Annotated in this window: 57 protein-coding genes and 1 pseudogene (1 of these 58 running past the window's edge); 39 read left to right on the top strand and 19 right to left on the bottom strand. The window is 67.8% G+C overall.

What is annotated here, in order from left to right; translation table 11 throughout:
- From BN4346_RS13480 to BN4346_RS14400, 4 genes are all read left to right on the top strand, one after another.
- Positions 1-381, top strand: a 381-nt coding sequence (locus BN4346_RS13480) for a response regulator transcription factor (RefSeq protein ID WP_167666188.1), incomplete at its 5' end; no start/stop codon positions are given.
- Between the two features lie 63 nt (positions 382-444).
- Positions 445-717 carry a type II toxin-antitoxin system TacA family antitoxin gene (locus BN4346_RS13845; protein ID WP_067966604.1) on the top strand — a complete coding sequence of 91 codons (273 nt, stop codon included), beginning with the start codon at positions 445-447 and terminating at the stop codon, positions 715-717.
- Positions 718-743: 26 nt separating this feature from the next.
- Positions 744-1,226 carry a GNAT family N-acetyltransferase gene (locus BN4346_RS14050; protein ID WP_167666189.1) on the top strand — a complete coding sequence of 161 codons (483 nt, stop codon included), beginning with the start codon at positions 744-746 and terminating at the stop codon, positions 1,224-1,226.
- Between the two features lie 166 nt (positions 1,227-1,392).
- Entirely contained in the window at positions 1,393-2,409 is a 1,017-nt protein-coding gene (locus BN4346_RS14400) for an aldo/keto reductase family protein (protein ID WP_067966610.1), read from the top strand.
- 4 nt (positions 2,410-2,413) lie between these two features.
- Here BN4346_RS14400 and BN4346_RS14415 read toward each other — a convergent pair whose 3' ends face one another.
- Positions 2,414-3,226: a class I SAM-dependent methyltransferase gene (locus tag BN4346_RS14415; protein ID WP_067966614.1), complete on the bottom strand. Its 813-nt coding sequence runs from the start codon at positions 3,224-3,226 to the stop codon at positions 2,414-2,416.
- A gap of 175 nt (positions 3,227-3,401) precedes the next feature.
- Between BN4346_RS14415 and BN4346_RS14565 the strand changes: the two genes are divergently transcribed.
- Complete coding sequence (locus BN4346_RS14565) at positions 3,402-4,274, top strand: hypothetical protein (RefSeq protein ID WP_067966617.1); 873 nt, start codon at positions 3,402-3,404, stop codon at positions 4,272-4,274.
- A gap of 76 nt (positions 4,275-4,350) precedes the next feature.
- On the opposite strand, the gene BN4346_RS14570 is transcribed toward BN4346_RS14565, so the two are convergent.
- Positions 4,351-6,075 (bottom strand): N-acyl-D-amino-acid deacylase family protein, encoded by a 1,725-nt coding sequence (locus BN4346_RS14570; protein ID WP_067966620.1) that lies wholly within the window; start codon positions 6,073-6,075, stop codon positions 4,351-4,353.
- Positions 6,076-6,121: 46 nt separating this feature from the next.
- Between BN4346_RS14570 and BN4346_RS14575 the strand changes: the two genes are divergently transcribed.
- The 4 genes from BN4346_RS14575 to BN4346_RS15615 all read left to right on the top strand — a co-directional run bounded on the left by BN4346_RS14575 (position 6,122) and on the right by BN4346_RS15615 (position 9,453).
- Positions 6,122-6,499, top strand: a complete 378-nt coding sequence (locus tag BN4346_RS14575) for a VOC family protein (RefSeq protein ID WP_067966744.1) — start codon at positions 6,122-6,124, stop codon at positions 6,497-6,499.
- Between the two features lie 11 nt (positions 6,500-6,510).
- On the top strand, positions 6,511-7,032 hold the full coding sequence (locus BN4346_RS14975) for a mycothiol transferase (RefSeq protein WP_067966625.1): 522 nt from the start codon (positions 6,511-6,513) through the stop codon (positions 7,030-7,032).
- 67 nt (positions 7,033-7,099) lie between these two features.
- On the top strand, positions 7,100-8,620 hold the full coding sequence (locus tag BN4346_RS15410) for an aldehyde dehydrogenase family protein (protein ID WP_067966628.1): 1,521 nt from the start codon (positions 7,100-7,102) through the stop codon (positions 8,618-8,620).
- Positions 8,620-9,453, top strand: coding sequence for a hypothetical protein (locus BN4346_RS15615; protein ID WP_067966631.1), 834 nt, complete (start codon positions 8,620-8,622; stop codon positions 9,451-9,453). Before BN4346_RS15410 ends, BN4346_RS15615 begins: the two co-directional genes overlap by 1 nt.
- An 11-nt stretch (positions 9,454-9,464) precedes the next feature.
- Here the strand turns inward: BN4346_RS15615 and BN4346_RS15620 are convergent, their stop codons facing one another.
- Together BN4346_RS15620 and BN4346_RS15635 are read right to left on the bottom strand one after the other, a co-directional pair.
- On the bottom strand, positions 9,465-9,674 hold the full coding sequence (locus BN4346_RS15620) for a type II toxin-antitoxin system VapC family toxin (RefSeq protein ID WP_067966635.1): 210 nt from the start codon (positions 9,672-9,674) through the stop codon (positions 9,465-9,467).
- A gap of 19 nt (positions 9,675-9,693) precedes the next feature.
- Positions 9,694-11,702, bottom strand: a pseudogene (locus BN4346_RS15635) (prolyl oligopeptidase family serine peptidase).
- 56 nt (positions 11,703-11,758) lie between these two features.
- Here BN4346_RS15635 and adh point away from each other — a divergent pair.
- The 4 genes from adh to BN4346_RS16595 are packed head-to-tail and all read left to right on the top strand — an operon-like array spanning position 11,759 to position 14,531.
- Positions 11,759-13,282, top strand: coding sequence for an aldehyde dehydrogenase (gene adh / locus BN4346_RS16110; RefSeq protein WP_067966638.1), 1,524 nt, complete (start codon positions 11,759-11,761; stop codon positions 13,280-13,282).
- Positions 13,283-13,295: 13 nt separating this feature from the next.
- Complete coding sequence (locus BN4346_RS16430; protein ID WP_067966641.1) at positions 13,296-13,697, top strand: DUF779 domain-containing protein; 402 nt, start codon at positions 13,296-13,298, stop codon at positions 13,695-13,697.
- A 29-nt stretch (positions 13,698-13,726) separates the two neighbouring features.
- A complete protein-coding gene (locus BN4346_RS16535) occupies positions 13,727-14,005 on the top strand; it encodes a putative holin (RefSeq protein ID WP_078058393.1) in 279 nt (92 codons plus the stop codon).
- Positions 13,998-14,531: a hypothetical protein gene (locus tag BN4346_RS16595; protein WP_078058394.1), complete on the top strand. Its 534-nt coding sequence runs from the start codon at positions 13,998-14,000 to the stop codon at positions 14,529-14,531. The genes BN4346_RS16535 and BN4346_RS16595 overlap by 8 nt, the downstream gene beginning before the upstream one ends.
- A gap of 3 nt (positions 14,532-14,534) precedes the next feature.
- Here the strand turns inward: BN4346_RS16595 and BN4346_RS16600 are convergent, their stop codons facing one another.
- The 4 genes from BN4346_RS16600 to BN4346_RS16615 are packed head-to-tail and all read right to left on the bottom strand — an operon-like array spanning position 14,535 to position 15,864.
- A complete protein-coding gene (locus BN4346_RS16600; RefSeq protein WP_067966648.1) occupies positions 14,535-14,939 on the bottom strand; it encodes a type II toxin-antitoxin system VapC family toxin in 405 nt (134 codons plus the stop codon).
- On the bottom strand, positions 14,924-15,169 hold the full coding sequence (locus BN4346_RS16605) for an antitoxin VapB family protein (RefSeq protein WP_067966750.1): 246 nt from the start codon (positions 15,167-15,169) through the stop codon (positions 14,924-14,926). The genes BN4346_RS16600 and BN4346_RS16605 overlap by 16 nt, the downstream gene beginning before the upstream one ends.
- A 36-nt stretch (positions 15,170-15,205) precedes the next feature.
- Positions 15,206-15,622 (bottom strand): PIN domain-containing protein, encoded by a 417-nt coding sequence (locus BN4346_RS16610; protein WP_067966651.1) that lies wholly within the window; start codon positions 15,620-15,622, stop codon positions 15,206-15,208.
- A gap of 2 nt (positions 15,623-15,624) precedes the next feature.
- Entirely contained in the window at positions 15,625-15,864 is a 240-nt protein-coding gene (locus BN4346_RS16615) for a DUF6364 family protein (protein ID WP_067966654.1), read from the bottom strand.
- Positions 15,865-15,965: 101 nt separating this feature from the next.
- Here BN4346_RS16615 and lpdA point away from each other — a divergent pair, with 101 nt between their 5' ends.
- Complete coding sequence (gene lpdA, locus BN4346_RS16645; protein WP_067966657.1) at positions 15,966-17,360, top strand: dihydrolipoyl dehydrogenase; 1,395 nt, start codon at positions 15,966-15,968, stop codon at positions 17,358-17,360.
- A gap of 87 nt (positions 17,361-17,447) precedes the next feature.
- On the opposite strand, the gene BN4346_RS16785 is transcribed toward lpdA, so the two are convergent.
- Positions 17,448-17,702, bottom strand: coding sequence for a hypothetical protein (locus BN4346_RS16785; protein WP_067966661.1), 255 nt, complete (start codon positions 17,700-17,702; stop codon positions 17,448-17,450).
- 233 nt (positions 17,703-17,935) lie between these two features.
- On the opposite strand from BN4346_RS16785, the gene BN4346_RS16875 reads away from it, so the two are divergent.
- Positions 17,936-19,066, top strand: coding sequence for a BTAD domain-containing putative transcriptional regulator (locus tag BN4346_RS16875; protein ID WP_067966664.1), 1,131 nt, complete (start codon positions 17,936-17,938; stop codon positions 19,064-19,066).
- 12 nt (positions 19,067-19,078) lie between these two features.
- On the opposite strand, the gene BN4346_RS17220 is transcribed toward BN4346_RS16875, so the two are convergent.
- Genes BN4346_RS17220 through ramB form a run of 3 tightly spaced genes read right to left on the bottom strand, consistent with a single transcriptional unit; the run spans position 19,079 to position 22,506 of the window.
- On the bottom strand, positions 19,079-20,536 hold the full coding sequence (locus BN4346_RS17220) for a DUF92 domain-containing protein (protein ID WP_235653497.1): 1,458 nt from the start codon (positions 20,534-20,536) through the stop codon (positions 19,079-19,081).
- A 6-nt stretch (positions 20,537-20,542) separates the two neighbouring features.
- Positions 20,543-21,082, bottom strand: a complete 540-nt coding sequence (locus tag BN4346_RS17225; protein WP_067966666.1) for a carboxymuconolactone decarboxylase family protein — start codon at positions 21,080-21,082, stop codon at positions 20,543-20,545.
- A complete protein-coding gene (ramB, locus tag BN4346_RS17240; RefSeq protein WP_024444015.1) occupies positions 21,079-22,506 on the bottom strand; it encodes an acetate metabolism transcriptional regulator RamB in 1,428 nt (475 codons plus the stop codon). Before ramB ends, BN4346_RS17225 begins: the two co-directional genes overlap by 4 nt.
- Positions 22,507-22,591: 85 nt before the next feature.
- Here ramB and BN4346_RS17595 point away from each other — a divergent pair, with 85 nt between their 5' ends.
- From BN4346_RS17595 to BN4346_RS18080, 3 genes are all read left to right on the top strand, one after another.
- Positions 22,592-23,407: an acyl-[acyl-carrier-protein] thioesterase gene (locus BN4346_RS17595; RefSeq protein ID WP_067966669.1), complete on the top strand. Its 816-nt coding sequence runs from the start codon at positions 22,592-22,594 to the stop codon at positions 23,405-23,407.
- Between the two features lie 300 nt (positions 23,408-23,707).
- On the top strand, positions 23,708-24,994 hold the full coding sequence (gene aceA / locus BN4346_RS17605; RefSeq protein WP_067966672.1) for an isocitrate lyase: 1,287 nt from the start codon (positions 23,708-23,710) through the stop codon (positions 24,992-24,994).
- A 199-nt stretch (positions 24,995-25,193) separates the two neighbouring features.
- Positions 25,194-26,051: a 3-hydroxybutyryl-CoA dehydrogenase gene (locus BN4346_RS18080; protein ID WP_067966675.1), complete on the top strand. Its 858-nt coding sequence runs from the start codon at positions 25,194-25,196 to the stop codon at positions 26,049-26,051.
- Here the strand turns inward: BN4346_RS18080 and BN4346_RS18170 are convergent.
- Positions 26,045-26,776 carry a TetR/AcrR family transcriptional regulator gene (locus BN4346_RS18170; RefSeq protein WP_067966678.1) on the bottom strand — a complete coding sequence of 244 codons (732 nt, stop codon included), beginning with the start codon at positions 26,774-26,776 and terminating at the stop codon, positions 26,045-26,047. The genes BN4346_RS18080 and BN4346_RS18170 overlap by 7 nt on opposite strands.
- 146 nt (positions 26,777-26,922) lie before the next feature.
- On the opposite strand from BN4346_RS18170, the gene BN4346_RS18320 reads away from it, so the two are divergent.
- From BN4346_RS18320 to BN4346_RS20140, 8 genes are all read left to right on the top strand, one after another.
- Positions 26,923-28,275, top strand: coding sequence for a DUF445 domain-containing protein (locus BN4346_RS18320; RefSeq protein ID WP_235653498.1), 1,353 nt, complete (start codon positions 26,923-26,925; stop codon positions 28,273-28,275).
- A gap of 87 nt (positions 28,276-28,362) precedes the next feature.
- Positions 28,363-28,755, top strand: a complete 393-nt coding sequence (locus tag BN4346_RS18375) for a helix-turn-helix domain-containing protein (RefSeq protein ID WP_067966680.1) — start codon at positions 28,363-28,365, stop codon at positions 28,753-28,755.
- 61 nt (positions 28,756-28,816) lie between these two features.
- Complete coding sequence (locus BN4346_RS18505) at positions 28,817-29,428, top strand: heparin-binding hemagglutinin (RefSeq protein ID WP_067966684.1); 612 nt, start codon at positions 28,817-28,819, stop codon at positions 29,426-29,428.
- A gap of 43 nt (positions 29,429-29,471) precedes the next feature.
- On the top strand, positions 29,472-29,753 hold the full coding sequence (locus BN4346_RS18630) for a DUF2516 family protein (protein WP_067966687.1): 282 nt from the start codon (positions 29,472-29,474) through the stop codon (positions 29,751-29,753).
- 3 nt (positions 29,754-29,756) lie between these two features.
- Positions 29,757-30,161 (top strand): DUF2599 domain-containing protein, encoded by a 405-nt coding sequence (locus tag BN4346_RS18945; protein WP_067966689.1) that lies wholly within the window; start codon positions 29,757-29,759, stop codon positions 30,159-30,161.
- Complete coding sequence (deoC, locus tag BN4346_RS19335) at positions 30,161-30,862, top strand: deoxyribose-phosphate aldolase (RefSeq protein WP_067966691.1); 702 nt, start codon at positions 30,161-30,163, stop codon at positions 30,860-30,862. Before BN4346_RS18945 ends, deoC begins: the two co-directional genes overlap by 1 nt.
- 51 nt (positions 30,863-30,913) lie before the next feature.
- Positions 30,914-32,074, top strand: a complete 1,161-nt coding sequence (locus BN4346_RS19410; RefSeq protein WP_067966694.1) for a DUF4226 domain-containing protein — start codon at positions 30,914-30,916, stop codon at positions 32,072-32,074.
- The gene (locus tag BN4346_RS20140) at positions 32,071-32,574 is read left to right on the top strand and encodes a hypothetical protein (RefSeq protein WP_067966697.1); all 504 of its coding nucleotides are present in this window, start codon (positions 32,071-32,073) and stop codon (positions 32,572-32,574) included. The genes BN4346_RS19410 and BN4346_RS20140 overlap by 4 nt, the downstream gene beginning before the upstream one ends.
- Positions 32,575-32,578: 4 nt before the next feature.
- Here BN4346_RS20140 and BN4346_RS20145 read toward each other — a convergent pair whose 3' ends face one another.
- From BN4346_RS20145 to BN4346_RS20740, 4 genes are read right to left on the bottom strand one after another with little or no spacing between them, the layout of a single operon-like run.
- A complete protein-coding gene (locus BN4346_RS20145; RefSeq protein WP_078058395.1) occupies positions 32,579-33,346 on the bottom strand; it encodes an LmeA family phospholipid-binding protein in 768 nt (255 codons plus the stop codon).
- 9 nt (positions 33,347-33,355) lie between these two features.
- Entirely contained in the window at positions 33,356-34,210 is an 855-nt protein-coding gene (locus tag BN4346_RS20355; protein ID WP_067966702.1) for an LmeA family phospholipid-binding protein, read from the bottom strand.
- On the bottom strand, positions 34,207-35,025 hold the full coding sequence (locus tag BN4346_RS20610) for a carbon-nitrogen hydrolase family protein (protein ID WP_067966706.1): 819 nt from the start codon (positions 35,023-35,025) through the stop codon (positions 34,207-34,209). The genes BN4346_RS20355 and BN4346_RS20610 overlap by 4 nt, the downstream gene beginning before the upstream one ends.
- 9 nt (positions 35,026-35,034) lie before the next feature.
- Positions 35,035-35,556 carry a DUF2505 domain-containing protein gene (locus BN4346_RS20740; protein ID WP_067966709.1) on the bottom strand — a complete coding sequence of 174 codons (522 nt, stop codon included), beginning with the start codon at positions 35,554-35,556 and terminating at the stop codon, positions 35,035-35,037.
- 26 nt (positions 35,557-35,582) lie between these two features.
- Here BN4346_RS20740 and BN4346_RS21105 point away from each other — a divergent pair, with 26 nt between their 5' ends.
- Positions 35,583-36,641, top strand: coding sequence for a UDP-N-acetylmuramate dehydrogenase (locus BN4346_RS21105; RefSeq protein WP_067966713.1), 1,059 nt, complete (start codon positions 35,583-35,585; stop codon positions 36,639-36,641).
- A 10-nt stretch (positions 36,642-36,651) separates the two neighbouring features.
- The gene (locus BN4346_RS21295) at positions 36,652-38,010 is read left to right on the top strand and encodes a L,D-transpeptidase (RefSeq protein WP_067966759.1); all 1,359 of its coding nucleotides are present in this window, start codon (positions 36,652-36,654) and stop codon (positions 38,008-38,010) included.
- Here the strand turns inward: BN4346_RS21295 and BN4346_RS21300 are convergent.
- Positions 37,988-38,755: an SDR family NAD(P)-dependent oxidoreductase gene (locus BN4346_RS21300; protein WP_067966714.1), complete on the bottom strand. Its 768-nt coding sequence runs from the start codon at positions 38,753-38,755 to the stop codon at positions 37,988-37,990. The two genes, BN4346_RS21295 and BN4346_RS21300, sit on opposite strands and share 23 nt — an antisense overlap.
- A gap of 207 nt (positions 38,756-38,962) precedes the next feature.
- On the opposite strand from BN4346_RS21300, the gene BN4346_RS21595 reads away from it, so the two are divergent.
- From BN4346_RS21595 to BN4346_RS22510, 6 genes are all read left to right on the top strand, one after another.
- Complete coding sequence (locus BN4346_RS21595; RefSeq protein WP_208863201.1) at positions 38,963-40,246, top strand: ROK family protein; 1,284 nt, start codon at positions 38,963-38,965, stop codon at positions 40,244-40,246.
- 22 nt (positions 40,247-40,268) lie between these two features.
- On the top strand, positions 40,269-41,615 hold the full coding sequence (mshA, locus tag BN4346_RS21665) for a D-inositol-3-phosphate glycosyltransferase (protein WP_235653499.1): 1,347 nt from the start codon (positions 40,269-40,271) through the stop codon (positions 41,613-41,615).
- Complete coding sequence (locus tag BN4346_RS21845) at positions 41,612-42,142, top strand: type III secretion system chaperone family protein (protein ID WP_067966718.1); 531 nt, start codon at positions 41,612-41,614, stop codon at positions 42,140-42,142. Before mshA ends, BN4346_RS21845 begins: the two co-directional genes overlap by 4 nt.
- Positions 42,132-42,815: a PhzF family phenazine biosynthesis protein gene (locus BN4346_RS22495; protein ID WP_067966721.1), complete on the top strand. Its 684-nt coding sequence runs from the start codon at positions 42,132-42,134 to the stop codon at positions 42,813-42,815. The genes BN4346_RS21845 and BN4346_RS22495 overlap by 11 nt, the downstream gene beginning before the upstream one ends.
- A 68-nt stretch (positions 42,816-42,883) precedes the next feature.
- Entirely contained in the window at positions 42,884-43,093 is a 210-nt protein-coding gene (locus tag BN4346_RS22505) for an antitoxin MazE-like protein (RefSeq protein ID WP_067966724.1), read from the top strand.
- A gap of 20 nt (positions 43,094-43,113) precedes the next feature.
- Positions 43,114-43,413, top strand: coding sequence for a type II toxin-antitoxin system PemK/MazF family toxin (locus BN4346_RS22510; RefSeq protein WP_327343658.1), 300 nt, complete (start codon positions 43,114-43,116; stop codon positions 43,411-43,413).
- Here the strand turns inward: BN4346_RS22510 and BN4346_RS22605 are convergent.
- Positions 43,385-44,131: a cutinase family protein gene (locus tag BN4346_RS22605; protein ID WP_078058398.1), complete on the bottom strand. Its 747-nt coding sequence runs from the start codon at positions 44,129-44,131 to the stop codon at positions 43,385-43,387. The two genes, BN4346_RS22510 and BN4346_RS22605, sit on opposite strands and share 29 nt — an antisense overlap.
- 130 nt (positions 44,132-44,261) lie before the next feature.
- Between BN4346_RS22605 and BN4346_RS22655 the strand changes: the two genes are divergently transcribed.
- The 5 genes from BN4346_RS22655 to BN4346_RS22860 all read left to right on the top strand — a co-directional run.
- Complete coding sequence (locus BN4346_RS22655) at positions 44,262-45,011, top strand: phosphoglyceromutase (RefSeq protein WP_067966729.1); 750 nt, start codon at positions 44,262-44,264, stop codon at positions 45,009-45,011.
- 130 nt (positions 45,012-45,141) lie between these two features.
- Positions 45,142-46,323, top strand: a complete 1,182-nt coding sequence (locus BN4346_RS22665; RefSeq protein ID WP_067966731.1) for a sensor histidine kinase — start codon at positions 45,142-45,144, stop codon at positions 46,321-46,323.
- A 52-nt stretch (positions 46,324-46,375) separates the two neighbouring features.
- Positions 46,376-47,059: a response regulator transcription factor gene (locus tag BN4346_RS22690; RefSeq protein WP_067966734.1), complete on the top strand. Its 684-nt coding sequence runs from the start codon at positions 46,376-46,378 to the stop codon at positions 47,057-47,059.
- Positions 47,060-47,241: 182 nt separating this feature from the next.
- Positions 47,242-54,393 carry a type I polyketide synthase gene (locus tag BN4346_RS22705; RefSeq protein WP_067966737.1) on the top strand — a complete coding sequence of 2,384 codons (7,152 nt, stop codon included), beginning with the start codon at positions 47,242-47,244 and terminating at the stop codon, positions 54,391-54,393.
- Positions 54,390-56,409, top strand: partial view of a non-ribosomal peptide synthetase gene (locus BN4346_RS22860; protein WP_067966741.1) — the 5' end (the start) only. Its footprint extends 3,347 nt past the window's final position; 2,020 of the gene's 5,367 nt are visible here — the first part of the coding sequence; the start codon lies at positions 54,390-54,392; its stop codon lies beyond the right edge, outside the window. The genes BN4346_RS22705 and BN4346_RS22860 overlap by 4 nt, the downstream gene beginning before the upstream one ends.

Here is a 56,409-nt window from a genome sequence, read left to right on the forward strand (position 1 = left end):
GCGGCGGGCTATCGGCAGGCCGGCCTGCGCGGCAGCGCTTTGTCGGCCGGCGCCCGGGCTGATCAACTCGCCCAGCAATGTGGCGGTGCCACCAGCCCGGCATTGGCTGCGGCCAGGGTGACCCTGCCGCTCACGGAACGGGAGCGCGAGATCGCCCTGTTGGTGGCCCACGGCCTGTCGAACCGCGACATCGCCGAGGCGATGTCGTTGTCGGTGCGCACGGTCGAAGGCCATGTCTACCGGGCGACGGTTAAGGCCGGTGTCGCCACCAGAGCCGAATTGTCCTCGATGGTCCAGCGATTCGATCAAGCTGGGGCCGGCTTGTCTCCTGCGCCGGTGTGGGGACGTGATGCATCACGTCAGGATGCCCGCGAAACGTGATGGACAAGCGGGCTGTCGTGTCCGTACAGTGGTACGGACGTAGGAGGTGGGGTTATGTCCTCAATGGCTTCTGCTCGCCTGGAATTTCGGATCCGCCCGGATCGCAAGTCCGAGATCGAGCGTGCCGCAGCGCTCGTCCACGAACCGGTCAGCGAGTTCGCCCGGACCGCAGCTGAGGAGAAGGCCGAGCGGGTTCTTCGCGAGCACGAGGCGACGACGACCGTACCCCCGGAGTTCTTCGACGAGATGTTCGCCGCGCTTGACGCTCCGCCGTCGCCGAATACCGCCCTTACCCAGGCTGCTCAGCGCGCGCGCGAAGTCGTGATCCGCGACTGACTGGGATGCCCTTCCGCTCCCAACGCTTGGATCCGGACCGGCACTATGTCAGCGGCTTTAGCTGCGGCGAGCCGTCTCTGGACGCCTGGTTGCGCGAGCAGGCCGCCCCGGCGAGCGTTCGGAACACCGCTCGGACCTGGGTTTGGGTGGATCCGCCCGGCACGGTCGTCGGTTACTACGCTCTGGCGGCCCATAAGGTCGCACGCGCGGCCGTCCCCCGCCGAATTGGCCGCGGCGGGCCGGTCGAGATCCCGGCGGTTCTGCTCGCCCGGCTCGCGTTGTCCACGTCCTTGCAAGGGCAAGGGCTGGGCGTGGTCCTGGTCGCCGACGCACTCGCTCGTGTCGTCGAGGCCACCCACACGGTCGCCGCGAGACTCGTTGTGGTGGACGCCCTGCACGAGCGAGTCGCCCGATTTTACGAATCGCTGGGTTTTCGCCGCGTGCCGGACAGCCTCCTACTCGTCCAAAAGATCGCCGACATCGACGCCGCGCTCACACCGCCGACGTGAGATGGCCCGCGCCGCGCCTCGACAGGTTCTCCCTGCTGTGAACGGCGACGGGGCCGGCGTCGCCACCCGAGCCGAATTGTCTTCGATGGTCAGGCAATTCGATCAAGCATCGGCGTCATCGGGCTGATTCAAGACGGCGGGCCGCGATCTCGGCCATGATGGCTCTATGGAATTTCGCTACCTGGGCAACTCCGGCCTGCAGATCTCCGAGATCACCTACGGCAACTGGCTCACCCACGGATCGCAGGTCGAGAACGACGTCGCCACCGCGTGCGTGCACGCCGCGCTCGATGCCGGCATCACCACCTTCGACACCGCCGATGTCTACGCGAACGGGCGCGCCGAGGAGGTACTGGGCGCCGCGCTGAAGGGACGGCGGCGTGAATCGCTGGAGATCTTCACCAAGGTCTACTGGCCGATCGGGCCGGCCCCGTTGGGCCGCAACGACACCGGCTTGTCCCGCAAGCACATGATGGAGGCCATCGACTCCTCGCTGCGCCGGCTGGGCACCGACTACGTCGACCTGTACCAAGCGCACCGCTATGACTCCTTCACCCCGCTGGAGGAGACCATGCAGGCCTTCGCCGACATCGTCCGGGCGGGCAAGGCGCTCTACATCGGTGTCAGCGAGTGGACTGCCGAACAGATCCGCCAAGCCCACGGGATGGCCCGCCAGCTCGGCATATCGCTGATCTCCAGCCAACCGCAGTATTCGATGCTGTGGCGCGTGATCGAGCCCGAGGTAGTCCCGACCTGCCGAGAACTCGGACTCAGTCAGATCGTCTGGTCGCCGATGGCCCAGGGCGTGTTGTCCGGCAAGTACCTGCCGGGTCAGCCGCCGCCGGCCGGCTCGCGTGCCACCGACGAGAAGGGCGGCGCGAACTTCATCAAACGATTCATGACCGACGACGTGCTGACCCGGGTGCAGCAGTTGGCACCGATCGCCGCGGAGCTGGAGCTGACGACGGCACAGCTGGCCATTGCCTGGGTGCTGCAGAACGACAATGTCGCCGCCGCTCTGGTCGGGGCGTCGCGCCCGGAGCAGGTTGCCGAGAACGTCAAGGCCGCCGGCGTGCGGATCCCCGATGAGCTGCTGGCCCGCATCGATGAGGTGCTGGGCGACGCGGTGACCAGCGACGCCGACGTGGTGGCTCGCTCCACCCCGGCCAAACGGTTGATCTAGGCCGTTACACCCGGCACAGGATCTGGCTGTGCGGGATCAGCAACCAGCCGTCGGGATGATCGGCCCAGTCCCGCCAGGCCTGTGAAATCGCTTGCAGCTTGGTCTGATCGGCGGCAGCACTGTCGAGCAGCTGCTGGGCGATGGCCGATTGCAGGATCCGGTCGGCCCACATGCCGCCCCAGTGCTCCCGGTCGGCGGGTGTGCCGTAACACGTCGCGCTCGCCGTCGGGGTGACGTCGGTGAACCCGGCCGCGTGCGCCCAGGCCAGCAGATGCCGGCCCGCGTCGGGCTCACCGCCGTTGGCTCGCGCGGCATCGCGATACAGCCGCAGCCAGTCGTCCAACTCGGCCGATGCCGGATACCAGGTGAACGCCTCGTAGTCGCTGTCTCGCGCGGCCACCACGCCGCCGGGCTTGCACACTCGGCGCATCTCGCTCAACGCGGTCACCGGATCGGCGACGTGTTGCAGCACCTGATGGGCATGTACCACGTCAAAACTGTTGTCGGGGAACTGCAATGCGTGCACATCAGCAACCACAAAGTCGATGTTGTGCTGCCCCCGTTCACGCGCGTAGTCGCGGGCCAGATCCAGTGCCTCGGGGATGGGCTCGATGGCGGTCACCCGGCCCGGTGCGACGAGGGCGGCCAGGTCCGCCGTGATGGTTCCGGGGCCGCAGCCGACGTCCAGCAGCTGCAAACCCGGCCTCAGCGACTCCAACAGATAGGCCGCGGAGTTCTGTGCCGTGCGGGAGCGGTGGGCGCGCAATACCGATTCGTGGTGGCCGTGGGTGTATTTGGGCGCTGGGGACTTCGTCACGTCAACATATTATGAGACAGAATCGCGTTGTCGGATGCGTCGTCGTTCGCCGACCGTGCGGTTTCATACCCAACACGCCGGGGTCGGCGTATGAAACCGCACGTTCGGTGGCGCACTACCGCTCGCTTGTGGATGGCCGTCGGCCGGTGGTCAGAATTCCTGCGAACCTCCGGCCATGCAGACCATTGAGTGGCCGTTTCTGGCAGGCGAGGCACTTGAGTCCGGTGCACTGACGTTCCGTGAACTCCGCCGCTTTCACGCCGCCGTCTACCCGGGCGTGTGGGTGCCGCGGGAAGCCGACCTGTCGCCGCAGCAACGCGCCCGGGCCGCGTGGCTGTGGTCGCGCCGCCGAGGCGTCCTCGCGGGGCTATCTGCTGCGGCGCTCTTGGGAACCAAGTGGATCGAATCTGATTGCCCGGCAGAACTCATCCATACGAATCGGCGGCCGCCGAACCTGATCCGGGTGCACACCGACACGTTGCTAGCGGGTGAGACCGCCGAGATCGACGGTCTGCCGCTGACCACGGCCGCCCGCACCGCCTTTGACATCGGCCGACGGCTTCCGCTCAAGCAAGGCGTGCAGCGCCTCGATGCGTTGATGAATGCCACCGACGTAAAGGTGAGCGATGTGGAGGCGGTCATTGCCCGCCACCCGGGCGCTCGGGAGCTGCGTCAGCTGGCGAAGACGCTCGATCTCGTCGACGCCGGGGCTGAATCACCGTATGAATCGCTGACTCGACTGTTGCTGCTGCAAGCGGGATTCCCCAGGCCACAGACGCAGATCCCGATTTACGACGACTACGGGAACGTATTTGCGCGCATCGACATCGGCTGGCCGGAATTTCTCGTCGGTGTCGACTTCGAGGGTGCCCACCACTGGACCGACCCCAAGCAGCGCGAATGGGACCTCGAAAGGGCTGCGCTGATCGCGGAACGCGGCTGGCTGGACATCCGGTTGGCCAGCCGCACGCTGCACAACCGGCCGCGGGTGTTCCTGGACCGGGTGGGCGCGGCCTTGGTTGATCGCGGTTGCCCGAAGACGTGGTGACTGTGCGGTCCCATCCGGGACGAGCGGCGTGTTGCGTATGAAACCGCACGGCGGGGCAGGGGGAGGGGCAGGAGGCTCAGGACGGCGCGGGCTGACGGCCGCGTACCAGCCTGCCGGGCCGGGCCGCGGTGGGTTTGCCGTTCTCGGTGATGATCTCCCCGGAGACCATGGTCGCGACATAGCCATCGGCGGTCTGATCCAACCGGCGTCCACCGGCCGGCAGGTCATAGGTGACCACCGGCTTGTGCAGCCGCAGGTTCTGGTGGTCGATGACGTTGAGGTCCGCCTTGTAACCGACCGCGATGCGACCCCGGTCCTCGAGTCCGGCGACCCGGGCCGGGGTCGAGGTCAGTTCGCGGACCGCCTCTTCGACGCTGAGGCGCCCCGCTGCTCGGTCACGGGCCCAGTGCGTCAACACATAGGTGGGAAAGCTGGAGTCACAGATCATTCCGTAGTGGGCGCCGCCGTCGCCCAGCCCCAGCACCACGTCGTCGCGGCGCATCAGAGTCCCGACGGTGTCCAGCGAGTTGTTCTCGAAATTCGCCAGCGCGTCGAGCAGGATCGCGTGCCCGTCGTCTTCGAGCAGCCGGTCATATGCTTCTTCGACCGGGGAGACGCCGCGTGCCCGGGCCCGCGCCGCAATGCTCCTCGACGGATCCGGCTCGTAATCGGCGTCATCGCCCAGCGGGTACGTCCAGTCCCAGGACTGGGAGAGGTAGGCGATCGGGTTGGTCGGGACGACGCTGGGCTGATCGGCCAGAATCCGCTGCCGCACTTCGGGTTTGCGCATCTCGGCTACTCGCTGCGCCAGCGGCAAGCGAGCGATCTTCTGGTAGCTCGGGTACAGCACGAACGGGTTGATGCTCAGGTCCAGGCCGACCATGAGCCCGATCGGTCGCGGGAAGATCTGCGCGGTGACCGCGGCACCGGAGCTGTTGGCCTTCTCCACCAAGGCGATTGCGTCCGGCCAGATCGGCTCACCGGCGTTCCCGATCAGCAAGGTGAACGTGACCGGCAGCCCGGCATCGGTGGCCGCGTCGAAAACCTGCTGCAGCACAGGCTGATATGCGCGGTCCGGGAGGTCAGGGACGAACTGGATCAGGCCACCACCACCGTCGGCGATGCCGCGGCCGATCTCGAGGATCTCGGTGTAGGCGGCGTCATAGCTGGGGATCTGGGAGCCGCCCTGGGTGCGGTGGGTGACCAGCCGCGACGACGAGAAGCCTAGCGCCCCAGCCTCTGCCGCCTCTTGGGCCAGCCTGCGCATGTGCGCCAGATCCGCGGGAGTGGCCGGCTCGCGGTCGATGCCGCGCTGTCCCATCACGTAGACGCGCAGCGGCGAATGCGGCAGGAACGCCGCCACGTCGATATCCCGCTGCCGCATGTCGACGGCATCCATGAACTGCGGAAACGTCTCCCAGGTCCAGGGGAGTCCGTCGGTCATCACCACGCCGGGAATGTCCTCGACGCCGGCCATCAGGTCCACCAGCACGTCGTGGTCGGCGATGCGGCACGGCGCGAACCCCACCCCGCAGTTGCCCATCAGCGCGGTCGTCACCCCATGGGCCGATGAGGGATTGAGGCGATCCGACCAGATCGATTGGCCGTCGTAGTGGGTGTGCAGATCGACGAAACCCGGTGTCACCAGCAGGCCGGTCGCATCGATGACGTGCTGCGCGTCGCCGGTCACCCTGCCGACCTCGGCGATGACACCATCGCGGACCCCGACATCACCGACATAGGGTTGGCCACCCAGCCCATCGACGATCGTGCCGTTGCGGACCACGACATCGAGGCTCATCTAGTTAATCTACGACCGTGCGGTGCCGCATGCCAGGATGTATTCCATGATCGACCACCTGGGCATCAACTGCACCGACTTCGCCAGGTCGCAGAAGTTTTACGACGCGGTGCTCGACGTTCTGGGCTACACGCGGCAGTTGGATTTCGGCGAGGCCGTCGGCTACGGACGAGACGGCCACCCCACCTTCTGGATCGCCGACGCGGCCGCGGGTGACGCCTCGGGCCCCAATCGCGAAGTCCACGTCGCGTTCAGCGCCGCCGATCCCGAGCAGGTGCAGGCGTTCTACGACACCGCCCTGCGACTGGGCGCCGAGTCCCTGCACGCGCCGCGGCTGTGGCCCGAATACCACCCTAGCTACTTCGGCGCCTTCGTCCGCGATCCGGACGGCAACAACGTCGAGGCGGTCTGCCACCAGGCGTAGCGTCGGGCGGTATGACGGAGAACGACACAACCGCCGCTTTACGGGCCCTGCTCCGCGACGCATTCACCCGGCTGATCGAGCACTCCGACGAACTCACCGACGGGCTCACCGATGAGGTGGCCGGCTATCGGCCGACGGCGCAGGCCAACAGCATCGCGTGGCTGCTCTGGCACAGCGCCCGGGTCCAGGACATTCAGATCGCCCAGGTCGCCGGCGTCGAGCAGGTGTGGACCCGCGACGGCTGGGTGGACCGGTTCGACCTGGACCTGCCGCGTGATGACAGTGGCTACGGCCACAGCCCCGCCGATGTCGCCAAGGTTCGTGCCCCGGCCCAACTGCTGGCGGGCTACTACCGCGCCGTGCATCAGTTGACCCTGGGCTACCTGGACGGCGTCACCGCCGACGAGCTGGCCCGGGTCGTGGACACCCATTGGGACCCGCCGGTGACGGCGGGGGTCCGGCTGGTCAGCATCATCGATGACTGCGCTCAGCATCTGGGACAGGCCGCGTACCTGCGAGGCTTAAAAGGGTGAGCGCCCCAACTTGACACCTGTCGAGGCCCGGTGCGATCCGGGTCACAGCCCGGACTAGCATGGCGCCATGACCGCCACCAACTCAGTCGCTGCCTTCACCGGCACCGGAACCGTGTTCAGCCCCGCCACCGGGGAGACTGCCGGCGAGGTGCAGTGGACCGACCCTTCTGACGTCGAAAAGATCGCGGCCGGGCTGCGCACCGCCCAGCGGGAGTGGGAGCACCGCGGCGCCAAGGGCCGGGCCAAGGCCCTGGCCCGATTCGCCTTGTGGCTCGGCGACAACCGGGACGAGATCGAGAAGCTGCTGATCGCCGAGACCGGCAAGTCCAGCACCGACGCCGCGCAAGAAGTGCCGCTGCTGATCATGATCCTGTCGTACGTGATCAAGGTGATGGAGAAGGCGGTCGCCCCGGAGACCCGGCCGGCCTCGCTGCCGGTGATGAGCATCAAGAAGATCGCCATCCATTACCGGCCCCGTCCGGTGGTCGGCGTGATCGCGCCGTGGAACTACCCGGTGGCCAACGCGCTGATGGATGCCATCGGCGCGTTGGCGGCCGGCTGCGCGGTGCTGCTCAAGCCGTCCGAGCAGACCCCGCTCACCGCGGAGGTCCTTCGCCAGGGCTGGCTGGCCTCCGGCGCCCCGGACGTGTTCGCGGTGGTGCAGGGCGCGCGCGAGGTCGCCGAAGCGGTGATCGACAACTCCGATTACGTGCAGTTCACCGGCTCCACCGCCACCGGGCGCAAGGTCGCCGAGCGCGCCGCCAGCCGGCTGGTGCCGGTCAGCCTCGAACTCGGCGGCAAAGACCCGATGATCGTGTGCGAGGACGCCGACATCGACCTGGCCGCGCACGCCGCGGTGTGGGGCGCGATGTTCAACGCCGGTCAGACCTGCGTCTCGGTCGAGCGGGTGTACGTGCTCGAACCTGTCTACGACAAGTTCGTCGCCGCGGTCGTCCGCGATGTCGAGGCGTTACAGATGGGCACCGGCGAGGGCAAGCACTTCGGGGCGCTGATCAGCGACCAGCAACTGTCCATCACCGAGCGGCATGTCAAGGACGCACTGGCCGCCGGGGCGCGCGCGCTGACCGGTGGTGAACGCGCAGGCGGTCCGGGCAGCTTCTACCCGCCCACCGTGCTGGTCGACGTCGACCACTCGATGGCCTGCATGACCGAGGAGACCTTCGGCCCGACCCTGCCGATCATGAAGGTCGCCAGCGTCGACGAGGCGATCCGACTCGCCAACGACAGCGCCTACGGGTTGAGCGCCTCGGTGTTCTCCCGTGACGTCGCGCGGGCCAAAGACATTGCACTGCAATTGGACTGCGGAGCGGTGAACGTCAACGACGTGATCTCCAACCTGATGTGCACGACGGCGCCGATGGGTGGCTGGAAGACCTCGGGCATCGGGGCGCGCTTCGGCGGTGAGGACGGCATCCGCAAGTTCTGTCGGCAGGAGACCGTCGTCGCACCGCGCACCAACGTCGGTGCGGGCGGGAACTTCTACCACAATTCGCTCAAGACGCTGGCCCGAAGCAACCGGCTGATCACCAAGCTGGCGCTGGCGCGTCCGCGCCGCACCGCGAAATAGTGCGCGTCTTCACCGCGACGCTGTTCTGGCTGCTGACCACCGCAATCCTTGCGGTGGCGCTGCCGACGGCATGGGCGCAGTACAACCTCATCGACGCCGACGGCTACGCGCGGTTGGCGGAGCGGGCAGCGGCTCAACCGGCCCTGCAGGACGCGGTGGCGGCCGAGCTCAGCGCTCAGACGGTGCAGCTGATCCGGGGGAGTGGCTTCGGCATCGACCCGTCGGAGGTACGACAGGCGGCCCGCCAATACACCGCCGGGCCGTCATTTCCGGCGCAGTTCGTTCGGGTCAACCGGGACGGGCACGCGTGGCTCCTCAACGTCGGCGATCCCGGTCCCTGGGAGATCGACGTGATACCGATGCTGCGCGACGATGCGTTTGCGCAGCTGCTGTCCGACTACCCCATCACGTTGCCGGCCTCGTTGACGGTGCCACTGACGTCGACGTCCACGGAGGTGATGCGTCCCGGTGGGCTGCACCGGCTCGCAGTGTGGGGGCCGTTGCTCACTGTTGTATTGGGCGCAATGGCCGGATTGTGCGCGATTCTGACGCTGATCGCGGCACGGCACCGCGGCAGGGCCTTGGCGAGCCTGGGTGTTTCGGCGTTGTTGGTGGGCGCGGTCGGCTGGTCGGGGGTCGAAGTGGCGCGGCGCCTGCTCAACCAGGTGCTCAGCCAGGCGACCGGCGACATTCGCCGGATCACCGATGCCCTTGCCGATGTGGCCGAAGGGAGCCTGCACCTCTGGCTCAATCTGACCCTGGCGGCCGGTGCGGTGATGGTGCTGGTCGGGGTCGGAATCGCGCTGGCCGGTGGCCTGCGTAAGAAGTCCTGACGGGTCGACCTTCAGAACACCTCCACGAGTGCATGGTGACCACCGGCACGGGCCAGTCTGCGATCGCAGGTCACCAATGGTGCGTCCAATATCTCCGTCAGCGCGATGAACGTGGCGTCGGAGGCCGTCAGGTGGTGACGCAGCTGCCATACCCGATCGGCAAGTGAGCCGAGCGGGTATCGGGTCAACGTGATGTCGGCGATGTCGGCGCGTGCACCCAATTTGGGTGTGAGCGGTGCGTCAGGCCTGCCCCAGCGTCCGCCACAGGAACGAAAAGCTCAGCGCTGACTTGAACGCCGCCTGGGCGTTGTCGGCCGCGCCGCCGTGCCCGCCCTCAATGTTCTCGTAGTACCAGACCCGATGCCCGACGTCCTGCAGTGCCGCCGCCATCTTGCGGGCATGCCCCGGATGCACCCGGTCGTCTCGGGTGGAGGTGGTGATCAGCACCGGCGGGTAGGCGGCATCGGCGGAAATGTTCTGGTACGGCGAGTATTTACTGATGAACTCCCACTCGTCGGGGTCGTCCGGGTCGCCGTACTCGGCCACCCAGGACGCGCCGGCCAGCAGCAGGTGGTAGCGCCGCATGTCCAGCAGCGGCACCTGGCACACCAGCGCGCCGAACAACTGCGGGTAGGCGGTGAGCATGATGCCCATCAGCAGTCCGCCATTGCTGCCGCCGACCGCTCCCAGCTGTGCCACCGTCGTGATGCCGCGGGCCACCAGATCGGTTGCCACCGCGGCGAAATCCTCGGCCACCAGGTGCCGTCCTGCCAGCCCGGCCCGTACTCGCCGCCGCCGCGGATGTTGGCCAGCACGTAGGTGCCCCCGCGTGCCAGCCAAAGCCGGCCCAGCACACCGTCGTAACCCGGGGTGCGCGCCACCTCGAATCCGCCGTAGCCGCCGAGCAGTGTCGCGCCGGTGGCGCCCGGCGGGCGCACCACGAAGTACGGGATCGCGGTGCCGTCTTTCGAGGTGGCGAAGTACTGGCTGACCTGCAGCCCGTCGGCATCGAAAAATGCGGGAGCGGACTTGATCTCGGTCAGCGTCCCGTCCACCGGGCCATGCAACAGCCGCGACGGACGGTCGAATCCGCTTGAGTCCAAGAAGATCTCGTCACCGGTATCGTCGGCGGCCGCGATCACCGTGTTGGTGTTGGCCGGCACCGAGGCGACCGGCCGACGCTGCCAGTCACCTGGCGTGACGATCTCCACCCGGCTCGCCACGTCGTGCAGCGTGACCAGCACCAGCCGGTCGCGGGTCCATGCGTAGTGATGCATCGCGGTGTGGGTGTCCGGTTCGAAGATGACGCTGCACTGCGCTGTGCCGGCGAGAAATTCGTCGTAGTCGGCGGCCAACAGTGAGCCGGCTCGATACGACGCGGTGGCGGTGTCCCAGTCGGTGCGCAGATCGATCAGGATCCACTGCCGGTGCACCGACACCGAGGCGTCGGTAGGCGCGTCGATGCGGATCAGCTCGCCCTCGCGTAATTCGTAGACTTCGTCGTTGAAGAAGTCGATGGCCCGCGACACCATGGTGCGTTCGAATCCGGGGGTGCGGTCTCGGCCCGCGGCCACCACCACATCGGTTGTGGCTCCGACGAATACTGTCTCCGCCTGCGCCAGATCCTGGCCGCGGCGCCATCGTTTCACCATCCGGGGGTAGCCGGACTCGGTCAGCGAGTCGGCGCCGAAATCGGTGCCCACCAGCACCGTGTCGTCGTCCTCCCAGCCGATGCGTGTCTTGGCCTCGGGAAGCTCGAATCCCTGGGCGTCCGCGCCGACGAATTCTCTTGTTGCCATATCGAATTCACGCACCACCACGGCGTCTGATCCGCCGCGGGACAGCGATATCAGGGCCCGGGTGTGGTGGGGCTCGATCACGTTGGCCCCGCCCCAGACCCAGTTTTCGTCGTCGGCGCGGGCGAGCTCATCGAGGTCGATGACCACGTCCCACTCCGGGCTGTCGGTGCGGTAGCTGTCCAAGGTGGTGCGCCGCCACAGCCCGCGCGGGTTGGCGGCATCGCGCCAGAAGTTGTAGAGGTACTCCCCACGACGTCGCACGTAGGGGATGCGGGCGTCGGTGTCGAGCACTTCCAGCGCGGTGGCACGCATCGCTTCGAAGTCGTCGTCGCCGAACTCCTCGACTGTCGGGTCGTTGTGGGCGCGCACCCAGTCCAGGGACTGCTCGCCGGTAACGTCCTCCAGCCACAGGTACGGGTCGTCGATGTCTTCGGCAGGCATGGAAGTCATTGTGACCACGACGGTAATGTGAGTTGGGTAACACCCACGGCTAAGGAGCAGCATCGATGACCGTTTTCGCACGACCGGGTTCCGCAGGCGCGCTCATGAGCTACGAGTCGCGCTACGGGAACTTCATCGGGGGGCAGTGGGTGGCACCGGTCGGCGGTGAGTACTTCGAAAATGCCACCCCGGTCACCGGCCAGGTGTTCTGCGAGATCCCGCGCTCCACGGCGGCCGACATCGACCTGGCGCTGGACGCCGCGCACGCTGCCGCACCGGCCTGGGGCAAGACCTCCCCAGCCGACCGGGCGGCGATCCTGTCCAAGATCGCCGACCGGATCGACCAACACCGCGAGCAGCTGGCGGTCGCCGAGGTGTGGGACAACGGCAAGCCGATCCGGGAGGCGCTGGCCGCCGACATCCCGCTGGCCGCGGATCACTTCCGCTACTTCGCCGCGGCGATCCGCACCCAGGAGGGTGCGCTGAGCCAGATCGACAACGACACCGTCGCCTACCACTTCCACGAGCCGCTGGGCGTGGTCGGTCAGATCATCCCGTGGAACTTCCCGCTGTTGATGGCCGCCTGGAAGCTGGCGCCCGCCCTGGCGGCCGGCAACGCGGTGGTGCTCAAGCCGGCCGAGCAGACCCCCGCCTCGATCCTGTTCCTGATGAGCCTGATCGGTGACCTGCTCCCGCCGGGAGTCGTCAACGTGGTCAACGGATTCGGTGTTGAGGCGGGCAAGCCGCTGGCGACCAGCAACCGGATCGCCAAGATCGGCTTCACCGGCGAGACCACCACCGGGCGGCTGATCATGCAGTACGCCAGCCAGAACATCATCCCGGTGACCCTGGAGCTCGGCGGTAAGAGTCCCAACATCTTCTTCTCCGATGTGTTGGCCGCGGCCGACGACTTCCAGGACAAGGCTCTAGAGGGGTTTGCGGGATTCGCCCTCAATCAGGGCGAGGTGTGCACCTGCCCGTCGCGGTCGCTGATCCAGGCCCCCATCTACGACGAGTTCCTGGAACTGGCGGCGATCCGCACCAAGGCGATCCGCCAAGGCGATCCGCTCGACATCACCACGATGATCGGGGCGCAGGCCTCCAACGACCAGCTGGAGAAGATCTTGTCCTATATCGCGATCGGCAAGGACGAGGGCGCCACCACCGTCACCGGCGGTGAGCGCGCCGAGCTGGGCGGTGAGCTGTCCGGCGGCTACTACGTGCAGCCGACCATCTTCGCCGGCCACAACAAGATGCGGATCTTCCAGGAGGAGATCTTCGGTCCGGTGGTGTCGGTGACGTCGTTCACCGACTATGCCGACGCGATCGAGATCGCCAACGACACCCTCTACGGGCTGGCTGCCGGGGTGTGGAGCCGCGACGGCAACACCGCATACCGGGCCGGGCGCGACATCCAGGCCGGGCGGGTGTGGGTGAACTGCTACCACGCCTATCCCGCGCATGCGGCGTTCGGCGGCTACAAGCAGTCCGGCATCGGCCGGGAGAACCACAAGATGGTCCTCGACCACTACCAGCAGACCAAGAACCTGCTGGTGTCCTACTCCCAGTCGGCACAGGGTCTTTTTTGATGGGCATGTTCTGATGGACGCACCGGACCGGGTGCTGATCACCGACGCGGCCGCCGAACTGGTGGCGCGTCTGGTGGCGCGCCACGGCCCGGTGATGTTCCACCAGTCCGGCGGCTGCTGCGACGGGTCGGCGCCCATGTGCTATCCCGACGGCGACTTCATCATCGGTGACCACGACGTGCTGCTCGGCGTGCTGGAGGTCGGCATCGAAGTGCCGGTCTGGATTTCCGGTCCGCAGTTCGCCGCGTGGAAGCACACCCAGCTGATCATCGACGTGGTGCCCGGCCGCGGAGCCGGGTTCAGCCTGGAGGCACCCGAAGGCATGCGGTTCCTGACGCGCGGCCGGGCCTTCAGCGGCGACGAGAACACGCTGCTGGAAACAGTCCCGGTGATTACCGGGTCGTTACCACGCTGACCGGCGCGAACGCCGTAAAATCTGGTGGTGTGATTCCGCTGCCACGCCCTTGGTTGTTGAGCAGCGCCATGCTGGTCGGGGCTGCGGTCGGCATCTTGGCCGGGATCGGATTGAGCCTGGTCATCGCCGCGCCGCTGCGCCCGGACGTCGCGATCACGCTGGTGCTCGGAGCGCCCAGCATCGCGGGGCTGGTGCTGGTGTTCGTCTCCTCGCGTCGGTGGGTAACCGCACTGGGTGCGTTTCTGCTCGCGATGGCGGTCGGGTGGTTCAGTGCACTGGCCGCGATTCAGGTGGTGGCAGGTGTCTGACAACACCACCGACACCGGGTCACTGCCCATGACCGAGCCGCACATGGCACCGATCTTCGACACCGGGCCGCATCCGATACCGCTGCCCGGGCCGGCGGAGGCACTGGACGAGCCGGTGCTGGAGCCGGAACCGGAAAGCCCTACGTCGGCGTCCGCACCGCCGCCGGGCAAACCGCCCAAACCGGTGGTCCTCACAGGCCAATACCAATTCCTGAAGTGGTGGCAGCTGACCCTGGTGCTGTTGGCGGTATGGATTCCGGCCGCCGGGATCGGTCTGGGGCTGTTCGCCTGGTGGTACAGCCTGGCCGACAAGACACCGGCCGTCTTCGTGGTGCTGGTCTATGCCGCCGTGTGTGTGGTCGCCGGGCTGATCGTGGCGATGGTGGGGGAGAAGCCGCTGGTGTCGGCCGTGGCGATCGCGTTGATGTCGGCGGTGTTCGCCGCCGCGGTCGCCGCTGCGCCGCTGTACGGGCACTACTACTGCCAGCACGTGAGTCGCTGTGTCGCCGGAATTATCCCGTACTGAGGGTCAGCGGTACTGGACGACCCCGAGTCCGCTGATGCGTTGAAAGTGCGCAACATTCGCCGTGACAACCGGGATGCCCAGCGCCAGGCTGGTGCAGCCGATCCAGAGATCATTGGTGCCGATGAGTTCGCCGCGGCGGCGTAGCTCCCGCGACACCCGGGCATAGGTCAACGCGGTTTGCTCGTCGACCGGCGCCAGGGTGTGCCCGGCGCGGACGGCGTTGACGACGGGGTGATCGGGCTGGTCGAAGCCCTCCGCGAATTCGCCCAGCGCAACTGTGGACAGGAACAGTTCGGCTTCGGGTGAGTTTTTCAGCAGCCGGTGCGCCGCACCGTCGTCGTCGCCGGCAGAACGCTCTCGTTGCAGGTCGATCAGGAACGTGGTGTCGAGGCTCAGCCGGAGTGCCATCGGTCCTCGGGGGGGGTGTCGGCCTGCTGCGCCTCATCGAGGCGTGCCAGCACGTCCGCATCAACCGTGGGCGTCTCAGCCAGTGCGTCGAGCAGCGCCGCGGCGGTACGGGTGTCGTCGCGCCAGTGGGCGCGCTTGATGACCCGGGAGAACGACTCGTCAGGCGTGCGTCGAGCACCGCGGAGCCGCTCGTAGGCATCAATGTCGATGGAGATCGTTTTCGTCGCCACTATCCATGTATACATGCATGGATCTGTGTATGCTACTCATCCCGTACTGAACGGATTGGCCAGCCGAACTCCCTCGATCATCTGCCCGTCGCTGAGATCTTCAGTCCACAAGGTGTCGCACCGTAATTCGGCGGCGCTGCGGATGATCATCGCGTCCCAAAACGAAAGTTGATGCCGAGTCGACCACGTCGCCGCGGCGATGACGTCGTCCGGCAGGGGCGAGTGGACCCGCCAGCGTGTCAGGCTCTTCAGCCGGTCAGCCGCGGACTTGGGGTCCACGGGTGTGGCCGCCTTGCATGTCGCGTTGACGTAGAACTCCTGTAGTACCTGGACGCTCAGGGCGCCGCGGCGCTCCCGCCACAGCCGATCAACCAACGCTCGGGCGGACTCATGGCGCTCGCCGGCCGTCGCGTCGTAGGCGTAGAGCAGGATGCTGGTGTCGACGAATTCCATGGTCAGCGCTGGTGAAGGTCGTCCCGGGACCAGGTAATCGGTCCGAGCTGAAGGCCGGCATCCCCGTCCATCATCCGGCGTTCGAGATCGGCCACGTCGTCATAGTCGGCCACCTCGCCGACAACTTGCTCCAGCAATCGTGCGACCAGGCTCGACACCGACATGTCGCGTTGCGCCGCCAACACCTTCGCGCGACGGACCAGCTCCGCAGGCATGGTCAGCGTGATGTTCTTCGAGACCATGTGTTTCAGTGTCGCGCTGAAACACCGCCCCTAATTCAATCGCCGTTGGACGTGCTTACCGCCACTGCCCACAGCCAGCGCGGCCCCGATAGGGTAGGTCTGTGACCCACTATGACGTCGTCGTACTCGGAGCCGGCCCCGGCGGATACGTCGCGGCCATTCGCGCCGCCCAGCTGGGCCTGAACACCGCCATCATCGAGCCGAAGTACTGGGGCGGCGTCTGCCTGAACGTCGGCTGCATCCCGTCGAAAGCGTTGCTGCGCAACGCCGAACTGGCGCACATCTTCAGCCGCGAAGCCGAAATGTTCGGAATCAGCGGGGAGGCCAGCTTCGACTACGGCGCGGCGTTCGATCGCAGCCGCAAGGTCGCCGAGGGCCGGGTCGCCGGGGTGCACTTCTTGATGAAGAAGAACAAGATCACCGAGATCCACGGTTACGGCCGGTTCACCGACGCCAACACGCTGGCCGTCGAGCTCAACGACGGCGGAACCGAGACCGTCACTTTCGACAACGCGATCATCGCCACCGGGTCGAGCACCCGGCTGGTGCCGGGCACGTCACTGTCGGCCAACGTGGTCACCTACGAGCAGCTGATCCTGAGCCGGGAGCTGCCGAGCTCGATCATCATCGCCGGCGCCGGGGCCATCGGCATGGAGTTCTCCTACGTGCTGGCCAACTACGGCGTGGACGTCACCGTGGTGGAGTTCCTGCCGCGCGCGCTGCCCAACGAGGACGCCGACGTGTCCAAGGAGATCGAGAAGCAGTTCAAGAAGCTGGGTGTGAAGATCCGCACCGGAACCAAGGTGGAGTCCATAGTCGATGACGGTTCGACCGTGACCGTCACGGTCAGCAAGGACGGCCAGGCCGAGGAACTCAAGGCCGACAAAGTGTTGCAGGCCATCGGATTCGCCCCCAACGTCGACGGCTACGGTCTGGAGGCGGCGGGCGTCGCGCTGACCGAACGGCGCGCCATCGGCGTCGGGGAGTACCTGCAGACCTCGGCGCCGCACATCTACGCCATCGGGGACGTCACCGGGCTGCTGCAACTGGCGCACGTCGCCGAGGCGCAGGGCGTGGTGGCCGCCGAGACCATCGGCGGGGCCGAAACCATGTCGCTGGGCGACTACCGGATGATGCCGCGGGCCACCTTCTGCCAGCCCCAGGTGGCCAGCTTCGGGCTCACCGAGGAGCAGGCCAAGGCCGAGGGCTACGACGTCAAGGTAGTGAAGTTCCCGTTCACCGCCAACGGCAAGGCGCACGGCGTCGGTGACCCGAGCGGGTTCGTGAAGTTGATCGCCGACGCCCGCTACGGCGAGCTGATCGGCGGGCACCTGGTCGGCCACGATGTGTCTGAGTTGCTGCCGGAGCTCACCCTGGCGCAGAAGTGGGATCTGACCGCCAACGAGCTGGCCCGCAACGTGCACACCCACCCGACCATGTCCGAGGCGCTGCAGGAGTGCTTCCACGGCCTAACCGGCCACATGATCAACTTCTAAAGCGGTGACCGGCGAACCCAGCTGAGGCGCGAGAATGGCGGGCTACCACAGTGGTAGCCCGCCATCCGCGTCGGGGAATCCCGCGGATTACCAGCGGTGTCCCGCACCGACCGAGGAGAGGTCCTGGCGGTGGTGTTTGAGGTCGCGCTTCTCCTGCCGCAATGCCTTCTTGCGGTCGTGGTGGTCAAGCCGGATGTCCGGACCGGACTGGCTGTAGAGACTCATCCCGGGCTGGAACATCGCGGGAGCGGCGTTGGCCGCCGCGACTCCAGCACCGAACAGTCCCGACAGTCCGATCCCGACTGCGATCGCGGACGCACCCACCGCACGCTTTGCGTTCATGATCAACCACCTCTCTCGCTTCGAGCCCTGGCCCCGGCTGGGGCCGACAACACCCAGGTTGCAGCAGACCCCTTGCGGAGTACTCCACGGATTCTTGAGACATTCTTGCGTCGCACGCCAGCGCGCAGAGGGGCGGCGGCCAGTCGTTCAGCCGCCGTGGAGGAATTGCCGGTATACCTGGTACGTCTCGGCAGCGGGCCGGCACGGGCGAACCTCGAAAGGGTGGTGGCGCGATGCGCAACGTAACCCTCGAGTTCGGCGTGCTGGGACCGCTGGAGATGAGGGTGAACGGCACCCCGGTGCCGCTGGGTGCGGCGAAACAGCGGGCGGTGCTGGCCATGTTGGTGATCAACCACAACCGGCCGGTCTCGGTGGATTCCTTGATTCACGCGGTGTGGGGCGAGACGCCGGTCCCGGCGGCACGGGCAAGTATCCACTCCTACGTCTCCAATCTGCGCCGCCTGCTCGGCACCGCCGGTGTCGAACCGCAGACCGCTCTGGCGAGCGCGCCGCCCGGATACCGGCTCTGTTTCGCCGACGCCCACTGGGATCTGGGGCGCTTCACCGCTCAACGGAACTTGGGCGTGCAGGCCGCAACCGCCGGACGATTCGGCGAAGCCAGCAGCCACCTGTCTGCCGCGCTGGCCGAATGGCGCGGTCCGGTCCTCGACGACCTGCGCGACTTCGCCTTCGTCGAACCGTTCGCCGCCGTGCAGTCCGAAGACAAGGTGGTGACCCAGGTCGCGCGGGCCGAAGCCGACATCGCGTGTGGGCGCGCCCATGCCATCATCGGCGAACTCGAGGCGCTCAGCGCCGAACATCCCTACCGGGAACGATTGTGGGCTCAGCTGATCACCGCCTATTACGCCGCGGAGCGCCAATCCGACGCGCTGGACGCCTATCGGCGACTGAAGACGGCCCTGGCGGAGGATCTCGGTATCGACCCCGGGCCCACGATCAGTGCGTTGTATGACCGAATACTGCACCAGCAGCCACCGCAGCCGCCCGCAGCCGCTAGCAGTACCACCGCGCACAGCGCCGTCAATCTCAGCCCGAAGGTTGAGAGGTCTGTGTCCGCGGAGTTGCGTGATGCGGCCGGATGCCGCCATCGGCTGGACGCGGCGACCACCCGGATCGGGCGACTTCCCGACAACGACATCGTTCTCGACGCCGACGACGTCAGCCGCAACCACGCCGTAATCGGTTACACGGGATCGGGTTTCGTGATCACCGATCTGCGGTCGACCAATGGCGTCACGGTAGACGGTCGCCGGATTCACGCCAGCGTCGTGCTCGCTGACGGCGATCGCATCCGCATCGGCGTCCACGAGTTCGTCTTCGCGATCCACTCCCAAGCTCGCTGACCGACCCGCCGATCAGCCCCCGATCAGCCCGAAAACCCCGTATCCCACCGCCATGCCGGCCAGGTTCGCGCAGGCGTTGACCGCGTCGTTACCCACCCACCGCCAGCCGGTGGAAGGCTGCGTCGGCGCGCCGCAGTGCAGACCCTCCTCTACGGTGGCACCGCACGTCGGGCAGACGAAGCGGGCCTGCACGGTGGCCCCGATCAGGGTGTCGACCAGGGAGCCGACGACGCCGGCCGCCAGGCCCACCGGCACCATCGCGAGCCCGCCGAACAGGGCGCCGAATGCGCCGACGGCCAACGCCCCCAGCACCGTCGCGCCCGAACCCAGCGGGGAGACCGCCCCCGAGGTGCCCTTGGGCACCCGCGCCCAGCTGCGCAGCGACAGCGGCTCTCGGGAAGAGAAGCGGCCGATCTCCGAGGCCCAGGAGTCGGCGATGCCGGCCGCGATCCCGCCGATCGACACGGCGTACCAGAGCGGGTCGCGGGTGAACGCATAGCCGATCACCGGAACCAGCACCGGAAGGCCGGCGTTCACCGCGACCTGGCTCATGGTGCGCATGCTCCCGCTTCGGGTGGGTCGGCGATACGCGGTGAGCAGGCTGGTCAGCGAGAAGAACAGCGCGGCCGGGAGGATCCACGCCCACCCGCCGAGGCCGACGGCAACCCCGGCGATCAGGCCGCCGCAGAGCGCGCCCGGCAGATCCAGCCACCGCATCCGCAGCATGAACGGCACGATGGCGCAGCCGAATACCACCGCGGCCAGCCAGCGTAGTGCGTCATCGGTCGACAGCTCCCGCGCCACGTGCAGCAGAAGTGCAACCCACGGTGTGATCAGCAGGTTGTCTGCCGCGGGCAGCACCAGTAGTTCCACGGCGGCGGTGGTCATCGCGACGAACAGCGAAACCGACACCGCCATAAACGTATTCAGTTCAAGGCCGATCCGGCAGAACGCCCACGACACGGCGAACGCGATGACGACGAAGGCTAGCGATCCCTCCAGGGAGCGGACCCCGCCACCGGCTTCGACCCGGTGCCTGCCGTAGCGGTCCCCGATCAGCGCCGCACCGGCGTCGGCCAACCCCAGCACCACCACGCCTGCTGCGATGGCGACCCGATCCGGCCAGAACGCCAGCACCGCGACCAATGCTCCGGCCGCGAAGCCGACCAGTCCGTAGTCGCGCGACCGGGTGCCGTCAAAGACTCCCGGCACCGGGATCAGGCCGCGCTCCACGATGACCGTCAGGCCCACCGTCGCGGCGGCCAGCACGCCGGCCACCACCACCCCGTGCGACAACTGGAACGCGGCCAGGGCAGCGAACAGCCCGCACAGCGCGTGGGGGACCTTGCGGGTGACCAACGGACTGGCTCCCCGTCGTGCCAGTGCGCGCCCGACCACGATCAGGACTGCTGCGATCAGCAGGACCCCACCCCCGGCGACGGCCAGGTCGTGGCTCACGGTAGCGGTCACGCAGGGCTACTCATCGAAGTCCAGCGGAACCCGCAGTGCGCTCAGGGTGGCGGCCAGTGCATCGTATTGGCTTGTCAGCATGACGAATTCGATCAGCCGCGGGCGATCCAGATGTTCGGCCAGCTGGGCCCAGGTGGCATCCGAGAGCGTGCGGGTTCCCACCAGTTCGTCGACCCCGGTCAGCAGTACGCGCTGCCGGTCGGTGAGCCCGGCCACGCTGGGGCCTTCGAAGATCAGCGTCTGAGTGGCGTCGTCGAGACCGACCGCCCGGGCCATCCGGCGATGGTGCTGCAGCTCGTACTGGCTGTCGCGAAGGTGCCCTACCCGCAGGATCACCAACTCGGTGTCGCGGCTCGAGAGTTTGCCGCCCCGCATGAGCACCCCGCCGAACGGCAGCCAGGCCCACATCAATCGCCGGTGCTGGCCGAGGGTGGTGAACAAGTGCGCCCGGGGTACGTGCTGGCGCAAGGCGACGACTTTGCACACCAGCCAGTTCGTGACACCGAGGTCGCGCAGGCCGGGGGAATCGGGGATACGAAGAGTCACCGCTGTTGCTTTACCAGATAGGGCGAGACACTGCTGCGATGTTCGTTGAGATCCAGGTCACGGCCCAACGCGGGGAAAGCCCGCTGCGGGCAGTTGTCGTGGTCGCAGACCCGGCAGCCCACCCCGATCGGCGTGGCCGGGACGTCGTGGCCGGCCGCCAGATCCAGGCCTTCGGAATAGACCAGCCGGTGCGCATGGCGCAGTTCGCAACCGAGTCCGATCGCAAACGTCTTGTCCGGCTGGCCCCAGCGCGAGGCACGGCGTTCGACGGTGCGCGCCACCCACATGTACTTGCGGCCGTCGGGCATCTCGGCGATCTGTACCAGGATCTTTCCCGGGTTGCCGAATGTCTCGTAGACGTTCCACAGCGGGCAGGTACCGCCGCTGGAGGAGAAATGGAAGCCGGTGGCTGACTGTCGTTTTGACATGTTGCCGGCCCGGTCGACTCGGACGAAGGAGAACGGCACGCCCCGCATCGACGGTCGCTGCAGGGTGGACAGTCGGTGGGCGATGGTCTCGTAGCTGACTCGGTAGAAAGCCGACAGCCGTTCGATGTCGTAGCGGAACGTCTCGGCGCTGTCGTGGAATTGTCCGTAGGGCAACACGATCGCCGCCGCGAAGTAGTTGGCCAACCCGAGCCGGGCCAGCGTGCGGGAATCCTTGGAGGTGAACTTGCCCTCTTCGACCATGGCCGAGATCTGGTCGTCGAATTCCAGGTAGGCCAGTTCGGCGGCCATCTTGAACACGCGCTGCCCCCAGGACAGGTGGTTGGAGATGTCCAATGTCCGGGTTTCGGCGTCGTATCGGTGTAGCACCGTCTCGCCCAGATCAATGCGGCGGTTGATGTGCACCCCGTGCACCTCGGTGAGTCGATTGGCCAGCTCGACGGCCAATTCGCCCTGGTGCCTGCGCATCCGGGTGGCCAGATCTTCGGCGGCGGTGTCGAGTTCGTGCAGGTAGTTCTGGCGTTGATAGAAGTAGTCCCGGACCTCCTCGTGCGGCATGGTGATCGCGCCGGTGCCGCTGCCGTCGGAGAAGCGCTCCTCGGTGGCCGCGGCGAGTTGGGCCGTGGTGATGCGGTAGCGGCGGTGCAGGTTGACCATCGCGTGAGCCAATTTAGGGTGGGCACTGACCAATTCGGCTACCTCGGCCAGGTCCACGTCGATGTCGAGGTCGCGGTCCATGGCGACTTCGCGCAGCTCGGCGACCAGCCGGGTGTCGTCCTGGGAGGCGAAGAAGCTGGCATCCACGCCGAAGACCTCGGCGATCCGGAGCAGCACCGCGACGGTCAGCGGACGAACGTCATGTTCGATCTGGTTGAGGTAGCTCGGTGAGATCTCCAGCATCTGGGCCAGTGCAGCCTGACTGAACCCGCGTTCGCTGCGCAGCTGGCGCACTCGGGCGCCGACATACGTCTTGGCCACCTCATCGACCCTACCTGCTGCGAAGGCGGCATTCGCATTGTTGGCATGGCATGATCCGCTCAGGGAAAGACCACGGGGAGCAACGATGCAACAGACACAGGAGCCGACCGGCCTGGCCAAGGTCTTGATGCCGGTGCCGGACCCGCATCCCGACGTGTTCGACCGGCAGTGGCCGCTGCGGGTCGCCGATATCGACCGCCTGGGCCGCCTGCGGATGGACGCGGCCGCCCGTCATATCCAGGACATCGGCCAGGATCAATTGCGGGAGGGCGGATATCAGGAGACGCACCCGCTGTGGATCGTCCGGCGCACCATGATGGACCTGATCCGTCCGATCGAGTTCCAGGACATGCTCCGGATGCGGCGTTGGTGTTCGGGCACTTCCAACCGCTGGTGTGAGATGCGGGTCCGTATCGATGGCCGTAAGGGCGGGCTGATCGAATCCGAGGCGTTCTGGATCAACATCAACCGCGAGACCCAGGGACCGGCGCGGATCTCGGAAGACTTCCTGGCCGGGCTCAAGCGCACCACCACCGTCGACCGACTGCGCTGGAAGGCCTACCTGAAGGCCGGTGGCCGTGAGGACGCGGATGAGATCCACGAGTACCCGCTGCGGTTCACCGACATCGACCTGTTCGACCACATGAACAACTCCGTGTACTGGACCGTGGTCGAGGACTACCTGTCGAGTTACCCCGAGCTGCTCGGGGCGCCGCTGCGGGTCACGCTGGAACACGACGCGGCGGTCGCGCTGGGCGACAAACTAGAGATCGTCTCCCACGTCCACCCGGCCGGATCGACCGACATGTTCGGGCCGGACTTGGTCGATCGCACTGTTAGAACGCTCACATACCTGGTGGGCGAAGAGGTCAAAGCCCTCGCCGCAATCTTCCCGCTGTAACACGTTCTAGTCAGTACGGGCGTACTGCTAAAACGTGCGCTGACCTGTGTGGATATGTTACCGACCGGTAGCTTTCTGGCCGATTCCACGACGCTTTGTCCCGACGGTTCTTCGCAAACTTTGCAATTTGTTCGCGATGCATGGCTGAAGTTGGCAATGGAAACGGCTGGACCTGGGGAGATGTCCTGTGTCAAGGTCGCATTAACACACCAGTGAATCGATCGGGGTGTTAGCAAAGCCGGGAAGCAATTCTCGGGTCCGGCGGCCCCGACCGATCGAGAACGCAAAGGAGCGCATCCTATGTCGACCGTTGGCACGCCGAAGAGCCCCGAGCAGATCCAGCACGACTGGGACCACAACCCGCGTTGGAAGGGTGTCACCCGCACCTACTCCGCCGCAGATGTCGTCGCGCTCCAGGGCCACGTCGTCGAAGAGCACACCCTGGCCCGCCGCGGCGCCGAGGTGCTGTGGGAGCAGCTGCACGACCTGGACTACATCAACGCCCTGGGCGCGCTGACCGGCAACATGGCCGTCCAGCAGGTGCGGGCCGGCCTGAAGGCCATTTACCTGTCTGGGTGGCAGGTCGCCGGTGACGCGAACCTGTCCGGGCACACCTACCCCGACCAGAGCCTCTACCCGGCCAACTCGGTGCCGCAGGTGGTGCGCCGGATCAACAACGCGCTGCTGCGTGCCGACGAGATCGCCAAGGTCGAGGGCGACACCTCGGTGGACAACTGGCTGGCCCCGATCGTGGCCGACGGTGAGGCCGGCTTCGGTGGCGCGCTCAACGTGTACGAGCTGCAGAAGGCGATGATCGCCGCCGGTGTCGCGGGTTCGCACTGGGAGGACCAGCTGGCCTCGGAGAAGAAGTGTGGCCACCTGGGTGGCAAGGTGCTGATCCCCACCCAGCAGCACATCCGCACCCTGACCTCGGCCCGCCTGGCCGCTGACGTCGCCGACGTGCCGACCGTGGTGATCGCCCGGACCGACGCCGAGGCCGCCACCCTGATCACTTCCGACGTCGACGAGCGCGACCAGCCGTTCATCACCGGTGAGCGGACCGCGGAGGGCTTCTACTACACCAAGAACGGTCTGGAGCCGTGCATCGCCCGGGCCAAGGCCTACGCGCCGTACGCCGACCTGATCTGGATGGAGACCGGTACCCCGGACCTGGAGCTGGCCCGCAAGTTCGCCGAGGGCGTCAAGGCCGAGTTCCCGGACCAGATGCTGGCCTACAACTGCTCGCCGTCGTTCAACTGGCGCCAGCACCTGGACGACGCGACCATCGCGAAGTTCCAGAACGAGCTGGGCGCCATGGGCTTCAAGTTCCAGTTCATCACCCTGGCCGGCTTCCACGCGCTGAACTACTCGATGTTCGATCTGGCCCACGGCTACGCCCGCAAGCAGATGAGCGCCTACGTCGAGCTGCAGGAGCGCGAGTTCGCCGCCGAGGAGCGGGGCTACACCGCCACCAAGCACCAGCGCGAGGTCGGTGCCGGGTACTTCGACCGGATCGCCACCACCGTCGACCCGACCTCGTCGACCACGGCGCTGGCCGGCTCGACCGAAGAGGGCCAGTTCCACTAGGCCATTAACTCGCCGAGCAGACGCAGACTCGCGCAATTGCCGCTCAGGTAGTGCGAGTTTGTGTCTGCTCGCGGGGAAGTGATTTCCCGCGGTGGAAGTCGGATTGCGCCGCGGGGGAGTTGACAGCGCAGGCCCCGCCCAGCCAGCCTGGGCGGGGCCTGTTGCTGCCGCTGAGGCTGAGAAGGGACCCGAAAGGAACATGGTGTCGATCCAACGAGTAGGTGTTATCGGAGCCGGGCAGATGGGCGCCGGAATCGCCGAGGTGTCGGCGCGTGCCGGCGTCGAGGTGACGGTCTTCGAGACCACCGAGGCACTGGTCACCGCGGGCCGCAACCGAATCGTCAAGTCGCTGGAGCGCGGCGTGAGCGCGGGCAAGATCACCGAGCGCGAGCGCGACGACGCCGTCGGCAACCTGACTTTCACCACCGACCTCGGCGAGCTGGCGGACCGTCAGCTCGTCATCGAAGCCGTCATCGAAGACGACACCGTCAAATCGAAGATCTTCGCCGAACTGGACCGGGTGATCACCGACCCGGACGCCGTGCTCGCGTCGAACACCTCGTCCATCCCGATCATGAAGATCGCCGCTGCCACGCAGAACCCGCAGCGGGTGCTGGGCCTGCACTTCTTCAACCCGGTTCCGGTGCTGCCGCTGGTCGAGCTGGTCAGCACCCTGGTCACCGACCCCGCCGCCGCCAACCGCACCGAGGAGTTCGCCAGCGCGGTGCTGGGCAAGCAGGTGGTGCGCTGCTCGGACCGCTCCGGCTTCGTGGTGAACGCCCTGCTGGTGCCCTACCTGCTGTCGGCGGTTCGCATGCTGGAGTCCGGATTTGCCACCGTCGAGGACATCGACAAGGCAATTGTCGCCGGTCTGTCGCACCCGATGGGCCCGCTGCGGCTGTCCGACCTGGTCGGCCTGGACACGCTGAAGCTGATCGCGGACAAGATGTACGAGGAATTCAAGGAGCCGCTCTACGCCGCGCCGCCGCTGCTGCTGCGCATGGTCGAGGCCGGTCAGCTGGGCAAGAAGTCCGGCCGGGGTTTCTACACCTACTGATCCGCGGCGCGCCGTTGCGCACCGGCCGCCCGCCGCCACGGCAGCATCGGTGACGGGTGCGGGCCGGCGTTGAACTTCTCCCGCGATCCGCCGACCTCGACGATGCCGCACAGCGCGCTCCAGTTGAGCATGGTCAGGTAGTCGATCAGCTCATCGGCACTCATCCGCGGGTCCAGCAGCCACGAGTGGGTGGCCAGCTGGACGCCACCAACGATCATGTACGCCCACGGCTCCACTCCGCCGAGGTCCAGGCCCTCTGCCTTCATGCGGCGGCGCAGCATCACCGCCAGCATCCGGGCGATGATGCGCTCGGAGTCGGCGATCACCTTGCTCTTGCTGGCCGAGCTGTTCGCCATCACGAATCGGTAGGGCTCGGGCTCGTTGGCCACGGTCTGTACATACACCCGGGTGATCTCGCGGGTCAGGTCGAAGCCGTCCAGGTTCAACGACAGTGCCGCCGCCATGTTGGGGATCAGGGTGGCCTGCGCGAAGCGCATCATCACCGCAGTGGTCAGATCATTCTTGTCGACGAAGTAGCGGTACAACACCGTCTTGGACACGCCGATCTCCGCGGCGATCTCATCCATGCTCACGTACCGGCCGCGGCGCCGGATCGCCTCGATCGTTCCGTCGATCAGATCATTGCGTCGATCGACCTTGTGCTGGTGCCAGCGCCGCTTTCGACCATCAGTCTTGGCGGTGCCGGTGCGGAGCTGATCTGCCACTATCGCGGATTCCCATTCACTAGACGCAATAGATAATACGGGCTGGTCCAGCAAACTTTGTGGTCCGGTAACAGTTACCGGTGGTTCAGCGAGGCTCGCCGGAGGCGAGGCGAAGCTGGAACCGCCGCATATACCCGGCTGCGCTGATGGCGGATGATGGTGGGGTGGTGCATCCAGAGAACCAGTCGAGTTGGCCGGGCGCCGCGCAAACCGTGCAGTCGCTGGCGGAGTCATTCGCGGGCGCCGATCCGGTCGCGGACGCCGTCCGGTTGCGCGATCTGCGCCGGATGAAAGTAGTCGCGCTGAGTTTTTTGCTCGGCGCGACCGTGGTCTTCGTGCTGTGCCGGTGGGTGCAGGCGGACGGTCTGGCCCCCGCCTGGGTGGGCTACGTCGGCGCCGCCGCCGAGGCCGGCATGGTCGGCGCGCTGGCGGACTGGTTTGCGGTCACCGCCTTGTTCAAGCACCCGCTGGGTATTCCGATCCCGCACACCGCGATCATCAAGCGCAAGAAGGACCAGCTCGGGGAGGGGCTGGGCACCTTCGTGCGGGAGAACTTCCTGTCACCGCCGGTGATCGAGACCAAGCTGCGCGACGCGCAGATCGCTGGCCGGGTGGGTAAATGGCTATCGGAGCCGACGCATGCCGAGCGGGTGGCCGCCGAGACCTCGACCGTGCTGCGGGTCCTGATCGAGATGCTGCGCGACGACGACGTCCAGGACGTGATCGACCGGATGATCGTGCAACGCATCGCCGAGCCGCACTGGGGTCCGCCGGTGGGCCGGGTGCTGGGCTCGCTGCTGGCGGAGAACCGGCAGGAGGCGCTGATCCAGCTGCTGGCCGACCGGGCCTTCCAGTGGTCGCTCAATGCCGGCGAAGTCATCCAGCGAGTCGTGGAGCGGGACTCTCCGACCTGGTCGCCGCGGTTCGTCGACCATCTGGTCGGTGACCGCATCCACCGTGAACTGATGGATTTCACCGATAAGGTGCGCCGTAATCCTGATCACGAACTGCGGCGCAGCGCGACCCGATTCCTGTTCGAATTCGCCGACGACCTGCAGCACGATCAGCCGACCATCGCGAAAGCCGATGCGGTCAAAGAGCAGCTGATGGCCCGCGAGGAAGTCGCCAACGCCGCGGCGACGGCCTGGCGGACGCTCAAGCGGCTGGTGCTCGAAGGTGTCGACGACCCGTCCAGCGCGCTGCGGACGCGGGTGGCCGCGACCGTGGTCCAGGTCGGAGAATCGTTGCGTGACAAGGCAGAACTGCGCGACAAGGTAGACAACTGGATCGTGCGGGCCGCCCAACATCTGGTCGGCCACTACGGGGTGGAGATCACCGCGATCATCACCGAGACCATCGAGCGCTGGGATGCCGCCGAGGCGAGCCGGCGAATCGAATTGCACGTCGGGCGTGACTTGCAGTTCATCCGGATCAACGGGACCGTGGTTGGCGCGCTGGCCGGTCTGGCGATCTACGCCATAGCTCAACTTATGTTCTGACCTGCGCTAGCAAGTGCTTGCAAAAGTTAGCACTCGCCGTTATCGTGGTACGTGTCAGCAGTCGCGAGTCCACGAAAGGGGTCACCGGTGTCGCAGGATGACAAACTTGCCGCAGTGGTGTCCACGGCTGCGGCGGATATCGGTAGCTTCATCCGGTCCCAGCGCGAAGCCGCGCAGGTGTCCATGCGTCAGCTGGCCGACAAGGCCGGCGTCAGCAACCCGTATCTGAGCCAGATCGAACGTGGACTGCGTAAGCCTTCCGCTGACGTCCTCAACCAGATCGCCAAGGCCCTCAGGGTTTCCGCCGAGGTGCTCTACGTCCGGGCGGGAATTTTGGAGCCGAGCGAGAAGGGCGAGGTCCGTGACGCCGTCATTGCCGATGCGGCGATCACGGAACGGCAAAAGCAGGTTCTGCTCGACATCTACACCTCCTTCGTCCAGCAGAACGAAGCCGACGGTGAGGAGACGCCACCTGACTGATCCGCTTTCGTCCTCCTGACCGAATTACCTACGCACGATTTCAACCCGAAAGGAACCCGACATGGCCGAGAACCCGACCATCGAAGAACTGAAGGCCCCGCTGCTCGCCGCGCTCGGCGCCGCCGACCTGGCCCTGGCCACCGTGAACGACCTCGTCACCACCTTGCGCGATCGCGCCGGCGAAGCCCGCGAAGACGCCAGCACCCGGGTTGAGGAGAGCCGCGCTCGCCTGACCAAGCTGCAGGAGGAGCTGCCCGAGCAGTTCGCCGAGCTGCGGGAGCGTTTCACCGCCGAGGAGCTGCGCAAGGCGGCCGAGGGCTACGTGGAGGCTGCCAGCGACCGGTACAACGACCTGGTGGTGCGCGGTGAGGCCGCCCTGGTGCGGCTGCGCAGCCAGTCCGGTCTGGACGACGCTTCGGCGCAGGTGGAGGGCTACGTCGACCACGCCGTCGAGCTGACCCAGGAGGTGCTGGGGAACGTCGCGTCCCAGACCCGTGAGGTCGGCGAGCGTGCCGCCAAGCTGGTCGGCATCGAGCTTCCCAAGAAGGACGAGCCCGCGCCGGCCCCCGCCAAGAAGGCGCCGGCTGCCAAGAAGGCTCCGGCGAAGAAGGCCGCCCCGGCCAAGAAGGCTCCGGCCAAGAAGGCTCCGGCCAAGAAGGTCACCCAGAAGTAGTCGCAGTTCGACGCCCGGGACGGTGCCCGCCTAGGCTTGCAGCGTGATCGCTGCGAACCTGGTGGGTACCGTCCTTGGCGTTTTGCAGATCGCCGTCTTCGCGACGTCGGTGTACGCCTTCGTCCACGCGGCGATGCAACGCTCCGACGCCTACACCGCCGCCGACAAGCTCACCAAGCCGGTCTGGCTGGTGATTCTCGGGGTGTGCGGACTGCTGGCATTGGTGTTGCAAGTGATGGGGATGGCGATCGCCGCCTGCGCGGCCGGGGTTTACCTGGTGGATGTGCGGCCCCGACTCCTTGAGGTCCAAGGCAAGTCCCATTAACTCATGCTGCGTGCGTTCGTCCTTGCAGCCGTGAGTGCCGCCGCGGTGTTGTGCGCGGCGCCAGCCACCGCCGACACCGGGTTGTCCGGCTATGTCGACCACACCGAGTGGGTCAGCTACGACGGCCGGGCGAGTCTGCGGGTGTACCCGACCCCCTCCGCGCGGGCGGCGGCCCTGCGGCTCGACACCGACGGTGCGGGTGAACAGGCCTGGCGAGATGTGCTCGCCAGCGCTCCCGACGCCGACACCCCAGGCATGCGCGACCAATTCCTCTGCCACTGGAGCTATGCCGAGTTCGCCCGACCCGGCAAGACCAGCTGGAATCTCGAGCCGTGGCGGCCGGTCGTCGACGACGTGACCATGCTCGAATCCGGATGCAATCCTGGCGCCGCTGAGGAGGCTTTCTGATGACGCCGATGCCCGGGCGCCGGTGGGACCGTGACCAGATGGCGCAACTGGTCGACCACACGCTGCTCAAACCCGAAGCCACCGCGGCCCAGGTCGCGGCCGTCGTCGCCGAGGCGGCCGAACTCGGTGTCGCCGCGGTCTGCGTGTCGCCGTCGATGGTGGCCCTAGCGGCTTGCGCTGCCGCGGCAATCCGGGCCGATATCCCGATCGCCGCGGTCGCGGGCTTTCCGTCCGGCAAGCATCTGTCGGTGGTCAAAGCCCAGGAGGCGGCATTGGCCGCAGCGGACGGGGCGGCTGAGATCGACATGGTCATCGACGTCGGCGCGGCACTGACGGGTGATTTTGCCGCGGTGGGCGCCGACATCGCGACCGTGCGCGCCGCGGTGCCCCAGGCGGTGCTCAAGGTGATCGTGGAATCCGCCGCGCTGCTGGAGTTCGCCGGCGACGCCGCCCTGGTCGCTGCCTGCCGGGCCGCCGAAGCTGCCGGTGCGGATTTCGTGAAGACCTCCACCGGATTTCATCCGTCCGGCGGAGCGAGCGTGCACGCGGTGTCACTGATGGCCGAGACGGTCGGTGGCCGGCTAGGGGTCAAGGCCAGCGGCGGTATTCGCAGTGCGGGCGATGCGCTGGCCATGATCGAGGCCGGGGCGACTCGGCTGGGGTTGTCCGGCACTCGGGCGGTGCTCGACGGACTGGGGTAGCGGGCCTGGGTGACTACCCAAGTCCGCAGACCGCCGATAGCCTTTGCGGTTATGCCCGATGTGCGTGGTGTATTCGCCGACGCCGCGCGTGCGCGCGAGCAGGATTTGGTGCAGCGCCTGGCCACGGCCGTCGAGGTGGACCGCGCGTTCGCCGAGGCGCTGGATGGGGCGTGCCGAAAGGCCGTGTGGGGTCGCCGGCGCCTTGACGCCATTGAGGTCGAAATCGGCGATGTCATTGCTCGGCAAGGCGTACTTGGCCTCGACACCCCGGCAGGCGCTCGACAGTTCCAGGCATTCCTGGCCGCCAAGGCCAGAGATATCCACCGGGTGGTGGACGAGGTCTCTGCCGACAGCAAGAGCAGGACGGGGATGCTGCAGTCGCTGCGGTATCCGATGGGTGACGGCGCGCCGCTGTCTCCCCCGATCGACACTCTCGGCGGCGAACGCCGGTGGACCGACAAAGATCTCTACCCTCATGACCCCACCGCCGCGGACGTGAAACAGGACAGCGTCGGGGACTGCTATCTGGATGCCACCATGGGCGCTATCGCCAACGCCAACCCGCAGTGGATCAAAGATCGCATTCGATTCGACGACGAGACAGGCAATTTCGACGTCACCCTCTGGGATGGGCGCCAGTGGAGGCGCATCGACGTCACGCAGGCCGATATCGACACCGACATCAAACGCAACGGCGCAAGTTGGCTCGACAACGGGCGACCCGACGCGGCGCTGTGGCCGGCGGTGCTGGAGTCGGGGTACGCCAAACTCAAATACCCGGGAAAGGATCTCGCCGATGCCCTCGGCAATGACGTGGGGATCGGTCAGGGCGGCTACGCCAAGGATGCGATGGAGGCGCTGACCGGCAACCGCGGCACCGTGATCAACCCGGAGGACGTCTGGTTCACCAATCAGCATATCGACCAAGCGATTTCCGGGTCCCTGGCCAATCATCAGCCGGTGACCATCTCTACGACACCGCAAGGGGCTCCGTTGACGCAAAGTCATGTGTATGTGGTCGAAGGCATCAGCGGCACCGGCAGTGACGCCATGGTGACGCTGCGCAATCCCTGGGAAACCAATACCGGCACGCCGATCGACACCCCCGATGCGCTGGTCACGATTCGGCTCGGCGACCTGATCGGTTCCGGGCTGCCCGGCCCCCTCGGCACGCACCCGGTGGCAGGCGTCAACATCGGTTCACTCGGATGAAGGCGAGCAAGGCGATGGTGATAAGCGCAGCAGTGGTGATGGGAGTCGTCATAGCCCTGGCCGGATATGTCTTCTGGCAGTACCGAAGTGCTGCGCCGCCCGCACTGGGGGACCTTCGGGTGTACGCCCAGAGCTCCGACATCCCGGTCACCTCGGTGCCGGATCGCGCCGGCGCGGAGAAGCGGCTGCGGGAATTCGCCGACGGCGTACAGCCCGGCTACCGGGTCGCCGACGAACGGTTTCTCGCCTCCGGGGTCCCAGTGGTCTGGGATGCGTTGCGGCACTTCGTCGAACCGTGCCTTGCCGGGTACGCGCTGACGGCGGACGGATTCTCGGCCGACTTCGCCATCGAATACAGCGTGTACGGACACACCGGCGGGCTTCGGCGCTGGTTCAATGACGACCTGATCCTGGTCGCGGGCCCGGGCCGCACTCCGGTGTCGGGCGCGGCGGCCCCGGACGCCTATCTCTACGGATACTTCCGGCTCGCCCGGACCTGACGCCTTACAACGAGTCGAAGCACTGACTCGATGACGACCCCGGCTCGATAGCGGCATTCCGGGTCGAGAATTTCACCACCACACCGGAATCGGTGACTTGCACGCTGTCGAGGTGGATGCCCAGCGGAAGGTCATCGGTCACTTTTGCGGTGAGTTCGTCGAGGCGGCGCTGCACGGTGTCGGTGTCCAGATCCTGGCCCAGCGCCTCCAGGTTGACCACCTGCAGCGACAGCCCGTTGTTCACCAGTTGCGGCTTGACGGTCGCCTTGTTGAGCAGGCCCTTGAGTTCGATGGTGCCGGCACCCGGATCGGCGGTGACACTGCCGGTGACGATGCTGCCGATCATCGGAACCACGTCCTGGATCGACTGTTTGATGCCGTCGGCCGGCCAGGTGATGGTGCCGTCTAGTGACCCGATGGTGCCCTTGGGGTCTGATGGGCCCGCGCCCTTGTTCAGCCGGACGTTGCGGATGTCCAGCTCGAGTTGCATGCCCTTGGCCTGCCGGATCTGATTGCCGGCGGTCTTGACCGAGATGTGGGAGTACTCGCCGTTGAAGTACTGCGCCAGCACCGGGGGCGTGGTCCCGAAGGACACGGTGGCGCTGTCCTGCGCCTCGCATTGGACAGCGTCGGCGACCAGGGTGTTCGCGCGGTGGCGGGCGTAAAGCTCACCGCCGAGCATTCCTACCAGTGCTATGGCGAGCACCGCGGTCAAGGCCAGCATGATCGCCGGCAGTCCGGAAAACCGATGTGTGGGTCCGGGTGCGCTCATTGCGCAAGGTTACAGATGCGCGAAGCAGGGGTCATCCGTCCGCGGAATCGAGGCGTTGCGGGTGGAGAACCGCGCCACCACGCCGGTGTCGGTGACCTCGATACCGTCGGCGCGCAGACCGAGCGGATAACGCTTGGTCAGCTCCGAGGCGAACCTGTCCAACTCGGGCTGCAGCGACTCACGCGGCAGGGTCAGGGCGCCCAGGCCGGTCAGTTTCTGCACCTGCAGCGACAGGCCCCCGTTGACCACTTCGGGCTTGACCACGACGGTGGCCAGACCGAACGCACCCCGCAGCTCGACGGTGCCGTCGGCAGCATTGGTCGTGAGGTCGGACACCAGGTTGCCCAGGATCGGCACCATGTTCTGAACGGTCTCTTTGATCCCGGCCGACGGCCAGGTCAGCGTCGCCTGCAGCGAACCGATGGTGCCCCTCGAGTCGCCGGTGCCGTGCAGATCGACATCGGAGATGCTCAAGTCCGCGGTCATCAGCTTGGCGTCTTTGACCTGATTGCCCGCGGTATGGATGGAGATGTTGGTGTAGTTGCCGGTGATGTGCTGCCACAGGAAGGGCGGTGTGACCCCGAACGAGGCGCTGGCCTTGTCGTTCACCACGCATTCGGTTGCCTTGGCCACCTTGCTGTCGCCGATACGGCGGGCGATCAGTTCGGCGCCGATCAACCCGGCCAGTGCCAGCGCGATCACCGTGACCAAGATCAGGACCAGGGCCAGCGGGTCACGCAGCGCCGACGCCGACCGTGACGGGGCAGCCGGGGCTTCGATCACGGTGGTGGGCGCCTCACCGGGTTGGCCGGCGGGGCGGGCCCAGGGCGACTCGCCTTGGGGAGGTCCGGGCGGATTGCTCACCCGCGCGATTCTGCCTTACCGACCTGAAAGAAGCTCGCACGATTGCTCAACACGGCCAGCGTCCGGCGGGCGGCGGAGACCGCGTCGAAGTCGATGTCGTAGATCAGCAGCTGCGGCGATGCACCGGCCGCGGCGATCACCTCACCCCACGGCGAGGCGATCATGCTGTGGCCCACCCCGACCGGAGCCCCGGACGGATCGTCCGGAATGCCCGGGTCGGCCTGCCCGACCGCGACGACGTAGCTGGTCGAATCCAGCGCCCGGGCCCGAGCCAGCAGCTCCCACTGGGACAGTTTCCCCGGGCCGGCGCCCCACGAGGCGCAGACCGCGATCAGTTGCGCGCCGCGGTCGGCCAGTTCGGTGTACAGCGCCGGGAACCGGATGTCGTAACAGGTTGTCAATCCGACACCGACGCCGTTGATATCGATCACCACCGGTTCGAATCCCGGTGCCACCGTGCGCGATTCAGTGAAGCCGAAGGCGTCGTACAGGTGGATCTTGTGATAGTGCGTGTCGGTTCCCGGGCCGACGGCCAACAACGTGTTGGTGACGCGACCATCGTCGGCCGGGGTGAACATGCCGGCGACCACGGTGATCTGAGCTCGCGCGGCGACCTCGCGAACCTGCGTGGCCCACGGCCCGTCGAGCGGTTCGGCAACCGGTCCCAGTGGCACCCCGAAGCGGCACATCGCCGCCTCCGGGAACACCACCAGCGATGCCCCTTGATCGGCGGCCCGTTCGGTGTAGTCGGTCACCAGTTGCAGATTCGCGGCAGGGTCGGCGCCGCTGAGTATCTGCGCACACGCAATCCGCATGGATCCAGCCTATTCCGTCGGTGTCGCGCCGCCCCGGCTTAGCCACGTCGAGGTGAATCGCTGCTCGGTGGTCATCAGCTCGGCCAACTGCCCGCCGATGAAACTCTCGATCTTGCCGCCCACCAGCGGGATATCGACCTGCACGGTCGCGGTCAACCGCAGTTCGCAACCGCCGGCCGCCGGCGCCAGGATCGCGTCGCCGGACAGCTTCGCCGGTGCGCCGACGACCTTGCCGGTCACCTGGGCGCGGGCCCGCCCGTCGCGCACCGGATGCCATGTCTCGTGCCGCGCCACGTCCAGATTGCCGGGATGGAACTGGGCCGCCAGCGCGGGCAACTTCTCCCGGTGAATGCCCTGCGTGGTGGCGACGTCAACGCCGCCGTCGGGGCCGACGGTCATCGAGTCCAACGCCACGACATCGGCTCCGGAGTCGGCCAGCCGGGCCCGCCAGTAGTGCTCGTCGGCGAAGACGGCGTACACCTGCTCGACGGTTGCCGAGTAGTGCTCGGAGAGCGTGAATGTACGCGGCATAGCTGGTCACGCTACCGTTACCGGCCGTGGCGGGTTCCGAGTTCGCGGGCGCGCGTGTCGCCGAGGCGGTGCCGCTGGCGCCGTTGACCACCCTGCGGGTGGGACCGGTCGCGCGACGGGTCATCACGTGCACCGACACCGAGCAGATCGTGGCGACGCTGGGCGAACTCGGCGCGGCCGGTGACCGTCCACTGCTGCTCGCGGGCGGCTCCAACGTGCTGATCGCCGACGACCTCGAGGACCTGACCGCCGTCGTGCTGGCCAACGCCGGGATCACCATCGACGGCCATCTGCTGCGAGCCGAAGCCGGCGCCGTCTGGGACGACGTTGTCGCGCGCGCGGTCGCGGCGAATCTGGGCGGGTTGGAGTGTTTGTCGGGCATCCCCGGCTCGGCCGGTGCCACCCCGGTGCAGAACGTCGGGGCCTACGGTGTCGAGGTCGCCGACCGCCTGACCCGGGTTCTACTGCTTGATCGGCATACCGGCGAGGTGCGCTGGACCCCGGCGGCAGAGCTGGAGCTCGGCTATCGCACCAGTGTGCTCAAACACTCTGACGCGGCGGTGGTGCTGGAGGTGGAATTCGAACTGGATGCGGGTGGGCGCAGCGCGCCGCTGCGGTACGGCGAGTTGACCACCGCGCTGCAGGCCGCTCACGGCGAGTACCGCAACCCGGCCGCCGTGCGCGCCGCGGTGCTCGCGCTACGGGCGGCCAAGGGCATGGTGCTCGACGCCGATGACCACGACACCTGGAGTGTCGGCTCGTTCTTCACCAATCCGGTCGTGCCGCAAGATGTCTACCGCATCCTGGCCGATCGGGAAAGCGGATCGGTGCCGCACTGGGAAGCCCCGGGTGGGGTAAAACTGGCGGCCGGCTGGCTGGTGGAGCGATCTGGTTTCGGCAAGGGCTATCCCGGGCCTGCTGCCCCCGCCCGATTGTCCAGCAAGCACGCGCTGGCGGTGACCAATCGGGGTGGCGCCACCTCCGCCGAGATTGTGGGCCTGGCCCGCATCGTGCGGGACGGGGTGCGCGAGGCGTTCGGCATCACCCTGCACCCCGAGCCGGTGCTCGTCGGGTGCGCGCTGTAGGCCCGGTGTAATCAACGTCGCAGGTGGTCAGGCCCCTCGGCCGGTATCTTGGAATGCCGTGACCCTGAACCGGCGACGTGCGTTGGCGGCGTTGGCTGCCGGGGTTGTGGCGCCGACCACGCTGGCGGGATGTTTCGGCCGGTCCGGGACGAGCGCCGAGAAGTCGCCACAGTCGGCGCCCGCTCTCACGTTCGAGCCGGCCCTGGAACAGGGAGCGGTGGCCGACGTGCTGCCTACCGCCGCCGTCGGCGTCACGGTGCGCGACGGCTGGTTTCAGCGGGTGGCGCTGACCAGCCCGGCCGGAAAGGTGCTCACCGGAACTTTCAACCGGGAGCGCACCCGCTACACCGTCACCGAGCCGTTGGGCTATGACTCCGTCTACACCTGGAGCGGGTCGGTGGTGGGCCACGACGGCAAGGCGGTGCCGGTCAGCGGCAGCATCACCACGGTCGCCCCCACTGCCGTCATCGACGGAGGCTTTCAGCTGGCCGACGGACAGACGGTCGGGATTGCCGCGCCGGTGATCCTGCAGTTCGACGGACCGATCGCCGACAAGGCAGCCGTCGAGCGGGCCCTGACCGTCGTCACCGAGCCATCGGTGGAGGGCAGTTGGGCCTGGTTGCCCGACGAGGTGCAGGGGGCTCGGGTGCACTGGCGCAGCCGCGACTATTTCCCGGCCGGCGCTACCGTCCGTGTCGAGGCCAAGCTGTACGGCCTGGCGTTCGGCGACGGCGCCTACGGGGCTCAGGACATGTCGCTGGAATTCTCCATCGGGCGGCGACAGGTGGTGAAGGCCGAAGTCTCCTCGCATCGCATCCAGGTGGTCCGCGACGAAGGCGTGATCATGGACTTCCCGTGCAGCTACGGCCAGGCCGATAAGGCCCGCAACATCACCCGCAATGGCGTCCATGTGGTCAGCGAGAAGTACGCCGACTTCTACATGTCCAACCCGGCCGCCGGCTACAGCAACATCCACGAACGCTGGGCGGTCCGGATCTCCAACAACGGAGAGTTCATCCACGCCAACCCGTCCAGCGCCGGCGCTCAGGGCAACACCAACGTCACCAACGGCTGTATCAACCTGTCCACCGAGGACGCCGAGCAGTACTTCTACAGCGCGATCTACGGTGACCCGGTCGAGGTGACCGGCAGCTCGATCGAGCTGTCCTACGCCGACGGCGATATCTGGGACTGGGCGGTGGACTGGGACAGCTGGGTGTCCATGTCGGCGTTGTCGACTTCGGAACAGGCTCGGACCTCACTGCCCAGCACCGCGCCGGCCACCCCGACCGACGCGCCGACGCTGTCCGGCACGCCCACGACTACGACGACACAGTCGCCGACCTCTAGTCCTCCACCCGGCGGTTAGCCCGGGTCGCCGATGCCTGGTCGCGCGGGCGGATGACGATCTGGTCGAGGTCGACGTGCGGCGGCCGGGAGGCGACGAACCCGATCACCTCGGCGATGTCGGCTGCCGTCAGCGGAGTCAGGCCGGAGTAGACGGCGTCGGCCCGCTCGCGGTCCCCGTCGAAGCGCACCAGGGAGAACTCGGTGTCCACCATGCCGGGAGCGATCTCGGTGAGCCGCACCGGTTTTCCCAGCAGCTCACCGCGCAGCGTGCGGTGCAGGGCGCTTTGGGCGTGTTTGGCCGAGGTGTAGCCGGCGCCGCCGTCATAGATCTCAAACGCCGCGATCGAGGTCACCGTGACCACCAGGCCGTCCCCGGAAGCGACAAGCTTGGGCAGCAGGGCGCGCGTCACCTGCAGGGTGCCCAGCACGTTCGTCTCCCACATCCAGCGCCAGTGCTCGAGGTCGGCGTCTTCGACCGATGCCAGGCCCTTGGCCCCGCCGGCATTGTTGACCAGCACATTGATCGAACCGGCAACCCGGTCACAGGCGTCCGCCAGCGCGGCGACCGCGGCCGGGTCTGTGACGTCCGTCACTACCGCGGTGCCGCCGATCTCGTCGGCCAGCGCGGCGATCCGATCGGCACGACGGGCCGCGGCGACTACGTGAAAACCTTGTCCGGCAAGAATTCTCGCGGTCGCCTCGCCGATGCCCGAGCTGGCGCCGGTGACTACGGCAATGCGCTGATCGCGCGCAGAAGTCGTCATCGCCCCAACCTTAGTGATCGTGATAGATTCTCAGCTATGTCTCGCAGTGCCCGCTTTCTGACGGCGGTCTGTCTGGCCGCTCACGGCGCGTGTTGTCGCGCATGTTGCTGCGCCTGACCTGCTGCGAGTAGCGCTCCTTGGGAGTGTCCGCCGGGTCGTAGGTGTAAAAGGCCCTCATTCGGACTTTTCTCCAGACAAGGACATCTCGTGCGTACTACCGCTCTCAACGCTCACCTGGCCAGCCACCGGACCGGCCGGCCCCGCTCGCACCCGCGAGTGGTAGCTCCGGCCCTGCAGCTTGCCGACAGCGCCGGCGCCGAGGTCTTCGCCGCGGTTCGTCAGCACGGTCCGGTCGCGCGGGAAGCCATCGCCGGCGCCACCTCGCTGAGCGTGGCCACCGTCAACCGCCAGGTCAGCGCGCTGCTGGAAGCCGGATTGCTGCTCGAGCGTGCCGACCTGGCCACGTCCGGCGCGATCGGGCGGCCGCGTCGGCCGGTGGTGGTGAACCACGAACCGTTCCTCACCCTGGGCCTGCACATCGGCGCCAAGACCACCAGCATCGTGGCCACCGACCTGCTCGGCCGCACGCTCGACGTCGTCGAGACCCCGACCCCGAACAATGGGGCAACGCCTGCGCTGGCTTCGCTGGCCGCCAGTGCCAGCCGGTACCTGACCCGCTGGCAGAAGCGCCGGCCGCTGTGGGTCGGGGTGGCGATCGGTGGCGCGGTGGACGGGGCCACCGGCTACGTCGACCACCCGCGGCTGGGCTGGACGGCCGCGCCGGTCGGACCGGTGCTGGCCGAGGAGCTGGGCCTGCCCGTGTCGGTGGCCTCGCACGTGGATGCGATGGCCGGGGCGGAACTGCTGTTCGGGGTTCGGCGGCCGACGGCGAACAGCACCACCAGCCTCTACGTCTACGCCCGCGAAACGGTCGGCTACGCCCTGGTGATCGGCGGCCGGGTGCACAGCCCAGCCAGTGGTCCGGGCACCATCGCCGGCCTGCCGGTGCACTCGGAACTGCTCGGGGCCACCGGGCAGCTCGAATCCACCGTCAGCGATGAGGCGGTGCTGGCCGCGGCTCGTCGGCTCCGGCTCCTGCCGGAGGGCAACGGGGCGGTGTCGGCGGCGGTGACCACGCTGGTGCGCGAAGCGCGAGGCGGTGACCAGCGGGCGGCGGCACTGCTGACCGAGCGGGCCCGCGTACTGGGCGAAGCCGTCGCGCTGTTGCGCGACGTACTCAACCCCGATGACCTGGTGGTCGGCGGTCAGGGTTTCACCGAATACCCGGAGGGGATGGCCGAGGTGGAGCGGGCATTCACGCAGCGTTCGGTGCTGTCGGCGCGCAGCATTCGCGTCACCGCGTTCGGCAACCGGGTCCAGGAGGCCGGCGCCGGCACGGTGTCACTGGGCGGGCTCTACGCCGACCCGGTCGGGGCGATGCGCCGCTCCCGCGGTTCGGGGGCCCGCGTGGTCCCCGAAGTGTCGGCCTGACCGAACCTGTAAAGATGGCGGGGTGGGCTATGGCGTTGGAGGGGTTCAAGGCGTCAGGTCCGATGTGCACCGGGTAGCGCTGCTGTCGGTGCACACTTCGCCGCTGGCCCAGCCCGGCACCGGCGATGCCGGCGGAATGAACGTCTACGTCCTGCAGAGCGCGCTGCATCTGGCGCGTCGCGGGGTGGCGGTGGAAGTCTTCACCCGCGCGACGTCGTCGATCGACCCGCCGGTGCAGCACGTGGCGCCCGGCGTGCTGGTGCGCAATGTGGTGGCCGGGCCGTTCGAAGGCCTGGACAAAAACGACCTGCCCACTCAGCTGTGCGCGTTCGCCGCCGGGGTGCTGCGCGCCGAGGCCGCCCACGAGCCCGGCTATTACGACGTCGTGCATTCGCACTACTGGCTCTCCGGTCAGGTGGGCTGGTTGGCCGCGGACCGGTGGGCGGTGCCCCTGGTGCACACCGCGCACACCCTGGCCGGGGTGAAGAACGCCGCCCTGGCGGCCGGCGACGCCCCGGAGCCGCCGCTGCGCACGGTCGGCGAGCAGCAGGTCGTCGATGCCGCGGACCGTATGATCGTCAACACCGACGACGAAGCGCAGCAACTGGTGGCCCTGCACGAGGCGGACCCGCGCCGGATCGACGTGGCGCACCCGGGCGTGGACCTGGAGGTGTTTCGGCCCGGCGACAAGCAGGCGGCCCGGGAGGCGTTGGGGTTGTCCCCGACCGAACCGATCGTGGCGTTCGTCGGCCGCATCCAGCCGCTCAAGGCGCCCGACGTCCTGCTGCGCGCGGCCGCGAAACTGCCCGGGGTACGCGTGGTGGTGGCCGGCGGACCGTCGGGCAGCAGTGGGCTGGCGGAACCGGGCGGCCTGGTTCGGCTGGCGGGCGAACTGGGTATCAGTGACCGGGTGACCTTCCTGCCGCCGCAGTCCCGCGAGGATCTGGCGACCCTGTTCCAAGCCGCCGACCTGGTGGCCGTGCCGAGTTACTCCGAATCGTTCGGTCTGGTGGCGCTGGAGGCGCAGGCCTGCGGGACGCCGGTGGTCGCCGCGGCCGTCGGTGGGCTGCCGGTGGCGGTGCGCGACGGGGTCACCGGGCGCCTGGTCGACGGGCACGGGATCGAGGCGTGGGCGACCGCCCTCGAGGAGCTGCTGCGGCTGGGCTCCGGGCCCCGCGGATGGGCGATGCGCCGGGCCGCGGTCAGCCACGCGGCGCAGTTCTCCTGGGAGCGCACCGTGGACGCCCAGTTGGCCAGCTACACCCACGCGATCGAGGATTTCGCCGCGGCCCGGGGCGGGCGGATGCGGGTGCTAGGATCGGCACGCCGGCCTCGCCGCTGGCCGACCCGGCGCGGGGCACGCGCGTGAACCGCGGCGACGTCCAGCAGCTCATCGAGAGCACGCTGCAGGCAGCCGAGTTGACCTATTCGCCGACGCCGGGCTCCCACGGTGGCCTGCCGGGGCTGATCGTGGAACTGCCCGGCGAGCGCAAGCTCAAGACCAACACCATCCTCAGCATCGGAGAGCACTCGGTGCGCGTCGAGGCGTTCGTCTGTCGTCAGCCCGACGAGAACCACGCCGGCGTCTACCGGTACCTGCTCAAGCGCAACCGCCGGCTGTACGGGGTGGCCTACACCTTGGACAACGTCGGCGACATCTACCTGGTCGGCCGCATGGCGCTGGCTTCGGTGACCGCTGAAGAGATCGACCGGGTGCTCGGGCAGGTGCTCGAAACCGTCGACTTTGACTTCAATACGTTGCTGGAGTTGGGATTTGCCACCTCGATCCAGAAGGAATGGGAGTGGCGGGTGTCCACCGGGCAGTCGCTGAAGAACCTGCGGGCGTTCGAGCATTTGATCGACAAGGACGACGACCAGGTTGACGATGCAGGTTGAGGTATTGCGCGTCTTCGTCGACGAACGCGGCGACTACGGCAATCCGCTCGGGGTGGTCCTCGACGGGGCATCGGTTCCCGAGCCGGCGCAACGACAGCAATTGGCGGCCACGCTGGGGTTCAGCGAAACGATCTTCATCGACGACGCCGAAAGCGGGCGGCTGCGGATCTTCACCCCGGCTACCGAACTGCCGTTCGCCGGGCATCCCACCGTCGGCGCCGCCTGGGTGTTGTCGCGGGAACTCGGTCATCCGCCTGCCGCCCTGGAAACCCCGGGCGGCGTGGTCCCGACGTGGATCGATGGCGACCAGGTCTGGGTGCGCGGTCTGTTGGCCGCCACACCCCCGTGGTGGCACGAGCGTCTCGCCGATGGTGCCGCCGTCGATGCGCTGGACGGACCACTTGGACCCGAGCAGGACGCAACCCAGTTGTGGGCGTGGCGTGATGAAGCAGCTGGCGTGATCCGTGCCCGGGTCTTCGCCGCGCGTTACGGCGTGGCCGAAGACGAGGCCTGCGGGTCGGCCAGCATGCGTCTGGCGGCGGTGCTGGGCCGCGACATCACGGTGCACCATGGTCGCGGATCGATCGTCTACGCACGCCCGGGCCCTCCAGGGACTGCCGAAATCGGCGGCCGGGTGGTCAGTGACGGGGTCATGTCGGGTTTGCGCGGCTGAATAGCGGCCGATCGACGCCTGCGTGCGGGTGAATTGCCGCACTGGGCGGCTCGTGCCACAGTTGAGAAATGAGCACATCGACGCGACGGGCGAGTGAATATCGTCGCAGGATGCGTGAACGGGGTTTCCGGCCAGTCCAAATGTGGGTGCCCGACGTCCGGTCGCCGCAGTTCGCCGCGGCGGCTCGCCGAGAAGCACTCGCGCTGGCCGCTGCGGACCGGTGCCGTGACGACATGGACTTCGTCGAGGCGATCTCGGATCTGGCCGACGGCGAGTGAACCGCGGTGAGCTGTGGACGGTGTCGGGGGGCGTCTATGCCGCCAAACCCCGGCCGGCGCTCATCATTCAGGACGATTTGTTCTCGACAACGGAATCGGTTGTCATCGTTCCGCTGACCACTATGGCGGTGGCCGACGCCGTAGTCGCGCGTGTTGCGGTGCCGGTGGGATCCGGGACCGCTCAGCCCAGTTTCGCCATGGTGGACAAGATCACGACGGTCCGGCGGTCGAATCTGGGGACGCGAATCGGTCGCGTTAGCATCGCGTTGATGAAGGAGATCGAGCGCTCCGTCATGGTGTTTCTGGGTTTGGCTGCCTGACACCGCGCACGCTGTCGCTGGTATGCCAACCGTGCAGGGTGACGTCCCCACTCGCGTGGGCGGCGATCTGGCCGGTGGCGAATTTGGCGGCGGTGGCGGGCATGCCGTTTGTCGGATAATCCAGGTGCCCGAACGGAATACCGTCGCCGCCGTTGCAGACGGTGTCGTTCTGGGCGCAGAACTCGCGGGTCTTGGCCGCGTACAGCGGGCCGATGGTGATGGGCGGCGCGTCATAGCGGCGGATGAACGCGGCCGACGGGGTTCCGAACAGCACCACCGCCGCGACGTGGTCGGCCGCCGCGTCGGGCATCGGCCGCGGTAGATCCGGCACCAGCTCGTCCGGTAACCCGGTCGGCACGGACTGCGCCGTCGCATAACCGGTGACGGCCGCGCCCTGAGAGTAGCCGCCCAGCACGATCTGGGTATCCGGACAATCCAGCGCTGTCCACTCGATGTGGCTGACCTCGTCGCGGATTCCGGCGATGACGCTTCGGTCGAAGTCGAGCCCGCTGCTGAAACCACTGGCGGCGGCGTAGTTGACCGGATACACCGCCATCGACTGGTCGGTCAGGTCGGAGCTCAGTGCGTCGACGAATGCCTGCCCGACCTTGCCGACGCCGGGCGGCTCGTCGCTGCCCCGGGCGAACACCACCTCGACGTCGGCGCACGGCTTGGCGTTGGCGGCCGGGGGCCGAATCAGCATCACCGGCGAAATCATCACCGCTGCGGCGCACAGCAGCCGGGGGATAGGCCGCAGGCAACGTACGTTCACCGCTACACCCCCGATCCCGGCATCCGGACCTTCCTTCGACGGTAGCTCGTATTGGGCCCGTGAGACACTGACGCCCATGTCTGACACTGCCACCCTGGTGCTGCTGCGCCACGGGGAAAGCGAATGGAACGCCAGCAACCAGTTCACCGGTTGGATGGACGTCAACCTGACCGACAAGGGCCGCACCGAGGCGGTCCGGGCCGGTGAGCTGCTGGTTGAGCACGGCTTGCGGCCCGACGTGGTCTACACCTCGCTGCTGCGCCGGGCGATCACCACCGCGAACCTGGCGCTGGACGCCGCCGATCGGCACTGGATCCCGGTGCACCGCACCTGGCGGCTCAACGAGCGCCACTACGGCGCCCTGCAGGGCCTGGACAAGGCCGCCACCAAGGCGCGCTACGGCGACGACCAGTTCATGACGTGGCGGCGCAGCTACGACACCCCCCCGCCGCCGATCGAGTCCGGCAGCCGGTACAGCCAGGACACCGACCCCCGTTACGCCGACATCGGCGGCGGTCCGCTGACCGAGTGCCTGGCCGACGTGGTGGCGCGTTTCCTGCCGTACTTCACCGACGTCGTCATTCCGGACCTGCGGTGCGGCAAGACGGTGCTGATCGCGGCGCACGGCAACTCGTTGCGGGCGTTGGTGAAGTACCTCGACGGAATGTCGGATGAGGATGTGGTCGGGCTGAACATCCCGACCGGCATCCCGTTGCGCTACGACTTAGACGCCGACCTGCGCCCGCAGGTTGCCGGCGGCGTCTATCTGGACCCCGAGGCGGCGGCTGCCGGGGCTGCGGCGGTCGCGAGCCAGGGCGCCAAGTAGCGGTTTTGGGCCCGCCCAGTGTGAATGCTGGGTGGAGCCCGGGTGAAATCTTCGCGTTGAATTCACATTCGGCGCACGTCATGGTCGAACGCTGGTCAGCCTACGGTGCCGGACTGCGTACGATTTTGCCGTGGCTGCGACCTCGGCGCTGACGCTTGCTGCAGCGTCGGTGATTCCTGCGCTGGCGGCAGGCATAGCGGCCGGCGTTTGGCTGTCGCCGCGGCTGGCCGAGCGCCGCCGCAAGGCAGCGACCGAACGGTCCGGGATCACCGTCGCGGAGATGCTGCAGCAGATCGTTTCGCACGCCTCACTGGGGATCGCGGTCGTCGACTCCCACCGCGACGTCGTCTACCTCAATGAGCGCGCCACCGAGCTGGGCCTGGTGCACGGCCGATTGCTCGACGACGAGGCCTGGGCGGCCGCCCAACGCGCACTGGGCGGCGACGACGAAGTCGTCTTCGACCTGACGGTGGCCAAGCGGGCGCCAGGGGCCACCCGGTCGGATCTGTCGGCGGTGCGCGGCTATGCCCGCTTGCTGTCGGAAGACGATCGCCGGTTCGCGGTGGTGATCGTCGACGACCAATCCGAGCAGGCCCGCATGGAGGCCAGCCGGCGCGACTTCGTGGCCAACGTCAGCCATGAACTCAAAACCCCGGTGGGGGCGATGGGGCTGCTTGCCGAAGCACTGCTGGCGTCGGCCGATGACCCCGAGGCGGTACGGCCGTTCGCCGAGCGGGTGCTGGTGGAGGCCAACCGGCTCGCCAGCATGATCGGTGAGCTGATCGAGCTGTCCCGACTGCAGGGCGCCGACCCGCTGCCGGACCTGGGCATCGTCGACGTCGACGCGGTGGTCAATGAGGCGATCTCCCGGCACAAGGTGGCCGCCGACAACGCCGAGATCACGATCACCACCGATGCCCCGAGCGGGCTGCGCGTGCTGGGCGACGAACCGCTGCTGGTCACCGCGCTGGCCAATCTGGTGTCCAATGCGATTGCCTACTCGCCGCACGGTTCGCCGGTATCGATCAGCCGGCGTCGCCGGGAGGGGTCCATCGAGATCGCCGTGACCGACCGTGGCATCGGCATCGCACCCAAGGACCAGCAGCGGGTGTTCGAACGGTTCTTCCGCAGCGACAAGGCCCGTTCGCGGGCCACCGGGGGCACCGGGCTGGGATTGGCGATCGTCAAACACGTGGCGGCCAACCACAACGGCACCATCACGTTGTGGAGCCAGCCGGGCACCGGTTCGACGTTTACCTTGGCGATTCCCGCATACCAGGGCAGTGTGGACCCAGAGAAGGAGGAGCAGTGATGACACCCGCTGTCGATGACGCAGAGGGTAGCTACGGGGAGGGGCAGCGTCGATGACACATGTCTTGATCGTTGAGGACGAGGAATCGCTGGCCGACCCGTTGGCATTTCTGCTGCGTAAAGAGGGTTTCGAGGCCACCGTGGTGGGCGACGGAACCGCCGCCCTGGCCGAATTCGACCGGGCCGGAGCCGACATCGTGCTGTTGGATCTGATGCTGCCGGGGATGTCGGGCACCGACGTCTGCAAACAATTGCGCGCGCGTTCGAGTGTGCCGGTGATTATGGTCACTGCCCGCGACAGCGAGATCGACAAGGTCGTCGGCCTGGAGTTGGGCGCCGACGACTACGTGACCAAGCCATATTCGGCCCGTGAGCTGATCGCCCGGATCCGGGCGGTATTGCGCCGCGGCGGCGACGACGAGGGCGGCGTGGGCGAGGGTGTGCTGGAGTCCGGTCCGGTGCGCATGGACGTCGAACGGCACGTGGTCATGGTGAACAGCGAGCAGATTACCTTGCCGCTCAAGGAGTTCGACCTTCTCGAATACCTGATGCGCAACACCGGCCGGGTGCTGACCCGCGGCCAGTTGATCGACCGGGTGTGGGGCGCGGATTACGTCGGCGACACCAAGACTTTGGATGTCCACGTCAAACGACTTCGGTCCAAGATCGAGGCCGATCCTGCCAATCCGGTGCACCTGGTTACCGTGCGCGGACTCGGGTACAAGCTGGAGGGCTAACCCCGCGGCACTCCCCGGTAGCCCCTTGGCGGGGTCTCCCAACTTGCTCGGCGGGGTCTTCGTCGCCGAAAATCACGGACTGGACGTCCGACCTCTTAAGGTAGCCTTAATCAAGGTTGCCTACGGAATCCTTGGGCCCCATCCAGAACCCTTCTTCGTCAGTTACACGGGAGACGCGATCGATGAGCGGGCCGGACGACACGGCGCACACCTTGCGCACGCTGGTTGATCTGCTGACGCAGCGTGCGGCGCAGTACGGCGAAAATTTGGCATTCACCTTCTCGCGTGACGGCGACGAGCACGAAACCAGCCAGGTGACCTACGGCGAGCTGGACCGGCGCGCCCGCCAGATCGCTGCTGACCTGCAGGGTCAGGGTGCGACCGGGCAACGCGTGCTGGTGTTGTGCCCCCCGGGACTGGACTTTATCGCCAGCTTCTTCGGCTGTCTGTACGCCGGAGCCATCGCGATCCCTGTGCATCCACCCATGCGCGAACACTTGCTGCCGCGGGTCGAGTCGATCATCGCCGACGTCCAGCCCGGCTACGCGCTCACCACCAGTGAGATCGAGCCCAGAATCAAGCCCGCGATCGACGGCCTGCCCGGCGGCCAGGCGCTGCGCTGGACGCTCACCGACAGCGATGTCACCGGCAGCGAGGCGTCCTGGGTGGCGCCGCAGATCGATGGCGACAGCATCGCGATGCTGCAGTACACCTCCGGGTCGACCAGTGCGCCCAAGGGCGTCGTGCTGACCCACGGCAACCTGGTGCACAACCTGACTACCATCGCCGAGGCCTGGGGCGCGAACCCCGACATGCCGGATGTGACCGGCGTGTTCTGGCTGCCGCCGTACCACGACATGGGTCTGATCGGCGGGTTGTTGGGAACGATGTACGTCGGCGGGAGTTCGATCCTGATGCCGCCGACGGCGTTCATCAAGCGTCCGATGCGGTGGCTGGAGGCGATCTCGCGGCATCGCGCCATGATCACCGCCGCGCCGAACTTCGCCTTCGATCTGTGCGTCGAGCTGAGCACCCCGCAGGAGCGGGCCGCGCTGGACCTGTCCAGCTGGACGGTGGCGCTGTGCGGTGCCGAACCGGTGCGCACCGCCACCCTGGACGGGTTCGCCGAGTTGTTCGCACCGGCGGGCTTCCGTCCCGAGTCGTTCTACCCCGTGTACGGATTGGCCGAGGGCACTCTGCTGGTGTCCGGCGGGTCGGACCTGCCGACGCCGATGGTGCAGCACATGGACCGGATCGCACTGGGCGACAACCGGGTGATCGAGGTCTCCGCCGACGATCCCAACGTGGCGACCATGGTCGGCTGCGGCAAACCGCGCGGCAGCCAGCGGGTGATCATCGTCGACCCCGAGACCCGTCTGGAGTGCGCCGGAGACCAGGTCGGCGAGATCTGGGTCGCCGGAGGCAGCGTCGCGCACGGTTACTGGGGCGCCCCGGAACTGTCCGCCGAGACGTTCGCCGCGACACTGGCCGACACCGGTGAGGGCCCGTTCCTGCGCACCGGAGACCTGGGATTCCTGCATTCCGGCGAGCTGTTCGTCACCGGCCGCCGCAAAGACCTGATCATCATCCGCGGCACCAACCACTACCCCAACGACATCGAGCTGACCGTCCAGAACACCAACCCCGCACTGCTGCGCGGCCGCGGTGCGGTGTTTTCGATCGCCCCGGAACCGGGCGCGGCCGAGCAACTGGTCGTGGTCCAGGAAGTGGACCCGAGCCGCCTGGCCGGGGAGCAGGCCGACGAGGCCATGCAGATCATCCGCACCGCGGTCACCGAGAACCACTCGGTCCGCACGCACGCCGTGGTGCTGGTCCAGCCGCTGCAGCTGCCCACCACCTCCAGCGGCAAGATCCAGCGCAGCGCGTGCAAGCAGCAGTACCTCGACGGTGAGCTGCCGGTGGTGGCGCAGTGGCCGTCGACGCCCGCAGCGCCGCAGCCGCAGGCTCCGGCCGAGCCGGCCCCGGCGGCGGCGCAGACCGCACCGGGCGCCCACAGCGCGGCCGAGATCGGTGCCTGGCTTATCGAGCGGTTGGCCCAAGACCTCGAGCTGCCCATCGCCGAGATCGACCCGGCCAAGCCGTTCGCGTTCTACGGACTGGACTCCATCCACGCGGTGCGGCTCTCCAGCGCCCTCGAGCAGTGGCTGGGCTTTGAGCTGGCCCCCACCATCGCCTACGAATACCCGTCGATCGACATCCTGTCGGCGCACTTGGCCCGGGTGGCCGCGAAGGCTCCGGCCGCCCCGGCATCCGGGGCCGCCGCCGAGCCCGCCGAGCGGCCGGCTGCCGACGAGCCGATCGCGATCGTCGGTATCGGCTGTCGTTTCCCGGGTGCCGACGGACCCGAAGGTTTCTGGCGGTTGCTGTCGGGCGGAGTCGACGCCACCACCGACGTCCCGGCCGACCGGTGGGACGTCGACGCCTTCTACAACCCCGACCCGTCGGTGCCCGGCACCGCGGTCACCCGCCGCGGCGGATTCCTGGGCCAGGTCGACCAGTTCGACTTTCAGTTCTTCGGGATCTCGCCACGCGAGTCGGCGCAGATGGACCCGCAGCAGCGACTGCTGCTCGAGGTGGCGTGGGAGGCGTTGGAAGACGCCGGTCAGGTACCGGATGAGCTGGCCGGCAGTCGCACCGGCGTGTTCGTCGGCATCTCCACCAACGACTACGGCTTCCTACGGCTGGGTCAGCCGCAGCTCGTCGACGCCTACACCGGCACCGGCAACGCGCTGAGCATCGCCGCCAACCGGCTGTCCTACACCTTCGACTTCCACGGGCCGAGCATGTCCATCGACACCGCGTGCTCGTCCTCGCTGGTGGCCGTCGACCTGGCGTGCCGCAGTCTGCGCGACGGCGAGTGCTCCATGGCGCTGGCCGCCGGGGTGAACGTGATCCTGTCGCCGGCGCTGGCGATCAACTTCAGCAAGGCCCGGGTGATGGCGCCCGACGGCCGCTGCAAGACGTTCGACGCCGACGCCGACGGCTACGTCCGCGGCGAGGGCGCCGGCGTGGTCGTGCTCAAGCCGCTGTCCCGGGCGCTGGAGGACAACGATCCGGTGTACGCGGTGATCCGCGGCAGTGCCACCAACTCCGACGGCCGGACCAACGGCCTGATCGCCCCCAGCGGGCGGGCCCAGGAAGGCGTTGTCGTCGAGGCGTTCCGCCGGGCGGGCCTGCCGGCCAGCGCGGTCCAGTACATCGAGGCGCACGGCACCGGCACATCGATCGGCGACGCGATCGAGGCCAACGCTCTGGGCACGGTGCTGGCCGAAGGCCGGCCGGAGGGCAGTCGCTGCCTGGTCGGTTCGGTCAAGACCAACATCGGCCACCTGGAGGCGGCGGCCGGTATCGCCGGCCTGATCAAGGTGGCGTTGTCGTTGCAGCACCGGGAGATCCCGGCCAGCCTGAACTACACCGAGCCCAACCCGCATATCGGATTCGACCGCCTGCCGCTGGAAGTGGTCCAGACGCTGACCCCGTGGCCGGCGGGCAGCCGGGCGGTCGCCGGGGTCAGTTCGTTCGGGTTCGGCGGCACCAACGCCCACGTGGTGCTCACCGAGGCTCCGCAGGCCCGCAGCAGCTACCACGACGACACCGCGGCGCCGCGCGCCGAGCTGCTGGCGCTGTCCGCACGATCGCCGGAGGCGCTGACCGCGCTGGTCGGTGAGTACGAAATGGCGCTCTTCTCGGGCGGACTCGGCGGCGGTACTGCGTTGACCGACCTCTGCTACACCGCCGGCGCCCGCCGCGGCCACCACGACTACCGGCTGTCGGTGGTCGGCGACACCCCGGCGGCGATGTTCGAGTCACTGTCGGCCTACCGGCAGGGCGAGTCCCGGCCCGGATTGTCGGTGGGGCACTGTGCCCCGAACCGGCCCGGCCCCGGTGTGACGTTCGTGTTCTCCGGCCAGGGCTCGCAGTGGCACGGCATGGCGCTACAACTGCAGGCCGACGAGCCGGTGTTCGCCGATGCGCTGGCCGCCTGCGACAACGCGCTGTTCCCGCATCTGGGGCACTCGATCCTCAAGGAACTGGCCGCCCAGGACGGCCCCGAGGAACGGTCCAAGCTCAAAGACATCGGCATCCTGCAGCCGACGATCTTCGCGATTCAGGTAGCGCTGGCGGCGCTGTGGCGGTCCTGGGGCGTCGAGCCCGCCGCCGTGGTCGGGCACAGCCTCGGTGAGGCCGCGGCCGCCCATGTCGCAGGCGCGCTGAGCCTCGATGACGCCGCTCGGGTGATCTGCGCCCGTGCCCGGATGCTGCGCGGCGTTCGTGGCCGCGGGGCGATGATGGTCACCGAGACCACCCTGTCCGAAGCGCAGGAGCTGATCGCCGGCCACGAGCGTGAGGTGGCCGTGGCCGCGAGCAACAGCTACCGATCGACGGTGCTCGCCGGCGAGCGCAAGGTGCTCGAACAGTTGATGACGAAGCTGCAGCAGCGGGATCGGTTCTGCCGCTGGATCGATGTCGACGTGGCTTCGCACAGCCCGCAGATGGAGGCGCTCGGCGCCGGCCTGCGCGGCAGCCTGGTGAAACTGAAGCCGACCGTACCGACGGTGCCGATGTATTCGACGGTCACCGGGGAGCTGGTGGGCTCCAAGCTGCTGGACGCCGACTATTGGGTGGCGAACTTGTGTTCGCCGGTGCGGTTCTCGCCGGCGCTGCGCCGGCTGCTTGAGACCGGGCACAACACGTTCGTCGAACTCAGCCCGCACCCCATCCTGCTGACCGGTGCCCGCGAGGACGCCGAGCATCTTCATCGCAGCGCCACCCTGCTGCCCTCGATGCGCCGCGACGACGGGGTTTCCAGTGGCCGCTCCACCATGCTCGGCTCGTTGGGCGCCCTCTACACCTTGGGGCACCGGGTGGCCTGGGAACAGATCTATCCCGAAGGCAGCCGCTGCGTTCCGGCTCCGACCTACCCCTGGCAGCGGGTGCACTCCTGGCTCAACGCCGGCTCGATCGCGGCGCCGCGGCAAGGCGGCGTCGGTGCCAACGGCGGCGGCTGGCGCGGACCGATCCGGTCGGCCGCGCAGCCGGCAACGGTGCTGGCCGAAGTGGATGTCACGGGCGTGAGCGCGCTATCGGCCGAGCGGTTGAGCGAGTTGGCACTGACCGCGGCGGAGGTCGCGTTCGGTCCCGGCACTCGCTCGGTCGCCGAGCTGAGCCTGCGTGACGGTCTGGATCAGGTCCGCACCGTGCAGTTCGCCCTTACCGGAGACGCTTTCGACTGCTATGGCAGTGCTGGTGCGGACTGGTCGCTGCTGGCCACCGGCACCCTGTCGGCCGACGAGTCCCACGCGCCGACCGTCATCACCGCCCCGGTGGACCCGCGGGACCGGAGCTACCGGATGCGTTGGCAGCCGGCGTCTCTGCTCGTTGACGGCGAGAGCCGACCTGACGGCAGGCCCGCCGAGCCCGGCAGCTGGCTGATCCTGTCCGACGGCCCGGTCGCCGACATGCTGCGAGACCACCTCGAGGCGCAATCGCAGTCCTGCGTGCTGGTGGAGCCGGTCGTGGGGCTGGCCGAGATCGAACGGGTCAGCGCCGACAGCTACCGGGTCGACCCGGCCCGTCCGGAACACTTTGCCGAGCTGCTGCGCGCCGCGTTCGGTGGCGACCGGCCGCCGTGCCGGGCAGTGCTGCACCTGTGGAACCTGCTGGCCGCACCGCCGGCTGACACCACCGAAGAGTCGCTGGCCACGGCCACCGACGTCGGATCGCTGAGCGTGGTCCACCTGATCCAGGCGCTGACGCTGGCCGGCTGGCCGGAGTCGCCACGGCTGTGGCTGGTGACCCGCGGGGCGCAGCCGGCCGGCGACGGACAGCCCAGCCCGCTGTCGGTCGCGCAGGCTCCGGTATGGGGACTGGGCCGTTCCATCGACCACGAGTACCCCGAGCTACACGCCACCGGCGTCGACCTGTCCGCCGATGGTGGCCCCGAAGAACTGCGCGGCCTGTTCAGCGAGATCTGGTCGGACAATTCCGAGACGGACGTGGCCCTGCGCGGTCACCGCCGCTATGTCGCGCGACTGGAGCCCTACCCGGCGCCGGCCGAGCCGGCAGGCGAGTTCACCCTGAGCGCTGACGCCACCTACCTGGTCACCGGCGGGCTCGGTGCGGTCGGCGGCAAGGTGGCCGGCTGGCTGGTCGAGCGCGGTGCTCGCCACCTGGTCCTGATGGGCCGCAGCGCACCCTCGGCCGCGGCGCAGGCAACGCTGGAGGGCCTGCGTGCCGCCGGCGCCGAGGTGACCATCGCCCAAGGCGATGTCACCAAGTCCGCCGACGTTGCCGCGGCACTTGCCACCATCGGTGCGTCGATGCCGCCGCTACGCGGTGTGGTGCACGCGGCCGGCACCGTCGAGGACGCGATTCTGGCCCGCCTGGACGCGGCGAAGCTGCGCGCGGTCATGGCGCCCAAGGTTCAGGGCGCCTGGAACCTGCACACCCTGACCGCCGACGCGGAGCTGGACTTCTTCGTGCTGTTCTCCTCGGCAGCCTCGGTGCTGGGTTCGCCCGGTGCCGCCAACTATGGTGCCGCGAACGCCTTCCTGGACGCGCTGGCCTGGCATCGCCAGGCGGCGGGGCTGCCAGCGCTGAGCGTCAACTTCGGCCCCTGGGCCGGGCTGGGCATGTTCACCAACTCGGAGCTGCACCGGCACTTCTCGCACTACGGCGTGGAGGGGCTGCCGGCGGAGCAGTACTTCGCGGCGCTGGCGGCGCTGATGGCCGACGGCGCAACCGAAGCGATGGTGCTCGACATCGACTGGTCACGGTGGCGTCCGAGCGCACAATCCCCGCTGCTGCGCGATCTGCAGGTCACGGCCACCGGCGACCAGGGCGCTGGCGCCGCCGGCAGCGGTCTGTTCGAAGCGGTGCAGGCCGCCGACCCGCAGGAGCGCCAGCGGCTGCTGGAGACCTACCTGCGTGATCTGGTCGCCGGCAAGCTGGGCCTGGCTCCGGCCAGCCTGGACGTGCACGCACCGCTGAACAGCCTCGGCGTGGACTCGCTGATCACGCTGGAACTTCGCATCCAGGTCGAGCGCGAGCTCGGAATCGTGGTTCCCGTTGCCCGGCTGTTGGACGGGCCCAGCGTGGTCAGTCTGTCCAGCTGGCTCAGTGAGCAGTTGGACGCCGCACCCGACCGGGGGGTGGCTGACGAAGGATCCGCGACGCCGGATGTCGCCGCGGAAGCCGCGGATGCGGCCCCCTCGCAGGAGATGGAGCTGCTGGCTCAGGTCACCGAACTCTCCGACGAAGCGGTGGATGCACTGCTGGCGAAAATGATGGCCGAAGATGGGGGCAGTGCGTGACGGAGCGCCCGGACGTGCCCACTGACATCTCCAGCCTGTCGCCGGAGAAAAAGCGTGAGCTGCTTGCCCAGTTGCTGATGGCCAAGGCGCAGGACGCGGCATCCGAACACGAGCTGTCTTACGGGCAGCGCTCGATGTGGTTCATGCACCGGCTTGCGCCCGACAGTGCGGCCTACACCGTGGCCTACGCCGGACGCATCAACGGTGCCCTGAATGTGCCGGCCCTGGAGCGGGCCGCGCAGGCGTTGGTGGACCGGCACCCGATGCTGCGGACCACGTACACCGAACGGGACGGCCAGCCCGTCGCTCTGGTCCACGGGCAGTGGCCGCTGCGGATCGCCACCCACCGCATCGGTGCGGACGCAGCCGAGCTCGACCAGTGGGTGCAGGCCGAGGTCGACCGGCCCTTCGACCTGCGCACCGGCCCGGTGCTGCGGCTCACGCTGCTGCAGCGGCCGGACGACCACGTGCTGCTGTTGACGGTGCACCACATCGCCGTCGACTTCTGGTCCATCGACGTCATCCTCGACGAGCTGCGGGCGCTCTACGCCGCCGAACAGGGCGGCAACCCGCCGGCGGAGACCGCAGACCGCTACGTCGACTACGCCGCGCAGCAGTCCCGGATGCTGGCCGGGCCCGAGGGCGAGCGGCTGTGGCAGTACTGGCACGACAGGCTGGGCGGCGAACTGCCGACCCTGTCGCTGCCCACCGATCGGCCGCGGCCCGCAATACAGACCTACGACGGTGCGCTGCACCGGTTCAGCGTCGACGCCCAGGTGACGGCCGGAATCAAGCAGGTGGCGCGGACCGTCGGAGCCACGCCCTACATGACTCTGCTGGCGGCCTATGCGGTGCTGTTGCACCGTTACAGCGGGCAGGACGACCTGGTCATCGGTTCGCCGTTCGCCTGCCGCGACCGGGCCGGGCTGATGGGCATGGTCGGCTACGTCACCAACCCGCTGCCGTTGCGCGTCGACGTGAGTGGCGACCCGAGCTTTGCCGCGCTGCTGGGTCAGGTCAAAGACACTGTGCTGGGCGCGATCGGCCACCAGGAGTACCCACTGCCGCTGCTCGTCGAGCGGCTGCGGCCGGTGCGCGACGCCGCACGCACCCCGCTGTTCCAGGTGTCGTTCGCCTGGCAGCAGGTCCGGCTGTTCGAAGACGGGGCGGGAGCCGGTGATGACTCCGTGCTGCACCTGGAGACCCTCTACATCGGCCAGGGCGGCTCACCGTTCGACATCACCATGCAGGTCGGCGAGCAGGATGACGAGCTCCAGCTTGCCCTGCAGTACAACACCGATCTGTTCGACGCCGCGACCATCGAGGCACTTGCGCAGCACTTCACATTGCTGCTGACCGGCCTGGCCCAGCCCGGGGCAGCGGAGGCCCCGGTCTCGCAGTTGACGCTGCTCACCGATGCCGAGCGCGCCGCGCTGGCGGTCTGGAACGACACCGCCGTCGACTACTTGTCAGCCCCGGCCACGCTGCACGAGATGGTCGCCGCCAGCGCCGCGCGCACACCGGATGCCGTGGCGGTCAGTTACGACGGCCGCGACATCAGCTACCGCGAACTGGACCGGCGGGCCAATGGCCTGGCACATCGGTTGCGTCAGTTCGGTGTTGGCGCCGGCCCGGGACCCGCCGTGGTTCCGGTGCTGCTCGAGCGCTCCGAGGACCTGGTGATCGCGCTGCTCGGCGTGCTCAAGGCCGGCGGAGTGTTCCTGCCGCTGGATCCCGCGCAGCCCACCGGCCGGATGGAGGCGATGCTCGCCGACGTCCCGGATGCCCAGGTCTGTGTCACGCACCGTGAGCATTTGTCGCATGTTCCAACGGGTTTCACCGGAGCTCGGCTGTGCCTGGACCAAGCGATTCCCGGTGAGGAGGTGTCGCCTCCCGAAACCGGCACCGCCTCAGGCGATCTGGCCTACCTGATGTACACCTCGGGTTCCACCGGGGCGCCGAAGGGCGCGCTGAACAGCCACGCCGGCATCCGAAACCGGCTGTTGTGGATGCAGG

Origin of the sequence: Mycolicibacter icosiumassiliensis (genome assembly GCF_900078685.2) — a bacterium.
In the GTDB taxonomy this organism is placed as follows: domain Bacteria; phylum Actinomycetota; class Actinomycetes; order Mycobacteriales; family Mycobacteriaceae; genus Mycobacterium; species Mycobacterium icosiumassiliensis.

Coding starts and splice junctions, on each gene's coding strand:
- BN4346_RS13845 (WP_067966604.1), top strand. CDS start 445: ATGGCTTCTGCTCGCCTGGAATTTCGGATCCGCCCGGATCGCAAGTCC.
- BN4346_RS14400 (WP_067966610.1), top strand. CDS start 1,393: ATGGAATTTCGCTACCTGGGCAACTCCGGCCTGCAGATCTCCGAGATC.
- BN4346_RS14565 (WP_067966617.1), top strand. CDS start 3,402: ATGCAGACCATTGAGTGGCCGTTTCTGGCAGGCGAGGCACTTGAGTCC.
- BN4346_RS14570 (WP_067966620.1), bottom strand. CDS start 6,075: ATGAGCCTCGATGTCGTGGTCCGCAACGGCACGATCGTCGATGGGCTG.
- BN4346_RS14575 (WP_067966744.1), top strand. CDS start 6,122: ATGATCGACCACCTGGGCATCAACTGCACCGACTTCGCCAGGTCGCAG.
- BN4346_RS14975 (WP_067966625.1), top strand. CDS start 6,511: ATGACGGAGAACGACACAACCGCCGCTTTACGGGCCCTGCTCCGCGAC.
- BN4346_RS15410 (WP_067966628.1), top strand. CDS start 7,100: ATGACCGCCACCAACTCAGTCGCTGCCTTCACCGGCACCGGAACCGTG.
- adh (WP_067966638.1), top strand. CDS start 11,759: ATGACCGTTTTCGCACGACCGGGTTCCGCAGGCGCGCTCATGAGCTAC.
- BN4346_RS16430 (WP_067966641.1), top strand. CDS start 13,296: ATGGACGCACCGGACCGGGTGCTGATCACCGACGCGGCCGCCGAACTG.
- BN4346_RS16600 (WP_067966648.1), bottom strand. CDS start 14,939: ATGGCACTCCGGCTGAGCCTCGACACCACGTTCCTGATCGACCTGCAA.
- BN4346_RS16610 (WP_067966651.1), bottom strand. CDS start 15,622: ATGGAATTCGTCGACACCAGCATCCTGCTCTACGCCTACGACGCGACG.
- BN4346_RS16615 (WP_067966654.1), bottom strand. CDS start 15,864: ATGGTCTCGAAGAACATCACGCTGACCATGCCTGCGGAGCTGGTCCGT.
- BN4346_RS16785 (WP_067966661.1), bottom strand. CDS start 17,702: ATGAACGCAAAGCGTGCGGTGGGTGCGTCCGCGATCGCAGTCGGGATC.
- BN4346_RS16875 (WP_067966664.1), top strand. CDS start 17,936: ATGCGCAACGTAACCCTCGAGTTCGGCGTGCTGGGACCGCTGGAGATG.
- BN4346_RS17595 (WP_067966669.1), top strand. CDS start 22,592: ATGCAACAGACACAGGAGCCGACCGGCCTGGCCAAGGTCTTGATGCCG.
- aceA (WP_067966672.1), top strand. CDS start 23,708: ATGTCGACCGTTGGCACGCCGAAGAGCCCCGAGCAGATCCAGCACGAC.
- BN4346_RS18080 (WP_067966675.1), top strand. CDS start 25,194: ATGGTGTCGATCCAACGAGTAGGTGTTATCGGAGCCGGGCAGATGGGC.
- BN4346_RS18320 (WP_235653498.1), top strand. CDS start 26,923: ATGGCGGATGATGGTGGGGTGGTGCATCCAGAGAACCAGTCGAGTTGG.
- BN4346_RS18505 (WP_067966684.1), top strand. CDS start 28,817: ATGGCCGAGAACCCGACCATCGAAGAACTGAAGGCCCCGCTGCTCGCC.
- BN4346_RS18945 (WP_067966689.1), top strand. CDS start 29,757: ATGCTGCGTGCGTTCGTCCTTGCAGCCGTGAGTGCCGCCGCGGTGTTG.
- deoC (WP_067966691.1), top strand. CDS start 30,161: ATGACGCCGATGCCCGGGCGCCGGTGGGACCGTGACCAGATGGCGCAA.
- BN4346_RS19410 (WP_067966694.1), top strand. CDS start 30,914: ATGCCCGATGTGCGTGGTGTATTCGCCGACGCCGCGCGTGCGCGCGAG.
- BN4346_RS20140 (WP_067966697.1), top strand. CDS start 32,071: ATGAAGGCGAGCAAGGCGATGGTGATAAGCGCAGCAGTGGTGATGGGA.
- BN4346_RS20145 (WP_078058395.1), bottom strand. CDS start 33,346: ATGAGCGCACCCGGACCCACACATCGGTTTTCCGGACTGCCGGCGATC.
- BN4346_RS20610 (WP_067966706.1), bottom strand. CDS start 35,025: ATGCGGATTGCGTGTGCGCAGATACTCAGCGGCGCCGACCCTGCCGCG.
- BN4346_RS20740 (WP_067966709.1), bottom strand. CDS start 35,556: ATGCCGCGTACATTCACGCTCTCCGAGCACTACTCGGCAACCGTCGAG.
- BN4346_RS21300 (WP_067966714.1), bottom strand. CDS start 38,755: ATGACGACTTCTGCGCGCGATCAGCGCATTGCCGTAGTCACCGGCGCC.
- BN4346_RS22495 (WP_067966721.1), top strand. CDS start 42,132: ATGCAGGTTGAGGTATTGCGCGTCTTCGTCGACGAACGCGGCGACTAC.
- BN4346_RS22505 (WP_067966724.1), top strand. CDS start 42,884: ATGAGCACATCGACGCGACGGGCGAGTGAATATCGTCGCAGGATGCGT.
- BN4346_RS22605 (WP_078058398.1), bottom strand. CDS start 44,131: ATGATTTCGCCGGTGATGCTGATTCGGCCCCCGGCCGCCAACGCCAAG.
- BN4346_RS22655 (WP_067966729.1), top strand. CDS start 44,262: ATGTCTGACACTGCCACCCTGGTGCTGCTGCGCCACGGGGAAAGCGAA.
- BN4346_RS22690 (WP_067966734.1), top strand. CDS start 46,376: ATGACACATGTCTTGATCGTTGAGGACGAGGAATCGCTGGCCGACCCG.
- BN4346_RS22705 (WP_067966737.1), top strand. CDS start 47,242: ATGAGCGGGCCGGACGACACGGCGCACACCTTGCGCACGCTGGTTGAT.